Here is a 55698-nt window from a genome sequence, read left to right as displayed (position 1 = left end):
GTCGATTGGCACGGATGACAACGCGCCCTACCAAGTGTTCCACGACGTATCTTCCCTGGAGTCCGGCACGTCTGTGGAGTACCGCGCAGTGGTGCTGGACAACAGGGGACAGACTTCGGCGAGCGAGCCGCGAAGTGGTGTGGTGGGTGAGCCCGTGCAGCCCGAAACCGTGACCGTTGCCGGCAGCCTCAACACCGAGCTTGGCTGCACGGATGATTGGCAGCCGTCGTGTGAGCAGGCGTCGATGACGTACGAACCCACGCATCGTCTGTGGCAGCTGAACGTCCCGAACCTCCCGGCGGGAACGTATGAGTTCAAGGCTGCGCTCAACGGTTCGTGGGATGAGAACTATGGAGCTGGTGGCGTTCTGAACGGTCCGAATGTGGTGTTCACGCACCCTGGCGGCGCCGTCACGTTCTTGTACGACCATGCAACGAACGTGATCAGCGCCGCGGTTGCCGGTCAGCAGCCTGCTGCCGTCTCCGTTCCCGGTAGCCTGAACTCCGAGCTCGGCTGTGCCGGCGACTGGATGCCCGATTGCCCACAGGCCCAGCTTGCCTTGGATCCTGCAGATGGGATCTGGAAACTTTCAGTGCCGAACTTGCCTGCAGGGAACTACGAGTTCAAGGCCGCGATCAACGGCTCCTGGGCTGAGAACTACGGTCTGGGTGGCGCCGCGAACGGCAGCAACATCGCCCTGAAACACGACGGCGGCCCGGTCACCTTCCGGTACGACCCCGCCAGCCATCTGCTCACCCCCCGCTAGCCCAACTAACTGGCATTTGTGGTTGTTATGACGCCTCGTACCAACCACAAATGCCAGTCAGATGGGGTTATTTGTAGCTGACGCTCAGCAGAAGGGCTTTCAGCTGGGCGTACTGGGTGCTGCCCATCCAGGCCTTCGCTGCCTCGGGTGTGGCGAAGGTTGGTTGCTTGGCAGGATCGAACACAACGTATGCGTTCATGAACCCGTTGGGCATCCGGATCAGGTTGGTGCCAGAGGTAGTAATTCCTGCCTCCAGCTCGGACGACAACCGAATATCCATGGCGTAAATGGGAGGATCATCGCTGGGGCCGGAACGAGCTGAGGGCATGCCCTCGTAGGCCGGTCCCTCGTAGGGGATGAATTGGATTTTGTTTGAAAAGAACCCAAACTCCACTTGCTCACCTGACATGTCCCTGATTCCAGGAACCACTGCCCGGTCCAGGACTGTCCGATCCACGCGCCCCGCCGTGCCGTCTCCGTAGAACCCGCTGGACACAAAGGCGACCTTGTCCCCGGCGCTGTCCAGGATGGTGGCCCCTTGGGATGCGGCCTTCGTTTCCTCCGAAAGATATGGACCCTGCTCCGTCCGAACAGTCCAGCCGCTCGGGTAGTTGAAGGAGATGTGTCCATCCGGGAACGTGAACTTTTGCAAGGCTGCAGCTGGCGGCGCTGTAGGTGTGGGTGTTGGTGCCACCGTCGGAACGATCGCAGGAGCCGGCTGAGTGGGCGTGACCGGCGTCGGAGCGCTGGACGGGGTCACTGCTGCGCTGGCCGAAGGTGTGGCGGACATGCTTGGCGTTGGCGTTGGTTCAGGGGTTGTGACGGTGACTGCCGGCGCCGGCGTCGAGCTCACTGGCCCAAAGTTGGCAGCCACGAGGACGCCAGCAGTGACAGCTGCCGCTCCCAGCAACAACGCTCCGGCAATCCGGACCTTTCGTTTCCTGCGATCTTGGAGGGAGATCACGCCAGCCGGCACAGTGTCGCTGAAGACCCTGGGCCCGGTCAGCATACGAGCCAAAGCTTCTTCGCCGTTGATTTCGGCCTCTGGTTCCTGGGCAAGAGGGTCGATCGCGGAAATCTGGCTCTTGATCTGGTCCATCTCAGACTCCCATCTTGTGTGTAGTCGTTTCGACACCTGCAGGCATCTGTTTCCGGAAAGCACCACGTGCGCGGTGCAAGCGGACCTTGGCTGCTGATTCACTGCAGTTGAGTACCCGCGCGATTTCGGCACAGCCCAAACCTTCCCAATAGGCCAACTGGAGGATGTCCCGGTCCTGGTCGCGGAGGCGGGCCATGGCATCCTGTACAACGACGTTCTCGGAGTCGTCCCCGAAACGCTCCACCGCCGTCGTGCGTAGTTTTTCCTGCAGTGCCTGTTGCCGGTCACGGCTCCGATAAGCATTCCCGACGAGATTGCGCGCAACAGCGAGCAGGTATGGAATATCGGGTTGGGAGTCGTCGTCCCATTTCTGCCAAAGGACCCGGAAAACGTCCGCCGCGATTTCTTCGGCAATTTCCGCCGATTCCACCCTGCGGCGGACAAATCTGAAAACGGACGGATAGCTGTTTTTGTGAATGGCGATAAACGCCAGTTCGCGCTCGGAAAGCACGATTTTCCCCCTGAAAGTAGTGTCCTGAACTGCAGGATACTTCTATAGTTTCCGGCCCACGTCCCGGGGTTACACGCGGCTCGGAGAATTTTCGATAGATTCGTCTCACCGAACCCGAGCGAAAGCGTGGAAGTCACATGGTGGAATCAGGTCGCGCGGCAGACTGGGCCCGCAAACAGGTGGACCAAGGGCGCGTGCCGGTGGCCGTGCTGGGAATCGCATCCAGCCACGGCATCTCCGACGTCGTTGCCTTTGGGCACGACGCCGGCCGGAAGGCAACCACCGATGACCACTTTGCGCTGTTCTCAGTCACCAAACCCATCAGCGCAATGACGGTGATGCGCCAGGTTGAACTGGGGAAATTGTCGCTCGGCAATGCATTGACGGACGCGCTCCCCGGCTTCGGCGCCGACCGCACGGACACCGTGACCCTCGAGCACTTGTTGAGTCACCGGTCGGGAATCATGGATACACAGCTCGACGGCGGCACTCCCCTCCGCGAGGACCTCACCACGGCGGAGCAAGCCTTCTATGCTGGCTCGTTGGTCCAGTACTGCAATGTGGCTTTCGAGGGCGCTGCCGCCATGGCCGAATGGGCCGACGGCCGCCCGTTCGAAGAGCAGGTTCGTTCATTGGCTGAGGACACCGGCGCGAAAGGCCTCACGTTCCACACGGACTGCAACCCGCACACAGTCCGTGGCGCAGAAGAGCAAGGCCTGGACGTTGAGGGGATGTACAGGAAGAAGCACCCTGGCGCTGGGTTGTTCGGCACCGCCACGGATCTGCTCAATCTCGGCACTGAGTTGCTGCGCGATTCCGGCAAGGCAGTGCGGCCCGCCACGCTTGCGGCCATGCGCCGGCCAAGGACCACCGGGGTTTCGCACATCAGTGTCCGGCCCAAGCCTTTGCGGCACACGGGCCTCGGTTTCCAGATGCCAGCCAACGAATCCGAGCTGATCGCCCAAGGGATCTACGGTCACCCCGGGTGGGCGGGCACGGAATGGTGGATGTTCCCGGAGCAGGACCGGTGCGTCGTGTTCCTGACGAACGTGCTGGATACCCCGGACCTTGGCGTGGACACCAATGAACTCTTCAACGCGGTGGCGGCCTCCTAACCCAAGTAAGTAGCAGCTGAGCGCGTTTTGAGGGCTCTAAACGCGCTGTGCTGCGACTTACTTGGGCTGGGGCGAGCGCATTAACCGGCCACGCCACGCGGAAACAGTCCACGCGATCACGAACAGGCCCACCAGGAGCAGGCCTGCGTCGCCAAGGTCGATCTCTCTCAACCAGGTGGTCAGCGGATCCTCGAGTTCAAACGCCGCGTTGACGAATCCCCCGAGCGTGATCACGGAGATGAACAGCGCCGAGACAGCCGAGATGCCGGTAATCACCACGTTGAAGCCGAGCTTTCGCTGAGGGTCGTTGATGGCGGTCTTGTACATTTTCATCATGGCCACGCCGTTGATGGAATCGCACAGTGTCATGGCAGCGGTGAACGCGAAGGGAAGCGCCATCAAGGCGAGCGGCGAGACTCCGGCGAGTGACGCCGTCGTGGTGATAACCAGCAGCCCGATGGTGGTGGCCGTATCGAAGCCGAGGCCGAAGAGGAAGCCAATCACGTAGATATTTCGCGGCCGCTCCACTTTTGACAGGGGCTTGGCCAGCAACCGGGCCACAAATCCCTTCGCTTCGAGGTCTGCTTCACGGATCGTTCCGCCGGCCTGGACGCCCCTATATACGTGCACGGCACGCAGGAAGGTCGAGCCGTTGAAGAGCCCCATCCCCAGCAGGAACAAACCCGACACCCCGCCACCGATCAGGCCCAACACCTTGTTGCCCGCGGTGCCGTCCTCCATGAATTGCCCTATCAGCGTTGCGCCCGCTGTCACCAGGAGCCCTGCCAGGATCACGACGGAACTATGGCCAAGGCTGAAGGCGAACCCGACACTCACCGGGTCCTTGTGCTGCGCCACGAACTTGCGCGTGGAGTTGTCGATCGCGGCGATGTGGTCCCAGTCGTAGCTGTGCTTGATTCCAGCCACATACGCGGTCACCACCAAGCCGAGCGCAAGCGGCTGCGCCGCCCCTGCCGAACCCAGCAGCAAAAGCACGACGGCGGCAACATGCAACGCCGCCACCGCACCGAACGTGAAAAGTAGCCGCGTCCGCAGTGGCAACTTCTCCCGGTCCCGGTATATGGCGGCGAACCCAGTCAACGCAGTCATCAATACTTCCTCAGATTCACGGGTCCCTGACCATACCAACGTTCACGGAGAACTGAGGTACAGGCGCCCACCAGATTATTGAGTTCGTCGGTGCTGTTGGACAACGATCTCAGCACAAGTCCAGTGGTACCGCCAACACTATTGGTCAATGAAACGCCCGTGTAAGCATCATGGTCCCGCGTCAAGTGGTGCAGCTCGTCGGCAAGCTCCTGATTCACCCGCGGATCCACAACCACCAACGACCCCACATGACTAAAGCCCTCCATGAACCCTATCCCAGTCACATCACCCAGCGGCGGCCTTATCAGGAGGTTATCGAGGACCAATAGCCGGGATCCCCCACCGGTCTCGACCTGGATCTCATTGCGCAGCCGCAACTCCTCGTACCGGAACACCCCACCGTCCGGCGACCAGCCCGGCGTAATGACTTCAGCCATGACAAGGCTCGACGTCGGGTGGAGACTGATGCTCGAATTCTGCCGGTAACTCGCCTCGCGATAGGCGATCAATTGGTCAGGCAGCAACTCCAACCGCGCCCCCTCCCCCAGCCGCACACGCATCCGCTGCTCAGCAAACGACCCCGGAGTCCGATACACCTTCGTGGCCGACTGAGTCGTCAACAGCAGCTCCGCCTCCGCCTGGACCTCCAAGTCAATAACAAACAGATCCGCCCCCAAATAGGCCCCGCCCGGATTAACCATGACAAAGCAAACCTGCCCGGACTGATCCAAATAATGCGGCCGCAACACTCTCAAAGCGCCCTCATGAAATTGCCGAGAAGCAACAGACCTCCCTCCGCGCACACTAACAAAAAGCTCCAACCGCCCCCGCACCCCTCGCTCCCCAACCGCTGAAACCAACCCGGCTTGCGACTCCACGCTCCCCCAAGGACCGACATCGCCGGTCGGGACCACGATGTGCGTGCTCATAATCCACCAACGCCAGGTGACTGGAACCCCGAAGCGCTGGAGCTGGACATGAAGGTTCGCCGAATGAGCGGTGACCCGCCAGCAGAGGCTGCGGAGCCGGATATTAGGGGCCGCGGCGTGGCGGGCATCGCGAAGCGGGCACGGTCCCTAATATCCGGCGAAGCCGCCGGATTTTCGTCAACCGCCGTAGCGCTAACAGGGCCACTCATGAGGCCAAGTCGAGCATCAGGACGTCGCGGCGAATCCACGCCAGAACGGCGTCCAACCCTTCGTCGGTTTTGAGATTCGTGAAGCAGAACGGCTTGTTGCCGCGGAATTCCTTGGAGTCCCGCTCCATTACTGAGAGGTCTGCTCCAACATGGGGCGCGAGGTCCGTTTTGTTGATGATGAAGAGGTCGGATTTGATCATGCCTTGTCCGGCTTTTCTGGGGATTTTTTCGCCTTGCGCTACGTCGATGATGTAGATGGAGAAGTCGACGAGTTCGGGGCTGAAGGTGGCTGAGAGGTTGTCGCCGCCGGATTCGACGAAGATGACTTGAAGGTCGGGGTGCCGGGCTTTGAGTTCTTCGATGGCTGCCGTGTTCATGGAAGTGTCTTCCCGGATTGCGGTGTGGGGGCAGCCTCCGGTTTCGACGCCGATGATGCGGTCTTCGGGCAGGATGCCGTTGGCCGCGAGGATTTTGGCGTCTTCGATGGTGTAGATGTCGTTGGTGATGGCGGCCATGGAGATGTCGCCGCTCATGTGCCGGGTGATGCGCTCGACGAGTTGTGTCTTGCCGGCCCCGACGGGTCCACCGACACCGATTTTGATGGGTTCAGACATGTGTCCTCCTGGGTTAACTCATGAACATGCGGGCGCGTTGCCGCTCGTGCCGCATTTGTGAAATTTCAAGTCCGGGGCTCACGGCCCCAAAGTCGTCCCAGCACAGTTGTGCTACAACCTCGACGGCGGTAGCAACGGCGTCGTGCGCGTGCCGAAGTACCCGTTGCCCGGCATTCTGCCCGAGCGGTATGGCGCGGACGGCGTTCTGCGTCAGGGAAGTAACGGTGGCAAACAAATAGGCAGCAAGCGCCTCCTCAAAAGGAACCTTCAGCGACCGCGCAATCACCCCAAACGCCAAAGGTTGATGCCCCCCACACTCCCCCCGCCCAACCAACTCCCGATAGTCCTCCAAGTCCCCCGACGGAAATACCTCCCCGCCAATCTCCAACAGCCGCCCACCCATTTTCAAAGAAGCCTCCCGAACCTCCCGAGCCAACAACTGCCCGGAAAGAACAGAATCCAACAAACCAACATCCACCCCCTCATACAAAAACCGCAAAGCCAACCCCTCCGAATAAGTCAACTGCTGCCCCACAAACAAGGAAAGCCAAACCCCAAACGACCCCTCATCACGAACCAGCTCACGATGTATGTAGCTCTCAAACCCCAAAGAATGAGCGAACGCCCCCGTAGGCAACGCAGAGTCAGTCAATTGCTGAAGAGCCAGCTGATATCCCGCACTCAAAGCGCACCGCCGAAGGTGAGGACCGCGCGCTGGAGCGGAGCTGGGAAGGGGGCCGCGGCGTGGCGGGCATCGCGGAGCGGGCACGGCCCCCTTCCCAGCGGAGCGCAAGCGCGCACACCCAACCTGACACGAAGCACAGCTTTAGTGCGAATGCTCAGCATGGCGAAAAGGCACCGGCATGACCCGCTCTTGCCTGTCGTAGGGGACGCCCACATGCTTCAGATAGTCCTCGACAGTGTGGTCATACTGACAAACCATGACTTCAGCGCCGTACTCGGATGAAGAGTCAAAGAACTGAGCCTGCAGATGCCGGTTGCCGAGGGAGTGTGCGACGACCCCCATTTCGTGGATGCTTCGCGGCGCAATCACGAGGACGTCTGTGGGCAGCACGGAGATGACGATGAGGTTGGTGTCGTCGGCGGCGAGGATGTCGCCGTCGCGCAGGTCGCCTGATCCGGTGGGGAGTCGGATGCCGAGTTCTTTGCCATGGTCGGTGGTGACGCGTTGGATGCGTTTGACGAGCAGGGCGCTGGGGAGGACGACTTTTTCTTTGTGGCGGCCAGCATAGGCGTCGGGCTGTTCGTGGAGGTTGCCGAGGATCTTTTCGATAATCATTTGGTCTCCGGGATGATGTTTAGAAGAGGTGGTAGCGCTGCGCCATGGGCAGCACGTCGGAGGGTTCGCAGGTGGCTTCGACGCCGTCCACTGTCACCTTGTAGGTTTCGGGGTCGACGACGATGTCCGGGGTTTCGCCGTTGAACTTCAGGTCGGCTTTGCGCAGGTTTCTGATGCCGGTGACGGGCTTGATGATGCGTTCGAGTCCCAGTTCGGCCGGCACTCCGGCGTCGATCGCTGCTTTGGAGAGGAACGTGATGGACGTCTGTTGGAGTGCTCGCCCATAGGTGGCGAACATGGGCCGCATGGTGCGGGGTTGGGGCGTGGGAATGGAGGCGTTTGAGTCGCCCATGAGTGCGTAGGCGATCTGCCCGCCTTTGATGACGAGCTCGGGTTTTACTCCGAAGAACGCGGGGTCCCACAACACCAGGTCCGCGAACTTTCCCTCTTCCACGGAGCCAATGACGTCCGCCATGCCCTGGGCGATGGCGGGGTTGATCGTGTATTTGGCTACGTAGCGCTTGAGCCGGAAGTTGTCTAATCCAGCAGAACCATGCACAGCCCCGGACGGATCGTGTAGAACCCCTCGTTGCCGTTTCATGGCATCGGCCACCTGCCAGGTCCGGATGATCACCTCGCCTACGCGGCCCATTGCCTGCGAGTCCGAGGACGTAATGGCGAAGACGCCGAGATCGTGAAGGACGTCCTCGGCTGCGATGGTTTCGGCACGGATGCGGGAGTCCGCGAAAGCCACGTCTTCGGGGATGTCCGGGTTGAGGTGGTGGCAGACCATGAGCATGTCCAGGTGCTCTTCGATGGTGTTCTTGGTGTACGGCAACGTGGGGTTCGTGGAGGCCGGAAGCACGTTGGGTAGCCCGGCAATCTTGATGATGTCCGGCGCGTGGCCACCGCCGGCGCCCTCGGTGTGGAATGTGTGAATGACCCGGCCGTCGATCGCCTTGATGGTGTCTTCCACGAAACCGCACTCGTTGAGGGTGTCGGTGTGGATGGCTACCTGGACGTCGTATTCGTCGGCCACGCGCAGGGACATGTCGATGGACGACGTGGTGGAGCCCCAATCCTCGTGGACTTTGAGCCCGACGGCACCTGCGCGGATCTGCTCTGCGAGGGGTTCGACGGCGGACGCGTGGCCCTTGCCGAACAGGCCTATGTTGATGGGGAGGCCTTCGGCGGCCTGGAGCATCCGCGAGATATGCCAGGATCCGGGCGTGATGGTGGTGGCTTTGGTTCCTTCCGCCGGTCCAGTGCCGCCGCCGACCATCGTGGTGACGCCGCTGCAGAGTGCAGTGGGAACCTGTTCAGGGGAAATGAAGTGGATGTGGGTGTCGATGCCGCCAGCCGTGAGGATTTTCCGTTCGCCCGCGATGATCTCCGTGCTGGCACCGATCACGATGTCCACGCCGTCCATGATCTGAGGGTTGCCGGCTTTGCCGATCTTGAAAATGTGGCCGTCTTTCAGGGCGACATCGGCTTTGTAGATGCCTGAGTAGTCCAGGACGACGACGTTGGTGATGACCGTGTCAGGGATGTCCTCGGAGCGCGTCGCCTGGCCGTTTTGGCCCATGCCGTCGCGGATTACTTTGCCGCCCCCGAACACCACTTCCTCACCGTAGACGGTGTAATCGTTCTCGATTTCGAGGAAGAGTTCGGTGTCTGCCAGCCGGATGGCGTCACCTGTCGTTGGGCCGTACAGCTCGGCGTATTGCCGGCGGGGAAGCTCGAAGCTCATTTGGCGTCTCCTTCCATAGCCACGTCTGTCATAGCCACCGCTGCGCGGGAGGTCCCGCCAACGCGAGCACCGCCGTCGAGCCTTCCATTGACAGCGTTGCTCAAGCCGAAAACTTCGCGGGAACCTGTCAACTCCACCAGCTGGACGGTCTTCTTGTCGCCCGGTTCGAAACGGGCTGCGGTGCCGGCGGGGATGTCCAGACGCCGGCCATAAGCGGCTTCACGGTCAAATTCCAGGGCGCGGTTGGCCTCCGCGAAGTGGTAGTGCGAGCCAATCTGGACTGGCCGGTCACCTCGATTGACAACCTCGACGGCGATCGCCTCACGGCCGCTGTTGCACGCGATGGGCTCGGGGCGCAGCCTGTATTCACCGGGGATCATGGGGGCTCCTATCGAATGGGGGCGTGGACAGTGACGAGCTTGGTGCCGTCGGGGAATGTGGCCTCGATTTGGACGTCGTGGATCATCTCGGGCACACCTTCCATCACGTCTTCGCGGCGCAACAATGTGGTTCCGTAGCTCATGAGCTCTGCAACGGATTTGCCGTCCCGGGCGCCCTCAATGAGCTCGTAGCTGATGATCGCGATAGCTTCCGGATAGTTCAGCTTTAATCCGCGCGCCTGCCTTCGCCTGGCCAGATCGGCGGCCACCACGATCATGAGTTTTTCCTGCTCACGGGGCAAAAGATGCATCGATTCTCCTCAAAGCCGCTACTTGGGTGCACACGTACGGACAGTTTGTGATCAGCGTAAGGACTGGAAGTTTCAGCCACGTTTCCAGAGGGTCTCAGTCGGCTGTGGGTTTGGCCGCCGCTCGATGCTTTCGGATCTGCCATACGACCAGGATGACAACCACGACGGCGGCCACCACCAAAGCGACACCGCGCCCCACTGTGCGGGCTAGTTCTTCGTACGAGTTCCCGGCAATGAATCCCAAGGTCACGAACAGGCCGCCCCAAAAGATGCCGCCTGTGAAGTTCCAGATGGCGAAGCGGCGGTATGGCATTCGGCTGAGCCCTGCGAGCGCGGGCATGACTGCACGAAAAAAGGCTGTGAAGCGGCCCAGGAACACGGCGAGGCCGCCACGGCGGGCAAGAAAATCCTCGGCTTTTTGCAGCTGGGCCCGTCTCTTGTCCAGGATTTTCAACCCCATGACCCACGGACCCAAGTGCTTGCCGATCTCGTAACCCACAGTGTCACCCAGGATGGCTGCGGAGATGACAACCAGGATCATGCCCCACAGGGGAAGAGAACCCCGGCTGGCGAAGACACCCCCGACTACCGCGGCGGTTTCGCCTGGGATCACGAAGCCGATAAACAAGGCATCCTCGGCGAAGACCAACGCGAACACGATGCACATCACCACCAGTGGACTGGCGTTAAGGAGTCCGTCGAACAACGACTGCATGGGGTTGAGTGTGGCAGATCAACGGGTCTGTGGGGAGACGCTGCGGGCGCTGTTTTAATGACCGCCTATCCATAGACAGCCTAATACATCACTAATATACTAGTTGAGTACTTCACGTGAAAACCCGTGATCAGCTCGATGAGGAGTTAAACAGCACATGCAGAAACTCGCACACCGGCTCGAACGCCTGGGCACCGAAACTGCGTTCAGCGTGGCGCAGGCCGCTGCCGCTTGGAAAGCCAAAGGGAACCTGGTGTACCCCTTCCACCTTGGCGACATCAATATCCCAACTGCCCCTCACATCGTTGAGGCGATGAACAAGGCAATCGCCGATGGCTACACGGGCTACTGCCCCGGCGCCGGTATCCCCCAGCTTCGGGAAGCCCTCGCCGAAGACCTCGGCGCACGGCGCGGCATGGAATTCTCCCCCGACAATGTGGTGGTCATGACCGGCGGTAAGCCCGTTATCACCAAGTTCCTGCAGGCCGTCATGAACCCAGGCCAGGAGGTGCTCTACCCCAACCCCGGGTTCCCGATCTACGAATCCCAGATCGAATACCTGGGCGGCACCGCTGTGCCCTACCGCTATATGCCCACACGTGACGGATTCGCGATCGACCTCGACCAGGTCCGCGCATCAATCACCCCGAACACAGCCGCGATCATCTACAACGACCTGCAGAACCCCATCTCTGCCGAGTCGACCGCGTCCGAACGCGAGGCCATCGCACAGATCGCACAGGAGCACGACCTCTGGGTCCTCTCCGATGAGGCCTATTTCGAGACGCGCTACGAAGGAGTCTCGAGCTCCATCGCGTCGCTTCCCGGCATGGCAGAGCGCACTGTCATCCTCTACACGTTCAGCAAGAAGTTCGCCATGACCGGCTCGCGGCTCGGGTGTGCCGTTGCCCCGCTTGAAATCGCAAAAGTGCTCAGCACTCTGAATACCAACGATGAATCGTGCACCACACACTATGTGCAGTGGGCCGGCATCGAAGCCCTCCGTGGCCCCCAGGAACCGGTACAGCAGATGCTGGACATCCTGAAGGAACGCCGGGATACCGCCTGCGGGATCGTCAATGCCATCCCGGGAATGAGCGTGGCAGTTCCGCAGTCCACGTTCTACCTGTTCCCCGACGTCACAGAGGCCATGCAGCGCCTGGGTTACACGGCAGTCGGCGACTTCGCTTCCGACGCCCTCTACAAGACCGGGGTTTCCTTCTGCACGCGTGAGCACTTCGGCCGGCGCCTGCCCGGCGAGGAGCGGCAGTACATCCGGCTCGCGTACTCGGGCATCGAAGTGCCAGACATCCGCGATGGCCTGGGCCGCCTGCGTGAATGGATCGAGACGGCATGAGCCGCGTAGTCGTCACCGGACGCGTGCCCGAACCGGCACTCGAGAAGCTCCGCGCCGAACACGAGGTGGATGCTTGGGAGGGCTCGGACTCCATCAGCCGCCAGGAACTTCTGCGCCGCGTAGCAGGAGCCGACGCCATAGTGAGCCTGCTGACCGAACGCATTGACGCCGAACTGCTCGACGCCGCGGGCCCGCAGCTCAAAGTGGTCGCGAACGTCGCCGTTGGCTATGACAACATCGACGTCCCCGCCTGCACCGAACGCGGGATCATCGCCACCAACACCCCGGGGGTGCTCACTGAGGCCACAGCCGACATCGCGTTCGGTCTGATCCTTATGGCCACCCGTCGGCTCGGCGAAGGCGAACGGCTCATCCGTTCCGGCCAGGCCTGGAAATGGGGAATGTTCTTCCTGCTCGGCAGCAGCCTGCAGGGCAAGACCCTGGGTGTCGTCGGAATGGGTGGCATCGGCCAAGCCACAGCACGCCGGGCCAAGGCCTTCGGAATGGAGATCGTCTACCAGTCACGCAGCGAAATCGACCCCGCCATCGCCGCGGAACTCGGCGCACGGCGAGTGGAGCTCGACGAACTGCTGACCATCTCCGACGTCGTCTCGCTGCACTGCCCGTACGGGCCGGCAACGCATCACCTGATCGGCGCTGAGCAGCTCGCCACGATGAAGAAGTCCGCCTATCTCGTCAACACCGCACGCGGACCCATCATCGACGAAGCCGCACTCGCTTTGGCCCTTCGCGAAGAACAGATCGCGGGCGCAGGCCTGGATGTCTTCGAACAAGAGCCCAAGGTGCATCCATGGTTGCTGGAACTGGAGAACGTGACGCTTGTGCCGCACCTCGGCTCCGCCACGGTGGAAACACGCACGGCCATGGCAGTACTCGCGGCGGACAACACGCTCGCCGTGCTCAAGGGTGAACAGCCGCCTACTTCCATCGCCTAAGCGAAGCGGCAGTTGCTGTGGCGGCGGGTAAATTTCCACCCGCCGCCACAGTCTTTAACCCCGATGAAGCATCAGGCAGGACTGCTAGTTGTTCCGGCCGCGGGCGGCGACTTTCCACGTGTCCACCACTGCGCCCGCACGAACCACAGTTACCTGGTCCACGAGGTTCATGGCCAGGCAAACGTGGTTCGGGATCAGCCTGAGCCGCGTGCCTAGTGCCGGCAGCTCCTCAGAGTCCGGCCAAACCACGGTGGCGTGGTGTTCAGAGAGGGCTGTAATCCGGGCCTCCCGGTATTCGGGCAGGCGCCCGTATCCGGTGGCCCAATCGGGGCGGTCACTGCCCAGGATCTTGCTGCCGGCGTCCACAACCACCCGCCGGACATTCCCGCCGTCGGACTCGTGGCGGCTGACCACCGTGGCAGCGACCGTCAGCGCGATCTCGTCCCACGTGCACCGTTCGAGTTCGAGCTGTTGTGCATCACCGAAAACATAGACGCCTGGGCGCAACTCGGTGGCCAGCGTTTCGGCGTCGAGCAGTGCGGTCGGGGTGGAGCCGCCGCTGATGGTGCGGACCTCAAAGCCGGCATGCTCCAGTGCGGCGGAAGCACGGCCAAGGGCCTCATTCTCGTTACCCGCTGCATCCCTTGGCATTCCCGGCTTGTAACTATGTCCGGGGAATGTGAAGACGCCCGCAATGTTCAGGCCGCTTGCCGCGGCCGCGCGCGCAACGTCCACCACTTCTTCGGGCAGAACTCCGCTGCGGTGATGCCCGCTGTCCACTTCGATCAGGACATCAATACTTCTGGCATCGGCGCCCAGCTGGCGGCCCATCGCCGTCGCGCTTTCCACTGAATCGGTGCCCACCGCGATGCTGCACGTTCTGGCAAGCTTCCTGAGCCGCTCCGCATGGTGCGCCTCAACCCACAGCGGGTAGGCGATGAAAATGTCCGTGGCACCCCCGGCCGCGAAGACCTCTGCTTCCCCGATCGTCGCCACCGTGAGCCCAACCGCTCCAGCCGCGAGCTGCTTGGCCGCGATCTCCAGGGTCTTGTGTGTCTTCACATGCGGGCGGAGCCTCAGTCCCCTGCTCAGCATGCTCGATGCCATGCGTTGGATATTCCGGTCGAGGACATCGACGTCGATCATGATTGCGGGCGTGACGATTCCGTCCGGGACTGCGTGGTTCATTCTTAGAACAGTAACGTCCTACGGCGCGGACTGCCTGACGCGCAGCGAGAACGCCACTTCCGTTTGCTCCACTTTGTCCGGGGAACCCTTGCCTTCGATCCTGTTGATGAGGAGTTCGACGGCGCGCTCCGCAATTTCCGCACGGCCAGGCTCCACCGTGGTCAACGACGGCGACGCGAATCTGGCTTCGTCAATGTCGTCGAAGCCCGCCAGCGCTATGTCGTCCGGGACCCGCTTGCCTCGAACCAGAAGTTCGTGCAGCGCCCCCAAGGCAACGACGTCGTTCAAACCGAACACGGCGTCGAACCCAACGCCGCTGTCCAGCAGCCGCGCGATCGCGTCCGCACCGCCGTCGCGCCGCCACTCGCAGTCGATCACCAGCGCCGGGTCATACTCCACACCGGCGGCAGCGAGCGCAGCTTTGTAGCCGTTAAGGCGCAGGCCGTTACTGCCGGTTGCGTCGCCGTCGTGCGCGCCCAAAACCGCTATACGACGGCGACCTCCCGCCAGCAGGTGCGCGGTGACGGCTGCCGCTGCCTCGTGGTTTTGGATGAGGACCATGTCCAGTCGCGGGTCCTGCACGAATTCGCCCAGCAGGACCAGCGGTTTCTTGCCGGCGGCCTGGATGATTTGCTCCGCATCCAGTGACAGCGGGATGAAGAGGAGCCCGTCCGTGAGGCTGCGGAACTGGCCTTGAAGTGCAGACTTTTCGTGGTCGGCCGCGTTGCCGGACTGCTCAACAAGGACCCGGTAGCCGCGCGCCCACGCCGCCTTCATGATGTCCGAGGCGAGCTCGGCATAGTACGGAACGGAGAGGTCGCTCAGCACCAGCCCGAGCATGCTGGTCTTGCCGGAACGGAGGCTGCGGGCCGTCAGGTTGGTTTCGTATCCGAGTTCTTCGATTGCAGCCAGGACGCGTTGCTTGGTAGCTGGCCGGATGAACTCATAGTTGTTGATGACGTTGGAAACCGTCTTCAAGGAGACCCCGGCGGCCCGCGCGACGTCGTTCATGGTGACGGCCATCAATGTGCTCCTTCAATCCCTCTGCCCCGGATCCGTTCGCCGGGGTTGCTGGAATACATCGTTGCAGATCAGGCCCAAGTTGGGTCATCCGATGACGGCCGCAACCGCTTGGATCTCCACAAGTTCGTGGTCGTAGCCAGGAACGGTCGCGCCCGGATCACCTTCATTCTGGTGATGTTTTGCGAGCCCATTCCACCATGCGTAGGCGTCCGCTATATCTTCTGGTGGGGCGCGCGCGTAGTGTCACCAGTAGGAGATTTCGGGTGGTGTAGGTCCGGGGTTGAATAACCGGGCTTTGCGCGGACACGAGCGCAGTGCCACCCAGCCGGAGAAGTGTGGACTCTGGCGTTGCAGAATTGAGGCCGTCATGGCCCAGAACAACGCAGTGCCAGTCCCATCAGCCGAACAGTTGCAGACCGCACTTGAATCCCGGGCCGTTGTGAACGCCGCCGTCTCCGTAATCATGATGCATGACCGTTCCAGCCGGGAATCAGCAATTCGGCTCCTGCAACTTGCCTCCCGGAACAGCGACAAGTGCTTTCACGAGGTCGCCAGAGACATCCTGGAACACGCCAGGGGCGGGAACAACCTGGGCGGCAGATTGCCATGAACGATAGGCCCAAGTGGGCAGAGCCCAGCTGGAATAGCGAACAGCGCAAGCATGCCGGAGAACGCTACCGGGGCAGGAACCTCAACCTGAGCCGCTTGTGGACCTACTATCTCGGCATCGGCGGTGACGCCGACGAATTTGCGTTGGACGGGTACCTCAACGGACTTTTGGGGCTTGCCCCAGGCCAAATGCGGCTTGTGGACACAGCAATAGACGAACTAAGCGCCGACGGCCAGCCTGGGCCTGTGGGACAGTAGCAAGGAACAAGACAATGACAGAAACCCAGCCGTCTCCAACCCAGTATTTGGGTAGCCCGTCCACGTTTCGTGTTCCGGATGAGACCCACGTTGATCTGACCGAATTCCTGACCCGTCTGCAGGATCTACTCGTCGAAAACGCCGACATCCGGGATTTCCTCGAAGACCTCGCCACCATGACGGCCACAAAACTGACCAAGGCTGGCAATACCATAGCTTGCGGTGTGACCGTTATTCGACAGAAAAAGCCGATTGCAATCGCGGACAGCGACGCCCTTGCACGGAACTTGGATGAGATCCAGAACAGCTTTGATGATGGCCCCTGCCTTACGGCCCTTAGAACGCGCACAATTACGCACGTCCCCGACGTTCACACCGAGCAACGCTGGCCCGAATACATGCGTGTTGCCGCCGCAACCAATGTGGGTTCCATACTGGCCCTGCCTATGGAACTGAACAGCACTGCAGAGGCAGTAGTGAACCTTTACTCCACGCGCACTCATGGCTTTTCCCATGACGACCTGCTGGCAGCGGAGCGTGTTACGGCAACCGGGGCAAAGGCGCTGCACTTGGCCCTGAAGATCTCGCAGTTGCGGGACGCGAGGGACAATCTCACCGCAGCTTTGCAATCCCGCACCACCATTGATACCGCCGTCGGAATCATCATGGCGCAGAACCGCTGCAGCCGTGACGCGGCGTTCCAGATCCTCGCCAGCGCATCCAGCCACCGCAACATCAAGCTCAGGGAAGTGGCCATGCGAATCATCGCCCGCATTTCCGGTGAGCACGAGATCTCAGCAGCCTTTGAGGAATAACAACGCACTTTGCTGAACACGGGCATCGGGCCGCGAAAACCATTAGACTGGTGCCCTGACACAGGAGTCCAGCGATTACAGCATCTTGGTCGGCCCGCCGACCTGATGGCCGGAGAGAGCATGACGAAGACGCAAATTCCCCTGGAACAGCTTCCCCTCGCAGGGCTGGGTCGCCCGATCGTTTCGGCAAAGAGCCCATGGCCTGAACACGGGCAGTCCTGATCCAGGCCGGTGGACATGGGCTTTGACAGCAAAGAACCCGAACAACGCCGCAGGCTTTTGGCGGCGCTTACCGTCGCGCGGATCAGCACCAGCACCTTGTGGCTCCGTTACTTCAGCATCGGCGGGTCCGTGGGCGAATACGAGGTGGAGGCTTACCTGCAAGGCATGGTCTCTATCCCAGAGTTGGAGCGTGACCTTTTGGCCATGGCCGCGAACGAGCTCCTGAATAGCCAAGCCGGTCCCCGTGCGCCCTATGCTGATGAGCTTCCCCGCTCGGATTCGGCTGGTTCCGAGGCTGGTTCTGCAGGTTCCGGGCCCGATCTTCCAGGCGACGAAGCCGATCCCTCCTAGCCGTCACACAGCGCTCATCCGCCTGCAACGCCCCTGCAACATGAATGCGGAAGGCTGGAGCCATAAGGCCAACCGGCCAAAGATGGCAGCAGCCGGCTGAGGGGAGCAAACATGAGCACTGCAAACAGGGATCTTTTCCAGGCGCTGAAGACGCAGGCCAGCTTGGCGCAGGCCTTTGGCACCTTGCCGGGCAGTAAGGAGGAGCCACACGCACTCAGCGCCGGCGAATACATAGAGGCGTGGCACAACGGCCGCCTTTACCACCGGGGAACGGTACTCAAGACAGTCGCAGGTACCGATCTGTTCTGGCTTCAGGATGCAGAAACCGGGAGCCGAAGACTGCTGGATATGGAATCACTGGAAATCGTCGCGGCCGGGCAACCGGCTCCGACGCCCGCAACACAGGCGCCGGAGCCTTTCCAAGATGCTCCGTCAGAAGCGACCGTCACACCGATTTCGCTGTATCCGATCTTCCAGGACGGGTCGCAGGCGATCGCCTAGGAATCCAGCAACAACCGGATCATGCTCCAGCTCACGGCCGGAAGCCCGGCGGTGAGCCGGCCGCCGTCGAGCGTTACACTGACGTTTTCGGACGGCAGGACGGACGTCGAATCATCCGCGGTCGCCTGCCAGTACGGGTCCTTGTTCGTGTAGGTGACGGCCTCGATGACGCTGGCGGTCCCCAAACCCCCGACGGCGGCGTCGAGCGTGAGTGCGTCCGTGGCCGAACGGTTCACGGCAAAAACCACAACCTCCTTGGCGTCGGCGTCGTACGTTGCCACCGCCGACAGCGAGCTGAAGCCGGCTGTCTTTTCGCTGTCCAGTTTCGGCGACTCGACAGCAAGGTTCAGCACCGTACCCGAGGCATGCTGGGAGGTCAGCGCGAACGGGTGGAACGTGGTCTGCTTCCAGGAGCGCCCGCCCGGCTCAGTCATGATCGGTGCAATGACGTTGACCAGCTGCGCGAGGCTGGCGGAGTGGACGCGATCCGTGTTGCGAAGCAGCGAGATGAGCAGGTCGCCCACCACCACGGCGTCCGCCACCGTGTAGCGATCCTCGAGCAGAACCGGCGCAACAGGCCAATCGTCGCCTGTGGGAGCCTTGGACTCATCTCGGGAACCGTGCCAGACATTCCATTCATCGAAGGAAATGTTGACCTGCTTTTCCGATTTGGTTGCAGACTTCACGTGATCGATGTGCGAGACGAGATCCTTGATGAATTCCTCCATCCGGTGCCCTGCGGACAAGTGCTCCTGCAGGTCCCCGAAGTCCTCAAAGTACTGGTGCGCGGAAATCAGGTCTACAAGCTCGTATGTCTCGGTGAGGACAACGCGCTCCCATTCCCCGAAAGTGGGCATTGTGGGACTCGAACTTCCACAGACCACCAGCTCCAGGTCCGGGTTGATCATGCGCATGGCGCGGGCGGTTTCGGCGGCGAGGCGAGCATACTCACCGGCCTTCTTGTGGCCGATCTGCCAGAAGCCATCCATCTCGTTCCCGAGGCACCACATCGTGATGTTGTGGGGCTCGACGGCGCCATTCGCCTGGCGCTGTTCTGACAGGGCCGTGCCGCCTTTGATATTGCAGTATTCCAGGATGTCCAGCGCTTCCTGCGTCCCCCGGGTGCCCAGGTTGACCGCCATCATCGGCTCAACACCGGCCTTCTCTGACCACTTGGCAAACTCGTCCACGCCCACCAGGTTGGGGTCGCTCGAGTGCCACGCAAGGTCAAGCCTCGTTGGGCGCTGGTCCACTGGGCCAACTCCGTCCTCCCAGCGGTAGCCGGAGACGAAGTTGCCGCCGGGATAGCGGACCGTGGAGACACCCAGCTCCTTCGTGAGTTCCAGGACATCGGTACGGAAACCGTCCTCGTCCGCCTTCGGGTGTTCGGGTTCGAAGATGCCCGTGTAGACGCATCGGCCCAAGTGTTCGACGAAGGCACCGAAGGTCCTCCGCCTGACGGGACCCACGATGAATGCGGGATCGATGGTGATTTTGGCGGTGGGGGTTTCCGGGTTCTGAGTTCCCAAGGGGCGTCCTTGTCTGGTTGCTGTGGATTGAGTCAATTTACAACGTTATAGAAACTATCGTGGTGGGGACGGGGTGTGCGAGTCAAGAAGTTTTTTCCGGGGAACCCCGCCCAACGGACAATTCACCCCTGCGCGCTGCGGTGATTTGTCCGTTGACTGGGGTCCGGGCGCCTGGGAGTCCGGGAACAAAAACAGGCCGGAGACTCAACGTCTCCGGCCTGCAGAAAGGGTGGGCCCTGTGGGGATCGAACCCACGACCCACGGATTAAAAGTCCGATGCTCTACCAACTGAGCTAAAGGCCCCTCCAGCTGTTCAAACAGCCATGAATACTGTACCTCAACGTCAAGCCAGTCGAGGAACGCACTCGGCCACGCGGCGTCGTGACCTCTTTTGAGCAAACAGCCGACGACGGCGCGCGGCGGCAGCGGCGTGTCGGCCCACCTGCGGCGGCAAAGTAGGTCGGGAAGGCACCCGGGCAGCAAGGAAGCAGCCCAAGAAACCGTTACTCGACCCCATCAGAGCACAGGAGTACGGTGAACTCATGAGCGAACAGCCAGGACCACGTGCGTACGGCGGAGCGAACAGGCACCACAAGCCCAAGCCCTTCGCGCCCATCGATTTCGAACCGTTCGCCGGTGGAGCAGACCCCGCCCGCGTCTCCGAGGCTGCCCACCTGGCGGCGCAGGCGCTCGTAAAACGTGGCCGCGACAGCGACGACCCCAAGGTCACCCGTCGCTTGGTGAAGCTGGCCGACGAGCAGGGTCTCGAAGCCATCGCTGAGATGTGGGCCGAAAGCCCCGCCCGTTCCCTGCCCGGCGCGTTGTGGAGGCTGTACGCCCTCCGCGCCGCAACTATCCAGAACCCCGAGCGCATCTCGGTGTACTTCAGGGCAGGCCGCGACACTGCGCAGGTATCCAACGTGGTTGCTGGAGCTGCAGAGCCGCCCGGAGCAGATGAAATGAAGACCATGGCGGACGCTATTTTGTCCGGCGCGTTCGACGGCGATTTCGACGTCGCACTGGAACGTTCTGCTGCATTCTGCCGCGTTGTGGCGCTCGGCCAGGCGACCCTGGCGGACGGGGCGGAGCACAGCAATGAAAGCCATGCAAGCAAGCTCACACGCAACTCGCACCAGCTGGTAAAGACTGCCGAGGACCTCGAGCATGCCGCCAATGCATGGAGGTTGGGAGAGCTGGATTAAGGTCCAAAAACCCCCGAATTTACCCACGTCGGACCCAACCTGTCAATGTTGACTTAGCCCCACCGACGTAGAACACTGAAACTGGTGCCGAACCGCGAAACCCCCGGGCTTCAACTTATAGCCGCTTCGAGCGGCCTACCGCCGAGAGGCGTATCCGGTTCGGCACCATTTTTATGCCCAGGCACAGATCCGGGCTAGCCACCCCTGAATGTGAGCCGTGGCCATACGCGCAGACTTAGCGGTGGCCGTCGTCGTACCGGTAAAGTTGGGGCCGAAGCGGGAAGCGTCAAGTCAAGCGGCCCGCAGCCCATCCGTCCCCGGCCCGGAAGCGATATGAAGCTGCGCCTTTTCCCCCAGGAACCTGCCGGGCTCGTACTGCTCGCGCAGATGGCCGGCGTCATTGTGGCCGCCACCGGAACGCTCTCAGAGATCCTCGGCGCCCAGGCCAGTGAGCACGAACGCCTGACCGAGGAACTTCACGAGCACGAGTCCAAGTCCCTGGACCTGCACTTTGCGCTCCTGACGCATATGCGCACCAGCTTCGTGAACCCGCTCCCCCGTGAGGACATGTACGCCCTGTCCCGCCACCTCAACGAGGCCATGGAGAAGCTCGACGCCGCGGGCGAGTTGGTTGCCCTTTACAAACTGGAGCGGCTGCCCAAGCGCGCGGCCGACCAACTGGAGATCATCAGCCGCCAAGCCGAGCTGACGGTGGATGCCATGCGAAAGCTCGAAGACCTCGACGAACTTGAGGACTACTGGATCGAGATCCTCAGGCTGGCGAAACGTGCCGAGCGAACCCACCGCACGTGGGTGGCCGAGATGCTGAAGGATATGAAGTCCACGCAGTATGCGCGGCACCGGGACATCGCCAACCAGTTGGTGGAAGTGACCAAGGATATGCGGAAGATCGCCACGCAGGTAGGCAGCATTATCGTCAAGGAATCATGACGTGATCGTTGCATTCCTGGTCCTCGTGGTGGGTTTGGCTTCAGGGTTCGCGTTTCTCAACGGCTTCCGTGACGTCTCCAATGCCGTAGCACTATCTACGAGGACACGAGCCCTCACGCCATCGGTGGCGGTACTCCTGGCAGCTGTTTTCAACTTCATCGGCGCTATGCTCAGCGGCAGCTTCGTGCTCGCGTTTACGCAGTCGTGGATCAAACTCCCCAACGGCATTAGCGGGCTCACAATGCTGACATCTGCCCTCGCCGCCTCCATCATCTGGGGCGTGTACGCGTGGTGGCGGGGCATCCCTTTGTCTTCCACCAACTCACTTGTGGGCGGACTGATCGGCGCGGGCGCTGCGAGCGTGCTGGTGGGCGGGAACACGATCAACGGCGTGGACAACGTCCTCCTGACCCAAGTCGCTTTGCCTTTGGTCCTGTCCCCTTTGATCGCTTTCGTGGCGGCGTACTTGCTCGTATGGCCGGTGACATGGGCGGCACGCTATACCCAGCCGAATGTCATCAACAGGCGTTTTCGCCGCGCGCAAGCTGTCTCTGCTGCGGCGGTGGCTTTCGGCCATGGACTCCAGGATGGGCAGCGCACCGCGGCCGTTCTCCTGCTGGCGCTGGTGGCGGCGGGATTGTCCAGTGGGAGCGAATTGCCCCTGTGGGTCCTCCTTCTGACCGCGATCATGCTGACAGCGGGCACCATGTTTGGTGGCTGGAGGATCTCGCACACCCTGGGTCACAAGTTGATCCGTGTGGACCCTCTTCGAGGATTTGTGGCGCAGACCCTGACGTCCGTGATGCTCTTCATCGGCGCCATCGGCCTGCAGCTACCGCTGTCCACAACCCACACGCTGACCGCGTCCGTGCTGGGTGCGGGCACCCACCAACGATTCGCCACCACCAACAGGCGTCTTGTGCGCAGGATTCTCCTGTTCTGGGTGGCCACACCACTCGTTACGGCGGCCATGGCATTCGTCCTTGAGTTGGCTTTCTCGCCCCTGGCCAAAACCTAACGCCCGACGGCGGGACCCACCTTTCCGGGGCGGGCTCGATCCCAGCGTCCTCCCCAACTAAGTCGCAGCAGAGCGCGTTATGAAGGCTCAAAACGCGCTCTGCTGCGACGTAGTTGGGTATAAGAAAGTGACGGCGGCCGTACCCCCAAGGCGACGGCCGCCGTCGTTCATTGCCGGCTCCCCCAAATAAGCCGGAACCTGCAGGGCCCTTATCCGAAGCGGCCGGAGACGTAGTCTTCCGTGGCCTTCTGGGCGGGGTTGTTGAAGATGCTGGTGGTGTCTGCGAACTCGATGAGCTTGCCGGGCTTGCCTGTGCCTGCAATGTTGAAGAACGCGGTCTTGTCCGACACACGGGCGGCCTGCTGCATGTTGTGGGTCACGATCACCACGGTGTACTGGTCCTTGAGCTCATTGATGAGGTCCTCGACGGCCAGCGTGGAGATGGGGTCCAGGGCTGAGCAGGGCTCGTCCATGAGGATCACCTGGGGCTCAACAGCAATTGCGCGTGCGATGCAGAGGCGCTGCTGCTGGCCGCCCGATAGGCCGGAACCTGGCTTGTCCAGGCGGTCCTTGACCTCGTTCCAGAGGTTGGCACCAACCAAGGACTTCTCCACCAGGGCATCGGCTTCACCCTTGGAGATCTTCTTGTTGTTCAGCTTCACACCGGCCAGAACATTGTCGCGGATGGACATGGTGGGGAACGGGTTAGGGCGCTGGAAGACCATGCCAACCTGGGTGCGAACGGTAACGGGGTCAACGCCGGGGTCGTAAAGGTTGTCGCCGTCCAGCAGGACCTCGCCCTCGACGCGTGCACCGGGAAGGACCTCGTGCATGCGGTTCAAAGTGCGGAGGAAGGTGGACTTGCCACAGCCGGAGGGGCCGATGAAGGCCGTGACGGACTTGGCTTCAATGTTGATGTTGACGTCCTCAACAGCCAGGAAGCTGCCGTAGTAGACATTCAAGTCTTTGACGTCGATGCGCTTGGACATGGTGTTCCTTATTCCTTGGGGGTTTCTGGAAGTTTGATTGGCAGGCCCGGAAAACCGGCGACCGGCCCGGCTAGCGTCCCGTTTTGGGTGCGAACAGACGGGCAATGAGGCGGGCCCCGAGGTTCAGGAGCATCACCAGGATGATCAGCACCAAAGCGGCGCCCCATGCCCGCTGGTCCGAGGGGCCAGGGTTGGACGGCGACGTCGGGTTCAGGATCTGGGTGTAGATGAACGTGGGCAGCGAGGCCATCCAACCGCCGAATACGTTGTTGTTGATGGTGGTCGCGAAGCCTGCGGTTACCAGAATGGGGGCCGTCTCGCCGATGACCCGGGCGATCGCCAAGGTGACGCCGGACGCGATGCCGGAGATCGCAGTCGGGATGACCACTTTGGTGATGGTGCGCCATTTACGCACCCCGAGCGCGTAGGAGGCCTCGCGAAGCTCGTTCGGGACGATCTTGAGCATTTCCTCGCTGGAGCGGACCACTACGGGAATCATCAGGACGGAAAGCGCGACGGCGGCTACCGCACCGGTCTTGGTGCCGGGGCCAACAACCGCGAAGAAGAACGCTGCCGCGAAGAGGCCCGCCACGATGGAGGGAATGCCGGTCATGACATCCACGAAGAACGTAATGGCGCGGGCCAGGGGACGGTCGTTGCCGTACTCCACCAAGTAGATCGCGGTGAGCAGACCCACCGGGACCGAGATGACCGTGGCCAGGAGCGTGATCTGGAGGGTGCCCAGCAGCGCGTGGTAGATGCCGCCGATGACCTTACCGCCTTCCTCCACTGCCTTGTTGTCGAATGCGCCGGTGACGCCATTCATGGACGTACCAAGGAATCCGGGGGTTACCAGGCCGGGAATGCCGTTGACCAGCACGGTCCAGATGACGGAGATCAACGGCAGGAGGGCAATCAGGAAGGACCCGACAATCAAGCACGTGGCGAGCTTGTCCTTGGCCTTGCGGGCACCCTCAACGGCGCCGCTCCATGAGACCAGGCCGATGGTGAACAGCACCGCGGAGACAAGGCCCCAGCCGAAGGCGTTGAACCCGATAAGGGCCAGGATGGCTGCGCCCACGATCAGGGCGACGGCCAGGACGATGTAAGGAGCGAACTTGGGCAGTTGGCCCTTGGTGAGCGCCGAGCGCTTTCGGACTACGGTGGCGGTCATTTAGTTGGCTCCCGAGAATTCTTTGTGCTTGGTGATGATCCAGCGGGCAATCATGTTCACGCCAAGGGTGATAACGAACAGGACCAGGCCTGCGGCGATCAACGTGTTGACCTTGAGCCCGCTGGCTTCCGGGAAGTTCAGGGCGATTTCGGCGGCGATGGTCTGGTTGCCGGACTGGATGAGGCTGGCAGTCAAGACCCCAGAGGACAGCACCAGTGCAACCGCCATTGTTTCGCCAAGGGCACGGCCCAGGCCCAGCATGACGGCGCTCACGATGCCCGGACGGCCAAACGGAAGTACGGCCATGCGGATCATTTCCCAGCGGGTTGCTCCCAATGCGAGCGCTGCTTCCTCGTGCAGCTTGGGGGTCTGCAGGAAGATTTCGCGGGACAGGGAGGTGATGATGGGCAGGACCATGACGGACAGGACGATGCCGGCGGTCAGGATGGTCTTGCCCGTGGCGGATGCCGGGCCCTGGAAGATCGGGATCCAGCCGAGGTTGTTGGCGAGCCAGTCGTAGGCCGGGGAGATTTCCTTGGCCAGGAACGCCGCACCCCAGGCACCGTAGACAACGGAGGGGATGGCGGCCAGCAGGTCCACAACGTAACCAAGCCCCGAAGCCAGTCGGCGCGGGGCGTAGTGCGAGATGAACAGGGCTACACCGATTGCCACGGGGGTTGCAATGACGAGCGCGATCACAGCGGCGATGAGCGTGCCCACCACGATCGGGGCGATGTAGGCGAAGAAGCCGTTGCCGCCCTGGATGTCCGCAGGCGGTGCGACGAGCGCAGGGATTGCCTGCACCACAAGGAACAGGGCGACTCCGAAGAGAACCGCCAGAATCAGGCACCCTGCGGCCATGGCGGCCCCGGAGAAAACCTTGTCCCCGGCGCGTCCTGCGCCTTGGGAGGTTGTCAGGGAGTTGGTGGTCACTTCACGATCCTTCAGTCTCAGTGAACTGGTCTTACATGGCTAAGTTCCCTATCCCGCGCGAACGGCGTTACAGCCACTCCGCGCGGGACAGGGAACTTCAGTGTTTAGCCGGGTTCAGGCAAACCCGCCGGAAACCTTAGGCCTTGGCCTTGATGGTTTCGATGGCGGCCTTGGCCTTGTCCTGCAGCGTCTTGGAGAGCGGTGCGGACTTGGCAGCGTCAGCGGCGGTCTTCTGACCTTCGTCTGAAACTACGTAGCTTTCGAAGGCTTTGACCAGGTCAGCAACTGCCTTGGTCTCGTACGTGGTGCATACGACGTGGTAAGAAACGAGCACTACAGGGTAGGCGCCCGAGGCAGTGGTCTTGCGGTCCAGCTTGATGGCGACGTCATTGGCAGCGCGACCGTCAACCGGCTTGCCGGCTTCTACGGCCTTGGAAGCAGCATCAGCGGAGATTTTGACGAATTCCTCGCCGACCTTGATGGAAGCAGTGCCCAGCTTGCCGGAGACAGCGGAGTCATCGGCGTAGGTCACGGCGCCCGGGGTGTCGGTGACGGTCTTGACGACGCCGGAGGTGCCCTTGGCGTTCTCGCCCTTCAGGGTTGCCGGCCAGATGCCTGCAGCTTTGTCCGTCCAGACCTCGGGAGCAGCAGCGGCGAGGTAGTCGGTGAAGTTGGTGGTAGTTCCGGAGTCGTCAGAGCGGTTCACGGGGGTGACCTTGAGGTCCGGCAGGGTAACGCCGGCGTTCAGGGCCGCGATTGCGGGGTCATTCCAGTTGGCGATTTCGCCGCGGAAGATTTTGGCGACCGTAGCGGCGTCGAGCTTCAGGTCCGTGACACCGGGGACGTTGAAGGCGACGGCGATCGGGGAGATGTATACCGGGATGTTGATGGCACCTTCGGGGCCGCACTTGGCCTTGGAGCTCTCGAGCTCTTCGTCCTTCAGGTAGGCGTCCGAGCCGGCGAACTGTGCCGAGCCATCGATGATGGCCTTGCGGCCTGCGCCGGAACCGTCCGGGGAGTACTGCACGGTTGCGCCCTGGTTGGCAGTGGCGAAGCCGGCCTTCCAGGCGTCCATGGCTGCGCCGGTGGAGGATGCGCCAATGCCGGTGAGGGTGCCGGTAACCTTGGTGCCCGCTGCTGCGGACTGCGTGCCAGCGGTGGTGCCCGTTGCGTTGTCTGAACCGCAAGCGGTGAGCGCGAGAGCGCCAGCTGCGATGACCGCGATTGCCGCGTTGCGGCCGAAGCGAGTTGCCTTCACTTGGATGTACCCCTTCCAGGGATTCTCTGATGCGGGCCGAACGGAGATTTCGGCGTGCGTGAGCTATGGACCTTTTGTGCCTTTACTGAAGGTAAGCAGTGCAGGTAACGGGACCTGACGTGGAAGGTGAACGCAAAGTGAACGACGGCGGACCATTGGGTTATGTGGCGCGCGCCACCTTGAGCGCGGCCCACGTGGCGCCCCGAGTAGCGTCCGGCGCGTCATCGTTGCCCGGGTTCGGCAAATAGACTGGAGGACATGGCTGCCGCGAAGGGATTTTCTGCAAGCAAGAGGTTCCTGCGTGCCAGAGTCCGGACGGGCTTGGTCCGTAGCCGGAACTCCCTGACGCCGGCCATTCAGATGACCGTGTGTGCCGTGGGCGCCTATGCTTTCGCGGAATACATCCTGGGCCACCAAGGGCCATTGTTCGCGGCCACTTCTTCGCTCATTGCGCTCGGCTTCTCCCGTGATCCGCGCTTGCGTCGCGTTATTGAGGTTGGACTGGGCTGCACGCTCGGCATCGTGGTGGGTGACCTCCTGCTCCACTGGCTGGGCGCTGGGATCCTGCAGGCCGCCGTCGTGCTTCTTTTCTCTATCCTGTTGGCCAGATTCCTGGACAGCGGGACGATTTTCACCACCCAATTGGGTCTCCAGTCGCTGCTGGTGGTGCTGCTGCCGGCGCCGGCCGGCGGGCCTTTCACGCGAAGCCTGGATGCCGTGGTGGGCGGCGTGTTCGCCCTGCTGGTGACTATTTTGGTGCCGAAGGATCCGCGCCGGGAGCCGCGCAAGGACGTCCAGAAGATCCTGCACGAACTCGCCGAAGTGCTGCGCGAGTGTGCCAAGGCCATGGTGGAAAGCGACTCCACCATCGCCTGGCACGCGCTGATCCGCGGCCGCAACTGCCAACCACTGGTGGACCGGATGCGGCAGACCCTCCGCGCCTCAGGCGAGGTAGCCACTCTGGCTCCGGCCCACCGCCGGCACCGCGACGAGCTTGCCAGTTTGGAGCAGTCGCTGGAATACATCGATCTTGCACTGCGTAACAGCCGTGTTTTTGCCCGCAGGCTCACCAGCGCGATCAACCATGCCGCGTTATCCGACGAAGCAATCGAAAGCATCTCCGAGGTACTGCAGGAGACTGCGGCAGCGATCGATGAGCTGACCATTGGCCTGGCGGAGCAGAGCGAGGGAACCCGCCGCGTCCACATGCGTCACGCCCGCAACGAGCTGACCGACATCGCCTCGCGCCTGCACCCCAAAATGCTGGACGTTCAGAAGCTTGAGGGCGAAACCGTCGTGATGCTGTTCCGGCCGCTCATGGTGGACCTTTTGGAGGCAAGCGGACTGGAATCCGACGAGGCCCGGGACGTGCTGCCGGCCCTTTAGGCTTCGCGCGGCTAATACTGTCAGTCCCCACGGCTAACCTTGAACCCATGGCTTCCAAGACCTCCCGCGCATCCAAGACACCCGCTTACAAATGCGCCGAATGCGGCTGGACGGCCATCAAGTGGGTGGGCCGCTGCGGTGAGTGCCAGGCGTGGGGAACGGTTGAAGAGTACGGCGCCACCGTTGCGCGTACGACGGCGGCCGCTACCGTTTTGGAGCCCGCCCGCCGTATCGCTGAGGTGGATGGGACAACAGCGGCATTCCTGCCCACGGGTGTGGACGAGTTGGACCGCGTCCTTGGAGGAGGGCTCGTCCCCGGTGCCGTCATCCTGCTGGCTGGGGAACCCGGCGTCGGGAAATCCACGCTGCTGTTGGACGTCGCCGCGAAGTTTGCCCGCACCGGGCAGGACGTTCTGTACATCACGGGCGAGGAATCCGCAGCTCAGGTCAAGCTACGCGCGGAGCGGATTGACGCGGTCGCGCATACTTTGTATCTGTCCGCCGAGACCGATCTTGGACAGGCGCTGGGCCAAGTGGAGAAGCTTGAGCCAAAGTTGCTGATCGTGGACTCTGTGCAGACCCTTAGCAGTGCGGATGTCGAGGGTAGTGCCGGCGGCGTTTCCCAGGTACGGGAAGTTGCGGCGTCCATCATCTCCGCGGCTAAGCGACGCAACATGACAACGCTGCTGGTGGGTCACGTAACCAAGGAAGGTACCATCGCAGGGCCGCGCTTGCTGGAACACCTGGTGGACGTCGTATGCCAGTTCGAAGGCGAGCGCCACTCCCGTCTGCGGCTGCTCCGGGCTGTGAAAAACCGCTACGGGGCTACCGACGACGTCGGATGCTTTGATCTCAACGAGGCCGGCATCGAGGGGTTGGCCGATCCCAGCGGGCTGTTCGTTTCGCGGACCCGTGAGCCAGTCTCCGGAACCTGCATCACGGTGACCATGGAGGGTCGCAGGCCGCTGCTGGCAGAGGTTCAGTCCCTTCTCGCTGAGAGCGCCAATTCGCAGCCCCGCCGTGCCACCAGTGGGCTGGAGAGCTCCCGGGTGGCAATGTTGCTCGCAGTGCTTCAGCAGCGTGCTGGCTGCATGCTTCATAAGGACGATTCCTATGTGGCAACTGTCGGCGGCGTGAAGCTGACGGAACCGGCCACCGACCTCGCAGTGGCGTTGGCCGTTGCGTCAGCCAAATCCCGCAAAGCCCTCCCCCAACGGCTCATTGCGTTCGGCGAGGTGGGCTTGGCTGGCGAAGTACGTCCCGTTCCCGGAATCAACCAGCGCATCCAAGAGGCACACCGCCTGGGCTTCACGCACGCCATTGTCCCTGCCAGCCCTGCCGGTGCGGGCGTTATCCCGGAAGGTTTCTCCGTGCGCGAAGTGGGGCATCTGGCCGAGGCGTTGGAGCTGTTGATCACATAGGCCAAAGGCGATCCTCGCGGGGTGTCGGGCGGCTACTGGGATGCGGCTCGGCAAGGATTGGGCCATGACCAAAAGAACTGTGCTTATTGGGGGACGCTTTTTCTTCGGCCTTTTGACGTTGGTGGCGGTGGGAACACAGCTGACGGTTCATTTGGGCATGGGCTATGACGTCTGGAACTTCTTCAGCTACTTCACCAACCTCTCCAACATCTTCGCGGCCCTGGTGCTGCTCATCAGCGGCTACAGGGTCCTCATCCGCAAACGCCCCAGCGAGATCGATGACGCCACCCGCGGTACGGCGACCATCGCCATGGCCGTGGTTGGACTGGTCTTCGGAGCTTTGCTTGCCGGCGAGGACCTGGGCTCACTCCTTCCGTGGGTCAACTTCGTGGTCCATTACCTGATCCCTGTGGTCATGGTGGTGGATTGGCTCTTCCAACCGCCGCGGGCAACCCTGACGACCCGCCACATCTGGTACTGGCTGCTTTATCCCATCGGTTACCTCGTCTACAGCCTGGTCCGGGGCGCTTTGGTGAACTGGTATCCCTACTGGTTCATCGACCCCACCCGGGCAGGGGGCTGGGGCGGCGTTGTTGTCTTTGCCCTTGCGATTTCCGTTGGCTTCCTCGTGGTAAGTCTGGCGATGCTGTGGCTCGGTAATAAGTTGAAGCGGCAGGTGGATTACTAGAATATCTACACCAATTTGTTATATCGGCCCATGTCAACCATCAATCGGCCCAAACAGCCCTTGCCAAGAACGCCCGGAAAGGCACCTTCAGGCGGTTCCCGTACATAACGAAATGACCCACTTTGGGGCTTGCTGGTGCGGTTAACGGCGCCCGGAAGCCATATCATGGTGCTAGTCGTCATTAGGGCATTTTTCGAAGCGCCCGCGGATGCCGGATTCAGCTTGTCTGTGAGCCATGGCTTGCACCTTCGAAGGGAAACCCTATGGCCCGGAGCCCGGAAGAGTCGCTCAAGGCGACTCTGGCCAGAGTCGCACCCGGAACTCCCTTACGGGACGGCTTGGAGCGCATCCTCCGTGGACGCACCGGCGCCTTGATTGTGCTTGGCTATGACCGCACCATCGACTCCATCTGTTCGGGCGGATTCGATATCGGCATCGAGTTCTCGCCCACGCGCCTCCGCGAACTCGCGAAAATGGACGGCGCCATCATCTGCGATAAGGACGCCAGCAACATCGTTCGTGCCGCTGTGCAGCTCGTTCCGGACTCCAGCATCGAGACGCAGGAATCCGGAACCAGGCACCGAACAGCAGAGCGCGTCGCCATCCAGACTGGCGTTCCCGTTATCTCTGTCAGCCAGTCGATGCAGATCATCGCGCTATATGTGAATGGCTTACGCCACGTCTTGGAGGGCTCGGAGAAGGTCCTCGCCCGCGCCAACCAGGCCCTGGCAACGTTGGAGCGTTACAGCGCAAGGCTGGACCAAGTGACCAGTTCCCTTTCAGCCCTTGAGATCGAAGCGCTGGTCACCGTCAGGGACGTCGCCGTCACCCTGCAACGCCAGGAAATGGTCAGGCGGATTTCCGAGGAAATTGCCCAATACGTCCTGGAACTTGGCGAGGATGGCCGCCTGCTGTCGCTGCAGGTGGAGGAACTCACCATGGGGCGCGGCCCGGGCAGCGATGTCATCATCCGCGACTACGCAGACCCCGATGCCACTCCCGAGGATATTGAAGAAGCCGTCCAAGCACTCCTCAACCTCGGACCCACCGAACTGATCGATCTGAGCAGGATTGCCGGAATCATTGGCTTCGCCGGTGGCGTGGAGCAGTTGGACGCCGTGGTCCAGCCTCGAGGCTACCGCCTCCTGTCCGGCCTCAAGTCCGTGCCGAAGGCCGTCGCCGATCGCCTGGTGGACTACTTCGGCGGCTTGCAGAACCTCATGGCAGCCACCATCGATGACCTCATGACTGTTGACGGTATCGGCGACCAGCGCGCACGCACGGTCCGCGAGGGTTTGAGCCGCATGGCCGAGGCCAGTTTGCTGGACCGCTTCCTCTAAGCCGGCAGTCGCCGTCGGACGCTTTCCGCTTCCACAACTAGTTCAACTGAAAGACGGCCTTGGTGCTGGACTTGTTCCCCAAGCGGGCCTCGAACGTGTAGTAGGCGCCGCCTGTGCCGGGCTTGGCCTCGATCGGGGCGCAGCCTTCAAGCGTCCGGTTGCGTTGCCAGGGGAAATTGGCGGTCTCGCTCTTGCCAGGCTGGATGGTCTTGACCAGGTCTTCACTGCCGGCCTGGCAATCCTTGGAGGAAAAGATCCGGTCCGAACCGCTCATCACCACGTACTCCATTTGGGACGTGCCAACGTTCACCTCACAGGGAGCCGTTCCGCCATTGGTAATGGTCATGGTCAGCAGCGGCTTCTCCTCCGCCGCGTAGGCTGGCTTGTCCGTAGCTGCGGCCACGGTCACCAGGCTCAGGTCACACACAGGCGTCGGCTTTGCGGACGGGGAGGCAGTGCCTGCTGTGGGCGCATTCCCTTGCGTGGGCACTTGGGACGCTTCAGGTGTGCTGACCGCTTGGGGCTCGGACTTACTTGCAAGCGCACCACTAATTGCCATGATGCCAGCCACCACGAGGGCGATCACGAGCAGCAGCGCGCCGAAGACAAACTGCCGACGCCGGCGGTAAACGGCGGGGCTTGGACGTCGCCTGGGCTTTGGGGTGCCAGGGCGGCCTGCACCGCCTGAATTACGGGCAGACCCCTTCGGCGGCGCTGATGTGCGCGCGGACGACTGGTTCTTACCCTGATTGGCCATGTTTCTAGGCTAGGCGGGCCCACTCCGCAGCACGCCACCACCACGCCGCCGGACGCCAAACCCGCCGTGTGTGACGTGCACCGCAGGAGCGTCGCCGTCCTGGTTTCCACTACAGTAGAGGGCAGAATTCCGGTGCTCCGGCGCCAACCTAAACATCAACAGTCCGGGAGATCTGACGCATGGCACTTCCCGGTACCGACCAACTCGCCGGACTCCACCAGTCCCTGGACCAGTGGTTCGCCGAGACTGCCAGGGACCTTCCGTGGCGCGAGCCTGATTGCAGTCCTTGGGGCATCCTGGTCAGCGAAGTCATGCTCCAACAAACTCCTGTGGTCCGCGTCCTTCCGGTCTGGCGGGACTGGATGGAACGCTGGCCAACCCCCGCGCACCTGGCCGATGAGCCCTCCGGGGAGGCCGTTCGTCACTGGGGCCGCCTCGGCTATCCCCGCAGGGCACTGCGACTTCACGCGGCCGCCGTCGCTATCCGCGACGAGCACTATGGCGACGTTCCGGACAGTTATCCCGAGCTCCTGACCCTGCCGGGCGTCGGCAATTACACGGCTGCCGCCGTCGCCTCCTTTGCTTTTGGCCGCCGCGAAACAGTGGTGGACACCAACATCCGTCGCGTCCATGCGCGGCTCATCTCCGGGCACGCCCTGCCCGCTCCGGCGCTCACAGCGGCCGAGATGCGCCTGGCCGATGCCCTGCTGCCCGAAGACCGGCCGCTGTCCGTGCGCTGGAACGCCTCCGTCATGGAACTGGGTGCCGTGGTGTGCACGGCCCGGAGCCCCAAGTGCACCGACTGTCCCGTGCGCTCAAGCTGCGCCTGGCTCGCGGCAGGTGAGCCACCGCCGTCGTACACGCCCAAGGGCCAGTCCTGGCACGGCACGGACCGGCAAGTCCGGGGAGCCGTGATGGCCGTCCTCCGCGAAGCTGCCATCCCGGTTCCGCGCGAGATGTTCGAGCAGGCGCCGGCGGACCATGGGTTCGCTCCGTCCGGCGTCGGGATTCCGCTGGCAGCACTGCACCGACTCAACTCAGCGCCCGAGCAACTGGAACGGGCACTCGACGGCCTGGTCAGCGACGGGTTGGCGGAAATCCACGACGGCGGTTTGCGGCTTCCGGCCTAAGCGGCAATCCCGCGCGGTGTCGGTTCGGCAACGGGCCAGCGTGAGCCGTAACGATGGGGTGCCGATTCCCTCCGTTGCGGCGCCTCCTGCTGGTTCCAGTCCTACCCTGAAGCATGGGCAAGATTGGTTTGGCTTTCACCCTGATGGGTACCTCGGCACTTCTTCCCAGCTGCTTCGCTGAACCGGTACCTTGCCCGGCGATCGCCCAGGCGTCTGGAGTCTCGATCACGGTGGCTGCCGGCTACGTGGACACAGTTGCGTCATTGCGGATGAAAGCGTGTCAGGACGGGACCTGCACCGAGGCGGACGTGGTTTTGCACCCTGGCTCAATCGCCGTGGATCAGGGCTGCTCCCCTGAAGGCGTGTGCTCCGCAACATCCTCCCCCGATGGAACGATGACCGGCTTCCTGGGACTGCCCGCGCTCTCAGAAAGTCCGCTTGAAGCAACCGTATCCGGCACCTCTCCATCCGGCACTGCATTGCCGGTGCGGACGCTGACGTTCACACCCAAGGCCGACTACCCGTTTGGTGAGCAGTGCGGTCGGTTCATCACCGCCAATCTGGTGCTCGATGCGACGGGGCTGAGGCAGGGTTAATCGGACGGTTCCTCTAGCGATTTGATTTTTGGACGGGTATCCTCATCTCACCTGCCTGATGGTCAAGTCCTGGGGGTGTTGTGCACCGGTCCGAGCAGCCCATCCGTGACACGTTTTCTGTTACGGCACCCACCCCTGCTGCCGTCGACGCCCCGGCGCCCAGCGCAGCAGAGGGAACCTCGGTCATGGATCTCAGCGCGAGGATCCGCAATAAGCATGGCACCGAATTGAACGAACTTCGCGAGGCACTCAGCGGGTCTTCACAACCCGGCCCACGCCACAGCGGCCGACGCCATTATCGAATGAGCCCCACCTCATCATTTGAAGACGAGAACATCAACGTGACGATCGTCGTCGAGACCGTGGAATGGGGATGGTTCGCTCCTGGGCCGGCCCGAGCGGGAACATGTGTAACCGTGTCCATTGCTGCCCATCGCAAGGACAGTGGAATCCAAGCCCCGCTCTCGTTGACCGAGTGCGACTCCTGGCTTCGAGCTCTCCTCCCCGGCCCTTGGATGACCCACGTTTACAGATGCTGCTGCTCCACCGGGTCCGCAAGTGCGGGGGTCATCTCCTACAGGTTGTTTCTCGATGCGCTCCATAAGCCGACTCCAAAGCCGACAGAGGTACTCGCGGAAGGCTGCCAACCACTTCAACTGCAGTAAAGTTCCGTATCGTGAAAACTTGATTCCGGTATTAAACACAATGTGGCGTTGGAATTAGCAATTCCGAAACACGCCCCTCATAGCGTCATGTGTGACCCCAGGCCGTGACCCCTCATGGCCCCGCACAGTTAGGCGCCACCATGAAGACTCCCGCACTCGATGTTGCCGTGAGCACACCAGCCAAGAAGCCACTCCATAAATCCCTGTTTTTCCAGATCCTGGTGGCCGTGGTGCTGGGGGTCGCCATTGGCTACTTCTGGCCGGATATCGGGTCTGCACTTCGCCCCCTGGGCGACGGCTTTATCCAACTCATCAAAATGATCATTGCGCCACTGATATTCCTGGTCATCGTCACGGGCATCTCGGCCGTTGGTGACGTGAAGTCCGTTGGCCGCGTGGGAGTCAAAGCCCTCATCTACTTCACCGCGGCCACACTTTTCGCGCTGGCGTTCGGGCTGCTCGTGGCCAACATCGTCCAGCCGGGAGCCGGCTTGAACATTGATCCGGCCTCCCTGTCAGCGGAAGCAGTCAACGCCAAGACCACCACGGCCCCGCCCAAGGACGCCGGACAATTCCTGCTGGGCATCATTCCCACCAGCGTGGTTGGGGCCTTCGCATCCAACACGCTCCTGCAGGTCCTCTGTTTCGCGGTCTTCTTCGGGGCTGCCATCGTGGTGGTGGGAAGGGAGAAGTGCAAGCCCGTCATCGACCTCATGGAGACCACCCTCGAACTCTTCTTCAAGATCATGTCGTGGGTGATGCGGGTTGCCCCGGTAGGCGCCTTCGGGGCAATGGCATTCATCATCGGCCAGTACGGGCTGGGTTCATTGAGCACGTACGCTCTGCTGGTGGCTGCATGCTACGGTTCGGCACTGGTCTTCATCGGATTACTGTTCATCGTGGCCTGGGTTTATCCACGCGTTCCGCTGTGGCAGTTCATCAAGTACTCACGCGAAGAGTTCATGCTGGCGCTGGGCACCGCATCCACGGAATCAGTGCTGCCGCGAATCATGACCAAGCTGACAAACGCAGGATGCTCCCGCGCAACCACGGGGCTGGTGGTTCCCACGGGCTACTCTTTCAACCTCGACGGCGCCGCGCTCTACCTTTCGATCTCGTTGCTGTTCCTTGCCCAGGCATTCGGCCATAACCTCGATTTAGGCCAACAGCTGGCTGCCCTCGGAATCCTGATGTTGACCTCCAAAGGCATGGCAGGCGTCCCTGGCTCGGCCTTCCTGGCCCTTTCCGCTACTGCCGGGGCTTTGGGAATCTTCCCCGTTGCGGGTGTGGCATTGCTCCTCGGAGCCGACAGGCTGATGGATTCCATGCGCGTCGTGGTCAACCTGCTGGGCAACTGCGTTGCCACGTTTGTAGTGTCCAAGTGGGAGGGACAATTCGATCGCGAGGCGATGCTCGCCGCCTTCCGCGGGGAAACCACGACGCCGGAACCCAGCAAAGAGGCTACGGAACCACCTGTGCCCGTTTCTGTGTAGTCAGCAGCAACGTCATGGCGGATGCTGCGAGAACGCTTAACTGCCAACAGCACGCCGGTATGTGCTCGGCGTGAACCCCAGGTACTTCTGGAAGTCGTTCGTCAAATGCGCGTGATCTGTATAGCCAAGTTCGGCTGCGATGCCCGCAAGATCGGCGGAAGGGTCCAGACGTGCCCTCTCGGCAGCATCCTGCAGACGACGTCGACGGATCAGCGCAGACGGGCTGAGCCCGATGTATTTCCTGGCAATTCGCTGGAGCGACCGGCCCGAAACAGCCAGCCGGGCCGCCACGTCATCAATCCGGGCCAAATCCGGGTCGGAGGCAATAATGTCCATCATCCGGTTGGCCAGCAAGGCTTCTTCGGAAGGTAAGTAGTCCAAGGCACCCAGCCACGACGCAAAGGCGTCCACTGCCCGCTCGCGGTGGGTGCCGCCGTCGGGGGCGTTCATGGCCCGTGCGACAGAACGGTGGAGGTCCTTTAAGGGCAAAGCCACCTCGGCATCACGCAAACTGCCGGGATCGTCGGTGAACACCGGAACAGCGGCCGGGCGCAACAGCGCTCCCACTGCCCAGCCGCGGCCATTCAAGTCGCGATAGGCGGCGCGGGTTGCAGGACCCGAGAAGACCACGTCATCCAACTGCACAACGAGGTTGGACGCGGGGTAGGCGATCAGATGCTGACGGGACGTGCGGCCTGGCTCAATGTCCCATTCGGGAATCCAGAACCACTGGACCAGCTCCGCAATTGACTCCGGTGCCGCCAAACGGTTGAAAGTGGGAAGCCGTGCCGGGTACAGAATGCCCTTGAACGAACCATCCATGAGACCCTCCCCAACAAAGTCTGTCGCGAATTTCCAAGCGCCGCAGCCAGCCCTGCCCGTAGCGTCGTGGACATGACAGATACTACAAGCACTGAGCCAACCACGGCCGCCCACGGCAAGTACACTACCCACGGAGTCCCCAATGGCCTGACCAGCCTGACGCCCTTCCTCGCCGTACCCGACGCCAAAAATGCGATCGCGTTCTACCGGGACGTTTTCGGGGCGCGGATTGTTGGCACTACTGAGATGGGCGGAGTTGTGGTCCATGCCGAACTGGACCTCGGGAACGGTCACCTTCAACTGGGCGAACCCAACGCGGAATACCACCTGGTCCCGGCGCCCGACGGCGATGATGACTGCTACTCCCTGGGGTTCTACTGCCCGGACGCAGACGCACTTGTGCAACGAGCGGAACAAGCAGGCGCCATCATCCGCGAACCTCTCACCACGTTCGTTTCAGGGGACCGATATGCCAGCATCCGCGATCCTTTCGGCGTCCGCTGGTCCATCATGACCCGCGTGGAAGATCTCTCCGAAGAGGAAAGCAACCGCCGCGTCGAGGAGTGGGCGGCCCAGCAGGGTTAGGAGCCGGCAGGGTCAGACACGCACCGCGTCAGGAAAGGCACAGGCAGAACGGGTGGCCGGCCGGATCAAGGAACACCCTGAAGGTGGTCCCCGGCTGGTGCTCCGCTTTGCTTGCCCCCAGCGAAAGAGCTACTTCCTCGCCCTTGTCCAGGTCCTCCACCATCAGATCAAGGTGCATCTGCTGGGGAACCGTTTGCCCCGGCCATTCAGGCGCGTGATACGACTCGACCTGTTGGAAGGCAATGCAGTTGTTCCCGTCGCTGGAGCGGATCTCGAACCAATCGGTTTCGCCCTTCACCTCCCAGCCCAACAATTCGCCATAAAAGGCGGCAAGGGCGGGCGCATCCGGACAATCAATAACAACACTCGGGTATCGGGCTATTGCCATTTTTGCTAAACCTCGTCTGCCGTTTTCTTCATTCGGGCCAGCGCACTTTTGGTGCCCCTTTGGGTAAGAACGTGAACCACTGCACCAACGCCCGCCGAGACCACAGCGAACACGAGCACTCCCGGCAAGGAATCGTTCAGATCAGTTCCGTCCTTGGGGGCAGGTTTTCCTGTCTTTTTCTCCCAGAGTCCTTCAAGCGTCTTGTTTGCCAGCACGCCAGCTCCAAGGCTGACTGCCAGGCCGAACAATTTCACCAGCAAATTCACGAAAGAATCCTCCATCTGATCGTTCGGTTCAAGCCTTGTTAAACGCAAAGGAAGGCGGGGCCGCTGCATCTGCTGCGACCCCGCCCGAATTCCTAGTCGTGCTTGAAAGCGTCCTTTACCTTTTCGCCGGCACCCTTGAGGTCACTCTTGACCTGTTCGCCCTTGCCTTCGGCTTCCAGGCGTTCGTTGTCGGTAAGCTTTCCAGCTGCTTCCTTAGCCTTGCCTGCGATCTTCTCGCCAGCGTTCTCCATCTTGTCGTCAGCACCCATGTCGCACCTCTTCCTTGTAGTGAACCTGTACCTCTACAACATCACTAATCAGTGTACTTAGCAATATTTGCTCCTGATGAAGGCGTGTTAGATCTCTCCGAACCCCTCGCCCACCAACCGCCCGACATACTGAACTGCCTTTGTGGCGTCCTTGCCACGGGCCTCCACGCGCAGGTTTGCACCCTGCCCGGCGGCGAGCGTCATGAGCGCCATCATGGACGTCCCGTCGACGTCGTTGATTGTCACCTCAGCGTCAAGGCCGGACAGTCCACCGGCTATTTTGGCCGCAGGCCGCGCGTGGATGCCCATGGGATTAATGAGCTCGAAATCGCCGGCAGCATCCGGCTCCCGGGACTCGTAAGGACCGCCAGGCGCGTCAGTACCAGCAGGAGTCCCGAATCCAACCGCTTCGGCAGCCTTACGCACCTCCTCGGCGCCAGCCCCGCCCTGCGCCGCGACGGCCGCGGCCACAAGCCCTTCAACCAAAGGCGCATCGGCAAGCAATATGGCGTCGGGGTCGCTGGCGAACTCGATCGCAGACTCAGCTGTCATTACTGCCGAGCCCAGATCCGTCAGCACAACCACGCCCTCGCCTCCGGCATCAATCAGTGACTGCTCGACGGCGGCAAGCACCTTCTCCAGGCTGGTGCCAATCCGTTCGTCGTCAGTGCCCCCGGCGGCGACGAGTTCGACGTCGGGCGCCATCTGGGCGGCGAGTTCCACAGCACCTTCAGCGATCTTGCTGCTGTGGGAGACAACCACAATCCCAACTGTCATACGGCGTCGGTTCCCGTGTTTCCTGCGGAGCCGGCCGCCGCTGCTGCCGCTGCGCGCAAGAGCAACGCCGTGGAGGCCGCTCCTGGATCGCGATGCCCTGCGCTCCGCTCGCCGAGGTAACTTGCGCGGCCCTTGCGGGCCACCAGCGGATCGGTAGCCACAGCCCCCACTTCGGCCGCCTCGGCAGCAGCCTGCAGGACGGCGACTACATCGCCGCCATCGGACGCCGCATTCTGCGCTGCCTCCACTGCCGGCGTCCACGCGTCGATCATGGTCTTGTCGCCTGTCTCGGCTTTGCCGCGGGCCACCACTCCGTCGCGGGCAGCGGCGAGCGCGGAAGCCAGCGCCTCTGCATCAATATCGGCGGTGTCCCCTAGGGACGTGGCCGCCCGAAGATATGCCGTCCCGTACAGCGGCCCGGCAGCTCCGCCCACCTTGGACATCAGTGCCATAGCGGCGGCCTTGAGGGCGGCTCCCGCAGTTTCCGGCGGCGTCTCGTCCAGCTTCTGCAACACGGCTTGGAATCCACGGTCCATATTCTCGCCGTGGTCCGAGTCGCCGATTGCCCGGTCCAGCTCAATCAGTTCGGTTCGATGTTCTGCCATGGCCTTCGCCGAAAGCTTCAGCCAGTCCACTGCCCAATCAACACCCAGGCCCATGCTCACGCTCCCCAACGCAGGGCGGCGGTGTGAACGGGAGCATCCCACAAACGCGTCAATTCGTCGTCGAGGCGCAGCACGGACACCGAGCACCCCTGCATTTCAAGTGACGTCACGTAGTTTCCCACCAGCGAGCGCTCCACTGTTGCGCCGCGCTCTGCGAGTACCTGGGCGGCCCGGCGATAGACGATGTAAAGCTCACACTGCGGCGTGCCGCCCATGCCGTTCACGAACAGCAGCACCCTGTCGCCGGAGGAGATGGCGAGATCCTCAAGCACGGGCTCCAATAGACGATCGGTGATCGCGTCGGCGCTTTCCATGGCGATCCTGTGCCGTCCGGGTTCACCATGGATGCCGATGCCGATCTCGATCTCGTCGTCCGCAAGCTCGAAGCTCGGCGTACCTGCGTGGGGAACCGTGCAGCCAGAGAGTGCGACTCCCAAGGTCCGAACGTTGGCGGCGACCCGCTCCGCGATGGCGGCAACAGCTTCAAGACCGTCCCCACGCTCAGCGGCAGCACCCGCAATCTTCTCCACGAGGACAGTCCCGCCCACTCCGCGGCGGCCCGCCGTATACAGGGAGTCCTCCACTGCGACATCATCGTTGACCAACACCGAACGCACGTGTACGCCTTCGGCTTGTGCCATCTCCGCCCCAGTCTCAAAGTTCAGGACGTCCCCTGTGTAGTTCTTGACGATATGCACGACGCCGGCACCTGAGTCGACAGCGACGGTCGCCGGTATGATCTGGTCCGGCGTGGGCGAGGTGAAAACGGCGCCGGGCACCGCGGCGTCGAGCATTCCGAGGCCCACGAAACCAGCGTGCAGCGGCTCGTGACCGCTGCCGCCGCCGGATACCAGGGCAACCTTGCCCGCAACAGGTGCGCCTTTCCGGATGACGTACTTGGGCTCGGGATGGACGTCCACGATGTCGGCATGGGCCATGCCGAAGCCTTCGACGGACTCGTCCACCACGGCGCGTGGATCATTGATGAGCTTTTTCATGGGATGCTCCTGGACGTGCTGTGGCTGGTGCTCTGACCCTACTACCGGCGCCCGGGCACAGGGTAGGCCTCGCTGGCGCAGAGGGCGCCGACGCCCATTAAAAGGCCGGCAGGGACGGCCCAAAAGCCCGCCCCTGCCGGAATGACACAGTTAATCTTCGTGGTGCCCGGGTTCCGCGGCGGCGGGAGGACTGAATTCCGGGTCACTGCGGGCATGGAAATCGAGCCAAAATGCGGAGTACAAGTCCGGGTTCGAGTGGGCGGTCCCTGGCCAGAAGGATTCGTTCGGCCAGGATCCGTGGGGGATGTCTATCTGGAAGGCTGAAAAGTCCGGAAACGTGACGCGCTCTTGCATGGTCCGCCCCTTAATTGTTCAGCGCGGCGTCGCCGCCGGCAGTGACCACGTCTTCGAGCAGCACGGTCTGATCCATAACAACCGGCTGTTCCGTGGCAGGAAGGCCCACTACGTGCCCAAAGCTGAACATGTTCTTCGGATCCAGCGCCGCTTTCGCCTTCCTAAGCCGCTCCCGCGCACTGGGGCCCCAAGGGCGCTCCCTGTCCTCGGCATCCACAAAGTGCCCATGGAGGTTCACAAAGGTGCCCGGATTGGCAGCGGGACGAAGGTCTGTGTGCACGGCTTCGAAAACTGCGGGCAGTACCTCAACAACAGGAGGCGCGGCAATGGCAACCATGTAGAAGCTGAACGCCGCGTCACGTCCGCCCACAATATCCTCGCCCTCCGCGCTCTTGGCGAGGGCACCGCCCAGCAGCCGGAGTTCGGCCAGCAACACCGGGCTCTCAACGCCCGGACCGAAGTGCCGCAGGATTGCCTCGGACGCCTCTTCGTCCAACCGGTCAAGCAGGAAGCCACGCTCGCGAACGGGGACTGGCTGGTCCGGATCCTGGTGGATCGTGTCGAATTGGCTTGCTTCCAAAGGGCCGGTGGCGTCCATCATGAACGGGGCGCTTCGGCGCATGGGCTCCAGCAGCTCCGCCGCTGCAGCCAGGTCGCCTTGGTAGGCGTAGCGGAGGTGGATCACAAACTTTCCCCGCAACGGCTCCGGAATCATCTCCATCTCCGGAAGGCGCAAAAACGCCAACGACGCCGATGCCTCCGCGGGTAGCGATGGCACCCATTCCCTAAACGCCCCAAGGACTTCCGGGGCGTGCCCGCCGTCGAAGTACACGCCACCGGCGTAGATGTCTGCGGCTGGGAAGAGGTGGAATTCCATGGCCGTCACAATGCCCAGATTGCCCTTGCCGCCTCGCAGGAGGAAGAACAGCTCAGGGTTCTCGTCCTTAGTAACCCTTTGCTGGGTGCCGTCCGCTGTGACCAGCTCGAAAGCGATGACATGATCCGAGGCGAAGCCGTACTTTCGGCCGAGGATTGGCAGGCCCCCGCCCAGCGTGTATCCCACCACGCCGACGTCACTGGTTGAACCACAGAGCCCCATCAAACCGAAGGTTGCAGCAAGCTCAACCACAGCCTTCCACCGAACACCGGCCCCCACTCTGGCGGTCTTCTCAAGGGGGTCGACGCTGAGTTCCAGCATCCGGCGGGTACTGATAAGCATCCCGCCTTCTATCGCGTTGGTTGCACCATGCCCTGTGGACTGGACGGCTACGGGTATTCCCCGTTCCGCCGCCCATCTGATAGCCGCCGAAACGTCCTCTGCGTCGAGGGCGCCGAAGGCAAGATCCGGCTGGTGTTGAGTAGAGAGGTTGAAGGCCGCTACCTCGGCTTGGAAGCCGGGATCGGCAGGCGTGAACACGGGACCGCGCACGCTGAGTTGGAGTTCTGAAATTCCCGAAAAGGACGCGTGGGACTGCATGATCTTCTCTCGATTGACCGAATGGCGGAAGCTCCCCAGCAAGCCTCGATCAGTTTATCCATCAACTTTAGATAAGAGAAGGGGTTTTAAATCACGCATAATCCGGGCAGGGTTGAACCCCGTATCTGTCAGCGCTTGTTGTGGGTTCTTACAGGTGCTTGATCATGCGTGTATTGCCCAACGTATTGGGCTTTACCCGGGCCAGATCCAGGAATTCCGCCACGCCTTCGTCATGCGAGCGCAGCAACTCCGAGTACACCTGCGGGTCCACGGCCGACTGGTCCTCCATGACCTCGAAGCCATGGCGCTTGAAGAAGTCAACCTCAAACGTCAGGCAGAAAACCCGGCTGACACCGAGCTCCTTGGCCTTTTCGAGGAGATCCTTCACCAGCACGTGCCCCACACCCCGCCCCCGCCACGTGTCCGCGGCGGCAAGAGTGCGGATCTCGGCCAGGTCCTCCCACATAACGTGCAGGGCACCGCAACCAATCACGTCGCCGTCCTGGGATTCGGCAATCCGGAATTCCTGGAGGCTCTCGTAATAGGCCACAGTTTCCTTGGCCATCAAAATCCGCTGCTCCGCCAAAGGCGCGACCAACCTCTTAATCGCCGCCACATCACTAGTACGGGCAGGACGAAGGCTAAAGGTCGAATTCACTCCCCCATCCTAGCTACGTGGGACGGGGCCGCGGATTCGTGACTGAGAAGGAGGAGCGGTTACCAACATTTATGGGTTCATCTGTTGGCAAGGGCTGTCGCGCCCACGCTTAAAGAGGCCTAGTTGATGGACTGGAAGCCCTTACCAACACTTAGCTTGATAAGTGTTGGTAAGCTGGGTGCATGGCAACACCTCCGCGCGTTGGTATTCCGGTCGATCCGGTCTCCTTCGAGACCTTCGACTGGAAGCCGCGAGCGCCGGAGATGTACTCCCGCGCGGAGGTGGAGCGCCAAACCGGCCCTTACCAGGCGGCCGTCACGGCGCCGATAGCCGACTGGACCCCCTTCATTTCCAGCGAAGATTCCGCCGATATCGAGGACGCCACTCGACAGCTGGTCGGGTTCGACAAGCACGCGCAGCGGACCCTTGGTAGAGACAATCCCGCGCTCGGGCCAATGACGGCGATCCTGCTGCGCACAGAGTCTGCCTCCAGCTCACAGATCGAACAGTTGACGACGTCCGCCAAGCAGCTCGCTCTTGCCGAGATCGACGAGGGCGGCAAAGCCAACGAGCTCACCGTCATCGGCAACGTTCGAGCCATGGAGGCGGCCCTCCAACTGGCCGACGACATCAGCGAGGATTCCATCCTCGCAATGCACAAGGCACTGATGCTCCACCAGCGCGGCTTCGATCCTGCCGGTGCCGGCCGTTTCCGGGACGAGCAGGTATGGATCGGCCCTGGTCAGGCAGGGCCACGGGTGGCCGAGTTCGTCGCCCCGCACCACGACCGCATTCCCGCTGCGATCACGGACCTGGTTAAGTTCATCGATCGCCAGGATGTCTCCGTACTCGTCCAAGTGGCGATCAGCCATGCCCAGTTCGAAACGATCCACCCCTTCCCGGACGGGAACGGCCGGACAGGGCGCGCACTGGCGCAGTCGATTCTCCGTAACAAGGGCCTGGTGGACTCAACCGTGGTGCCGATCTCCGCGGGCCTCCTCGTGGATACCGCACGCTACTTCGCAGCACTGGGCGCATTTCGGGAGGGCGATGCCGGCCCAATCGTCCGAGAGTTCGCAATGGCGAGTCGGATCGCCGCAACTACCGGATCGCGGCTGGTCGACGACCTTGTCGCACAACTCGAGGAGTCCCGCGCGAAGATGACGGGGCTGCGCGCGGACGCGGCGGCCTGGCGGGTGTTGCCCGCACTGATCGGCCAGCCTGCAGTGAATACGAAGTACCTTGTGACCGAGCTCGGACTTGGCGAGATGGCGGCGTTGCGCGCACTCGATGCCCTGACGGACCGCGGCGTACTGACGGAAGCGTCAGGCCGCGGCCGCAACCGCGTGTGGCAGCACCGCGGGATATTCGAAGTCCTCGACGCCTACGCCACCGGAATTCGCCGTATGTCCGCAGGCTGATCCGCCGCCCCCGTTCCGGTCTCTAGATCCCCAACTCCTCCGGCAGGCCCACCTCCTCGCCCAGCACCTGCTTTGCCAGAAAGTGCTCCACTACTCCGTACCAAACCTTCGCGTGCTGCGGCTGGAGGATCCAGTGGTTTTCGTCGGGGAAGTAGAGGAACCGGTGCGGGCTCTGGCCGTTGTCGTCGGCGGGCAACTGCGATGAGGACAAGAGTTCGTACCAAAGCCGCAGGCCCTCGCCGATCGGGACGCGATAATCCTTGTCTCCGTGGATCACCAGCATTGGCGTCTTGATGTTGCGTACGTTGAGGTGTGGCGAGTTCTCCATCGCCATCTCAACGGTCATTTCCTTCAGCCAGTACTGCGCGGCGTCGGTGGTGGGGCCGAACTGGTCCAGGGCCCACAAACTGGCGTGGGTCACAATCGCCTTGAAGCGGTCCGTCTGGCCTGCCACCCAGTTGGCCATGTAGCCGCCGAAGGACCCGCCCATCGCCGCTGTCCGTGACTCGTCGATGTCCGCCCGCTCAACTACGGCATCGGTGATAGCCATGAGGTCCGAGAAGGGCTTCTTGCCCCATTCACCCCAGCCGCGCTGGATGAACTCCTGGCCGTAGCCTGTGGAGAGCGCAGGGTCAGGCAGCAGCACGGCATAGCCCTTGGCGACCAGCAGCCAGGGGTTCCAACGCCAAGTCCAGGCGTTCCATGAGCCCAGGGGCCCACCGTGGATCCATAGCAGGAGCGGGGCCAGGTTGTCACCGGACGCACCTTCAGGGAGCGCCAGGTACGCCGGCACACGAGCGCCGTCCTCCGCCGTCGTTTCCACACGTTCAAGGTGCCCCTTGAACGTTGGCCGTTCCGCGGGTGCCTGCAACCTCACCACCTCTCCGGAAGCGAGGTCGATCCGTACAGCTTCAGGGGGGAACTCGTAGGAGCTCCGCAGTGCGTACGCTGTGGTTCCGTCCGGCGAAACCACGACGTCGGAATACGCGGCAGCGTCTTCCGTCACCCGTGTTACTCCACCGTCAGCGACGTCGATCCGGAAAACCGGCGACGCGCCGTCGTCGTCCGCTTTCACCAGGATGGCATTGCCTTCCGGGAGCCACGCCAAGGCAGTAGCCCAGCGGTCCCATTGGTGCGCGAGCGGCTCCAGGTCAGTCGTTTCGCTGCCCGATACGTCCAGCAGGTGCAGCTTGACCTGCGGCGCTTGCGTGGGCGTGGTGTCACTCTCGCTCTCCACCACCAGCGTGCGGTTGTCCGGGCTGACGGGACCAGGGAAGTAGCTCATTCCCTCGCGGTCCAGAAGTACCTTGACGGTTCCCGTGGCGACGTCGACGGCGGCCAGCACCTCACGGCTGTCGGCCTTGGCGAGGGCTTTGGTGAGGCTCGTGTAGATGGTCTTGCCGTCCGGACTCACCACAGTTTTGGCTTCCCGCAGCGAGCCGCCGACGCCGGGAGTCAGGTTCCTCAGCTTAAGCGGCGTTGGTGCGTCAATGGTGGTTGGTTTGCCGGCTTCCTCCTCCTCGCCCGGCTCCACTGCAAACAGGCGCGGTTGGGCAGGACCCAGGTCCGCGTCCCAATAGCGGATCGGGTAGCCACTGTGCAGGATGGCGGACACTTTGTTGTCTTTGCGGGCCTTGCGGCGTTCTTCGTCGTTCTCCTCATTGCTGGAGCCCGCCAAAACCTCGGCGTTGACGATGATGGCATCCGCGTTCTTTGCCGCCATGACGGAACTGATCCCGCCGGCTCGAGCGTGCACAACCCGAGCCTCTCCCCCACTGGCAGGGAGCAGCCACAGTGCGTTCACCGGATCGGCGTCGGGATCTGCGCTCTCGGGGTCGGGGCGGGAAGACGTGAAGTAAAGATCGCCGTTCGCGGCAAAGGCGGCACCGGCCTCACCTTTGGAACTCCGGGTGATCCGTCGGGCGTGGCTCTGGCCGGTGGGGTCGATCTCCCACAGTGCAGTGACGAACTCGGCGCCCTTGCCGTTCAGGGTTGAAACGGTAGTGACCAGGCGCTTGCCGTCCGGGCTGAGCGTGAGACCACTGACCCTGGGGATGGAGAGGTAGTGGTCGATGTCGTGGAAAGGAGTTTCAGGTGGCGTGCCCGGGGTTGGGGCGTCAGTCGAATCCATGCTCCGATTCAACACGCATTGTGCCGTCGATCACAGAGTGGTTCACTCATAGTGAAACACTACTTTCAGATATTCCGGGGTTGGTGTGTGGATACTGGCGGTGCTGGCGCCATTTGCCGATTGCTGCTCCTTCGTCGCTTTGACGCAAGCTACGCAAATGCCTCCGGAACCGCCAGCGAGACGCCATCTGACGCGAAAGCCCCACCCGTTCCTTTCGGAGCGGATGGGGCTTTGCATTCGTACGTGTGCCTTATGCGGTAGGAGCAATCTCCGGGATCCGCGGCTTGGCGTTGCCTGCAAACGTGAACTTGGCGTCGTCGCCTTCGCCGTCCACATCCACCACAACGATGTCACCGGAGTGCAATTCGCCGAAGAGGATCTTCTCGGAGAGCTGGTCCTCGATCTCGCGCTGGATGGTGCGGCGCAGCGGCCGGGCACCCATTGCGGGATCGTAGCCACGAGTGGCCAGAAGAACCTTTGCTGCCGTGGTGAGCTCGATGCCCATGTCCTTGTCCTTGAGGCGACGCTCCAGGCGGGTAACGAACATGTCCACGATCTCGATGATCTCGTCCTGGGTGAGCTGCGGGAACACCACAACATCGTCAACGCGGTTGAGGAACTCGGGGCGGAAGTGCTGCTTGAGCTCCTCCGTGACCCGGGCGCGCATCCGGTTGTAGCCAGTCTGGGTATCCGTGCCGGACTGGAAGCCCGTAGCGACGCTCTTTGAGATGTCGCGGGTACCCAGGTTGGTGGTCATGATGATCACGGTGTTCTTGAAGTCCACCACGCGGCCCTGGGAGTCGGTCAGTCGGCCGTCTTCCAGGATCTGCAGGAGCGAGTTGAAGAGGTCCGCGTGGGCCTTCTCAACTTCGTCGAACAGGACCACGGAGAACGGACGGCGACGAACTTTCTCCGTCAGCTGGCCGCCTTCTTCGTAGCCGACATAGCCCGGAGGTGCACCGAAGAGTCGCGAAACCGTGTGCTTCTCGGAGTACTCGGACATGTCCAGCGTGATGAGGGCGTCCTCTTCACCGAACAGGAACTCGGCAAGGGCCTTGGCGAGCTCGGTCTTGCCGACACCCGTAGGCCCGGCGAAGATGAACGAGCCACCAGGACGCTTGGGGTCCTTCAGGCCTGCACGTGTGCGGCGGATAGCCTGGGAAAGAGCCTTGATGGCTTCGTCCTGGCCGACGACGCGCTTGTGCAGTTCGTCTTCCATCTTGAGGAGCCGCGAAGACTCTTCCTCGGTGAGCTTGAAGACGGGGATACCGGTGGAGTTCGCGAGAACCTCGGCGATCAGGTCTTCATCAACCTCGGAGATGTCATCCATGCCGCCGGACTTCCAGTTGCGCTCCTTCTCAGCGCGTTCGGCAATGAGCTTCTGCTCCTTGTCGCGCAGCGAAGCGGCACCCTCAAAGTCCTGGGCGTCGATGGCGGATTCCTTCTCCATCTTGACGTCGGCAATGCGCTCGTCCATGGCCTTGAGCTCCGGCGGAGCGGTCATGCGGCGAATACGCAGGCGTGCGCCGGCTTCATCGATGAGGTCGATCGCCTTGTCCGGCAGGAAGCGGTCCGAAATGTAGCGTTCGGCCAGTTGCGCGGCTGAGGCGAGGGCGCCGTCGGTAATCGTTACGCGGTGGTGTGCCTCGTAGCGGTCCCGCAGGCCCTTCAGGATCTCGATCGCGTGGGCGACGGAAGGCTCCTTGACCTGGATCGGCTGGAAGCGGCGCTCAAGAGCAGCGTCCTTCTCAATGTGCTTGCGGTACTCATCCAGCGTGGTGGCACCAATGGTCTGGAGTTCACCACGGGCAAGCATCGGCTTCAGGATGGATGCAGCATCGATGGCGCCTTCAGCAGCACCTGCACCAACGAGGGTGTGGATCTCGTCAATGAAGAGGATGATGTCGCCGCGGGTGCGGATCTCCTTGAGGACCTTCTTCAGGCGCTCTTCGAAGTCGCCACGGTAGCGCGAGCCGGCAACCAGCGAACCAAGGTCCAGCGTGTACAGCTGCTTGTCCTTGATGGTCTCCGGGACGTCGCCGCGGACAATCGCCTGGGCAAGGCCCTCGACGACGGCCGTCTTACCGACGCCGGGCTCACCGATGAGCACTGGGTTGTTCTTGGTACGGCGGGAGAGGACCTGCATGACGCGTTCCATCTCCTGCTCGCGGCCGATCACGGGATCGAGCTTGTTCTCGCGGGCAGCCTGGGTGAGGTTGCGTCCGAACTGGTCCAGAACCACCGAGCCTGCCGGGGTTCCCTCCGGCTGGCCCTGACTGGAACCCGAACCTGCGGCTTCCTTGCCCTGGTAGCCGGAAAGCAGCTGGATGACCTGCTGACGGACCCTGTTAAGGTCCGCGCCAAGCTTGACCAGTACCTGGGCAGCAACGCCTTCACCCTCGCGGATGAGACCGAGCAGGATGTGCTCGGTTCCGATGTAATTGTGGCCGAGCTGCAGTGCTTCGCGGAGCGAAAGCTCAAGCACCTTCTTGGCGCGCGGGGTAAAGGGGATGTGCCCGGACGGAGCCTGCTGGCCCTGGCCGATGATCTCCTGCACCTGTTCGCGGACGCCATCGAGCGAAATGCTCAGGGATTCAAGCGCCTTTGCGGCAACGCCTTCACCCTCGTGGATCAGACCCAAGAGGATGTGCTCGGTACCAATGTAATTGTGATTGAGCATCCGTGCCTCTTCTTGGGCAAGGACAACCACGCGACGGGCACGGTCCGTAAATCTCTCAAACATTTCGCCACACTCCTAGCTACGACGTACTTTGATGCTACGTGCAGGAGCCCGACTTTTGGAGCGTGTTCGCCACAGGGGAAACATGACGCCCAGCGGAATAAACCTGGCACCCCCTTCGCGGTAGGGAGGCCCGGCCGCGGAACGCCTGTCCCACGCCCGTGCCGGCCTCCGGAAGGACGTGGTCAGGGCTCCTGAAGGACGTGGGTCAGCCACCCAGGGCAGTGATAGGCCGAGGAACGCGCCCCGCCTGCTTTGAGCAAGCGCTTTGAGCAGGCGCTTTGAGCAGGCGCTTTGACCAGTTCCAAAAGGTCGGATAATCCCCCACCGCAGGTGCCGGAACGATTCACGGAATATTCCAAGGCTTGGTCCAGGCACCCCCTTGGAAGGCCTGACAACAAACTATGGGCTTAAAAACCTAATGCCCCGGCAGAAGTTGCCGGGGCATTGAAGGCGGGTGAATCAGGAATTGGCCTTCTGGTACGCTTCCTGAATTTCAGCCTGAATACGTCCGCGGCTGTTTACGGTGTAACCGTTGTCACGAGCCCATTGACGGATCTGTGCCGAATCCTGGTTTCGAGTGGCAGTCGCACGGCCACGTGTTGCACGGCCCGAAGAGGTCTTCCTGGCCTTGGCTACGTAGGGCTCCAGTGCTTTGCGCAAAGATTCTGCGTTAGCGGTGGACAAGTCCATCTCGTAGCTAACGCCGTCCAGCCCGAAACGGACAGTTTCGTCCGCTGACCCTTCATCCAGGTCATCGACGAGGATGATTTTAACTTTCTGTGCCATGAGTAGCCTCTCTTTTGGAGGGTTGGATAATCAGAAATTTGAGGGTTCCTATTCCTGATTATCGTTCACGCCAAGCACACACGTCAAAGGCACATTTGGGTTTCCTGCTAAGGACACCCAATTTGCAGGCTATTTAGCTGCCGGGCCTTCACCCTCAGGGCCGGAATTCCGCAAATTGGCCTCTGCTTGGGCGCGGGCTTCTGCCTGCCGCTCGGATTTGTCCGCATTGAAGATGGACTTCATGGCAAACCAGAAGATCAAGCCAACAACGATCGATGGCGCCAGGACTGCGATGTATTCCATGATCAGTGTCCTTCGGGCTTCAGCAAGGGGAACAGAATGGTTTCGCGGATACCCGCACCGGTGAACAACATCACAAGGCGATCGATGCCGAGCCCGATACCTCCCATGGGCGGGGCGCCGTATTCAAGGGCGCGAAGGAAGTCTTCGTCGAGTTGCATGGCCTCTACGTCGCCAGCCGCAGAACGGCGTGACTGCTCCGTAAGCCGTTCACGCTGGATGACAGGATCAATGAGTTCGGAGAAGGCTGTGCCGCGCTCCATGCCCCCGATAATCAGGTCCCATGCCTCGATCAGGCGGCCGTCTTCGCGGTGCGGACGGGCAAGCGGCTGAGCGGACGGCGGATAGTTGTAAACGAATGTCGGATTCAGCAGGGTGGGTTCCACGATCTCGCCGAAGAGCTCAACCACGATCTTCTCGGCGTCCCACTTCGGATCCACCTTGACCTCGTGCTTAGCAGCAATGGCCAACAGTTCCTCCACCGTGGTGTCGGGAGTGACTTCAACGCCAATCGCTTCAGAAAGCCCCGGGTACACCGCAACCCAAGCCCATTCGCCGTCGAGGTTGATCTCGCCGGCGTCGGTCTGGATGGTGCGGGTACCAACCACGTCCGCCACGTTCAGGATGATTTCCTTCATGCGCTCAGCCATGACGAACTGGTCAGCCCAGGCTTCGTAGCACTCAAGGGTGGTGAATTCGGGGCTGTGCGTGGAGTCCACGCCTTCGTTCCGGAACACGCGGCCCATGTCATAGACGCGGTCGATGCCACCCACTACCGCGCGCTTCAGGAAGAGTTCCGTGGCGATGCGCAGGGTCATCTTCTGATCGAACGCGTTCATGTGCGTCTCGAACGGACGAGCCGTGGCGCCACCGTGGACCAGTTGCAGGATGGGGGTCTCCACCTCGACGTAGCCGTGGCGGTCAAGGGTGTCGCGGACAGAGCGTGTGATGGCAGCGCGCTTGTAGACCATCTCGCGGGCTTCATCGCGGACCATGAGATCCACGTAGCGCTGGCGGACACGGGTTTCTTCGTTAAGCTCCGCGTGCAGGACCGGGAGCGGGCGCAGGGCCTTGGAGGCCATGGACCAGGAATCGGCCATGACGGAGAGCTCACCGCGGCGGGAGGAAATGACCTCGCCCTTGATGAAAACGTGGTCCCCAAGGTCAACCAGGGCTTTCCAATCGGCCAGCGCTTCCTCGCCCACATTGGCCAGGCTCAGCATTGCCTGGAGACGAACGCCCTTGCCGTCAACGCCACCTTCCTGGAGGGTAGCGAAGCAGAGCTTGCCGGTGTTTCGTACGAACACGACGCGGCCCGTGACGCCGACGATGTCACCTGTGGTTTCGTCGGCTTCCAGATGCGCATACTTTTCGCGGATCTCACTCAAGGAATGCGTCCGCTCAACGCCCACAGGATAGGCCTCTGTGCCACGTTCGATCAGCTTGGCGCGCTTGTCCATGCGGATACGCATCTGCTCGCTGGCGTCGATGGGCTCTGCGGAGGTGTTCAGGGCTGGGGTGTTTGCGGAAGTCACAGTCCTTAAGTTTACCGGTGATTACGGGCCTCTACGTCCGGACATAGACTCGGGCTGTGGAGACGTGGACAGTTGAAACGGACGACGGCGGCGGGCAGCTTGAGGTGCACACGTTCCGGCCGGCGTCGAAAGCCTCGATTCCCGGTTCGCAGGCGCCTGCGGAACCGTCCGGCGTCGTCGTGGTCCATGGCACCTTGGTGACCGATTCCTTGTACTGGCCCTTCGCGCGGACCCTGGGCCTGATGCTGGGGCGACCGGTCCATTGCTACAACCGGCGCGGCCGCGGCCATTCGGCGCCACAACCGCCCGGCTACTCCGCCGGCACCGAGATCGCGGACCTTCAGGCAGTGATGCGGAGGACAGATTCAACGGATGTCGTGGCGCACAGTTACGGCGGCTTCGTGGCGCTCCAGGCGGCTCGCAGCACGAAGATCAACCGCTTGGTCACCTACGATGCCGCTGTCTCGCTATCAGGAAATCTCCATGGCCGGTGGCGTCCGGAATTGGAAGCCGCAGTTACCGCAGGCCAACTGGACCACGCGTGGGCCCATCTGGTGCAGGGTTTGGGAACTGCCGGTCCCATCTCCTACCTGCCGATGGGCGCCTTGCGGATGCTGAGCATCCTCTCTGCACAGACGCGGCTGGGTTCGGAGATGCGCTCCCTGTTGCCCACCGCCGTCGCCGAAATGCGCGCGGTCCTCGACGCCGACGCTCATCTTCACGATTTCACCTCGCTCGTGACTCCAACACTCATGCTGAGCGGCGGCTGGAGTCCGTCCTACTTCGCCGAAACCGGCCGCACCCTTGCTGGAGCGGTTCCAGTCATCGACTTCGCTATTGTGCCCTTGCAGTTCCATGAAGGTCCCCTGCGGCCAGGCAGGCGGCTTGCAGCCCGGATCGCCCGCTTCCTCTCAGGAGGCACGGCCCCAATGCCAGCGCGCCCTAGGATAAACCGGTGAGGGAACGCACCATCAAAACGCACGACGGCGGTAAACTCGCCTTGTACAGCTACGGCGCGGAAGACGCACCCGGGGAGCGCCGCGTGGTCCTGATCGGCGGCGCATTCCTCACAGCCCTGATCTATCGGCCCTTTTCCATTGCCCTCGCGAAGGGCCTCGGTGATGGGTGGGCCGTGGACGTCTACGATCGCAGGGGCCGTGGCAACTCCAGCGATCAACCACACAACTACTCCATGGTCACGGAAATTGCGGATGTGCGCACCATCATGGACGCCACCGATGCAAGGAACATCCTCGGCCACAGCCTGGGCGGGTCGGTGGCCCTCAACGCTGCACAGGCGTTTGCCGGCACACACCACCAACCGGACAGGCTCGCCGTTTACGACGCCGCCGTGAACATCGACGGAAGCATGGACACGGACTGGATGGCCGGCTTCGAGGACTCCGTGAACAAGGGAAACCTCAATCTCGCGCTGGCCCGAATGAAGCAGGGAATGCATCCGGGAAGTGCCCTGGCCCGTATCCCTGAACCTGTTCTGGTGGGCCTCATGGCAGTGGTTTCGCGAACCAAGGTCAACACGATGTTCCGTGAACTCCTCCCATCCGGCGTCGGAGAACTCAAAGCTGCCTTCGACGCCACGGAAAGTCCGCGCGATTTCTCCGTTCTACCTCCCAGCACCCATTTCATGGTGGGTAAGAGGAGCCCGCAGTACTACAAGGTAACCGCAGCGCGTTTGCACGCCGCTGTTCCCGGAAGCACCCTTGCGGTATCGCCAAAAGGGTTTCACGGGTCCGTTCCAGCCGCTGTGAAGGAACTCGTGATGGACATTTCGGACTACTTCAAAAGCTGATTGTTGTCCACATAACGTCCGGCATGCTGCCTGCGTTCAGGTGGCTCGGTTAGGCTCAAGACATGACGCGCGAGATCATCACCACAACGGACGGCGGACACCTCGAGGTACTGACTACAGGCGGTGACCTGGCAGCTGCAGGCTCCGGCATCGTGGTCGTGCCTGCCTCAATGGTGACGGCCTCCGATTACACACGTTTCGCGCAGAAACTGAGTGAGTCCCTCGGCCGGCCTGTCCATACTTTTAACCGCCGTGGACGCGGTGAATCATCTCCCCAGCCCGAGGACTACACACTCGAAGCCGACATCCGGGATCTGGACGCGGTCATGAAACACACATCCAGCACAGACGTTTTCGGGCACAGTTTCGGCGGCGCCGTTGCACTGCATGCGGCGCGGACCTTACCGGTTGAGCGACTCGCCGTTTACGATCCCGCTGTCTCCGTCAACCACAGCGTCAAAGCCGACTGGACGCCGGAATATGAACGCGCGACGGCGGCAGGAGACTACGATCGCGGACTCGCCGTACTCATCAAGGGAGTGGAGACAGGTGGCGCCTTCGCGCGCATGCCCCTGTCCATGTTGACGCTCGCCACCAAGCTGACCGCCGGAACACCCATGGGCAAGCAGATGCGGGAACTGATGACGTGCGGAGTCCGCGAAATCAAGGCAGTGATAGCTGCGGATATGCCCGCTGAGCCGTTCCTGGAGTTGCCCCTTGAAACGCTGATCGTGGTGGGCGAGAAGAGCCCCGCCTACTTCGGTGTGGCGTGCGGCCAGATCCACGACGTCCTGTCCGGCTCGAGCTACACCATCCTCCCCGGGTTCGGGCACGATGGCCCCAACAAGGCGCCCGACAAGCTCATCGCGGAGTTGTCTGAGTTCTTCTCCGGCTAGGAGAGTTCGCCTCTGCGTGGGCTTCCCGCGCTGGGCGTGGCTGGTTGTTAAATGGGAGACCCCCCGTCCCTGGTGTGGGTTGGGGGGTCTCGACCTAATGTGTGTCCGGCGGTGTCCTACTCTCCCACACCCTCCCGGGTGCAGTACCATCGGCGCTGTGGGTCTTAGCTTCCGGGTTCGGAATGGGACCGGGCGTTT

General features: G+C 62.1%; 57 protein-coding genes, 1 tRNA gene and 1 rRNA gene (1 of these 59 only partly in view). 24 read left to right on the top strand and 35 right to left on the bottom strand.

Going from position 1 to position 55698, the window contains the following annotated elements; translation table 11 throughout:
- Window positions 1-766: the 3' end of an alpha-amylase family glycosyl hydrolase gene (locus AC1DD7_RS22260; RefSeq protein ID WP_477516587.1), read on the top strand. 2003 nt of this gene lie to the left of the window's left edge; the window shows 766 of its 2769 coding nt (coding positions 2004-2769); its start codon lies off the left edge, out of view; its stop codon occupies window positions 764-766.
- A 67-nt stretch (window positions 767-833) separates the two neighbouring features.
- Here the strand turns inward: AC1DD7_RS22260 and AC1DD7_RS22255 are convergent, their stop codons facing one another.
- Both AC1DD7_RS22255 and AC1DD7_RS22250 read right to left on the bottom strand, forming a co-directional pair.
- Complete coding sequence (locus AC1DD7_RS22255; RefSeq protein WP_477516586.1) at window positions 834-1865, bottom strand: hypothetical protein; 1032 nt, start codon at window positions 1863-1865, stop codon at window positions 834-836.
- 1 nt (window position 1866) lies between these two features.
- On the bottom strand, window positions 1867-2376 hold the full coding sequence (locus tag AC1DD7_RS22250; protein ID WP_477516585.1) for an RNA polymerase sigma factor: 510 nt from the start codon (window positions 2374-2376) through the stop codon (window positions 1867-1869).
- 137 nt (window positions 2377-2513) lie between these two features.
- On the opposite strand from AC1DD7_RS22250, the gene AC1DD7_RS22245 reads away from it, so the two are divergent.
- A complete protein-coding gene (locus tag AC1DD7_RS22245; protein ID WP_477516584.1) occupies window positions 2514-3491 on the top strand; it encodes a serine hydrolase domain-containing protein in 978 nt (325 codons plus the stop codon).
- Window positions 3492-3548: 57 nt separating this feature from the next.
- Here the strand turns inward: AC1DD7_RS22245 and AC1DD7_RS22240 are convergent, their stop codons facing one another.
- The 9 genes from AC1DD7_RS22240 to AC1DD7_RS22200 all read right to left on the bottom strand — a co-directional run bounded on the left by AC1DD7_RS22240 (window position 3549) and on the right by AC1DD7_RS22200 (window position 10809).
- The gene (locus tag AC1DD7_RS22240; RefSeq protein WP_477516583.1) at window positions 3549-4601 is read right to left on the bottom strand and encodes a HoxN/HupN/NixA family nickel/cobalt transporter; all 1053 of its coding nucleotides are present in this window, start codon (window positions 4599-4601) and stop codon (window positions 3549-3551) included.
- Window positions 4601-5530: an urease accessory protein UreD gene (locus tag AC1DD7_RS22235; RefSeq protein ID WP_477516582.1), complete on the bottom strand. Its 930-nt coding sequence runs from the start codon at window positions 5528-5530 to the stop codon at window positions 4601-4603. Before AC1DD7_RS22235 ends, AC1DD7_RS22240 begins: the two co-directional genes overlap by 1 nt.
- A 205-nt stretch (window positions 5531-5735) precedes the next feature.
- On the bottom strand, window positions 5736-6353 hold the full coding sequence (gene ureG, locus AC1DD7_RS22230; protein ID WP_477516581.1) for an urease accessory protein UreG: 618 nt from the start codon (window positions 6351-6353) through the stop codon (window positions 5736-5738).
- Window positions 6354-6366: 13 nt separating this feature from the next.
- Complete coding sequence (locus AC1DD7_RS22225) at window positions 6367-7038, bottom strand: urease accessory protein UreF (protein WP_477516580.1); 672 nt, start codon at window positions 7036-7038, stop codon at window positions 6367-6369.
- A 141-nt stretch (window positions 7039-7179) separates the two neighbouring features.
- The gene (gene ureE, locus AC1DD7_RS22220) at window positions 7180-7653 is read right to left on the bottom strand and encodes an urease accessory protein UreE (protein ID WP_477516579.1); all 474 of its coding nucleotides are present in this window, start codon (window positions 7651-7653) and stop codon (window positions 7180-7182) included.
- A 19-nt stretch (window positions 7654-7672) separates the two neighbouring features.
- Complete coding sequence (gene ureC / locus AC1DD7_RS22215) at window positions 7673-9403, bottom strand: urease subunit alpha (RefSeq protein WP_477516578.1); 1731 nt, start codon at window positions 9401-9403, stop codon at window positions 7673-7675.
- Window positions 9400-9783 carry an urease subunit beta gene (locus AC1DD7_RS22210; protein WP_442006587.1) on the bottom strand — a complete coding sequence of 128 codons (384 nt, stop codon included), beginning with the start codon at window positions 9781-9783 and terminating at the stop codon, window positions 9400-9402. The genes ureC and AC1DD7_RS22210 overlap by 4 nt, the downstream gene beginning before the upstream one ends.
- A gap of 8 nt (window positions 9784-9791) precedes the next feature.
- Window positions 9792-10094, bottom strand: coding sequence for an urease subunit gamma (locus AC1DD7_RS22205; protein ID WP_442006588.1), 303 nt, complete (start codon window positions 10092-10094; stop codon window positions 9792-9794).
- 94 nt (window positions 10095-10188) lie between these two features.
- Entirely contained in the window at window positions 10189-10809 is a 621-nt protein-coding gene (locus AC1DD7_RS22200) for a DedA family protein (RefSeq protein ID WP_477516577.1), read from the bottom strand.
- Between the two features lie 157 nt (window positions 10810-10966).
- On the opposite strand from AC1DD7_RS22200, the gene AC1DD7_RS22195 reads away from it, so the two are divergent.
- Window positions 10967-12166, top strand: coding sequence for a pyridoxal phosphate-dependent aminotransferase (locus AC1DD7_RS22195; protein ID WP_477516576.1), 1200 nt, complete (start codon window positions 10967-10969; stop codon window positions 12164-12166).
- Window positions 12163-13122, top strand: a complete 960-nt coding sequence (locus tag AC1DD7_RS22190; RefSeq protein ID WP_477516575.1) for a 2-hydroxyacid dehydrogenase — start codon at window positions 12163-12165, stop codon at window positions 13120-13122. The genes AC1DD7_RS22195 and AC1DD7_RS22190 overlap by 4 nt, the downstream gene beginning before the upstream one ends.
- Window positions 13123-13206: 84 nt before the next feature.
- Here AC1DD7_RS22190 and AC1DD7_RS22185 read toward each other — a convergent pair whose 3' ends face one another.
- Together AC1DD7_RS22185 and AC1DD7_RS22180 are read right to left on the bottom strand one after the other, a co-directional pair.
- Window positions 13207-14310 carry a D-TA family PLP-dependent enzyme gene (locus tag AC1DD7_RS22185; protein ID WP_477516574.1) on the bottom strand — a complete coding sequence of 368 codons (1104 nt, stop codon included), beginning with the start codon at window positions 14308-14310 and terminating at the stop codon, window positions 13207-13209.
- A gap of 18 nt (window positions 14311-14328) precedes the next feature.
- Window positions 14329-15333 carry a LacI family DNA-binding transcriptional regulator gene (locus tag AC1DD7_RS22180; RefSeq protein ID WP_477516573.1) on the bottom strand — a complete coding sequence of 335 codons (1005 nt, stop codon included), beginning with the start codon at window positions 15331-15333 and terminating at the stop codon, window positions 14329-14331.
- A gap of 367 nt (window positions 15334-15700) precedes the next feature.
- Between AC1DD7_RS22180 and AC1DD7_RS22175 the strand changes: the two genes are divergently transcribed.
- The 5 genes from AC1DD7_RS22175 (at window position 15701) to AC1DD7_RS22155 (ending at window position 18089) form a co-directional block, all read left to right on the top strand.
- Window positions 15701-15943, top strand: coding sequence for an ANTAR domain-containing protein (locus tag AC1DD7_RS22175; protein WP_477516572.1), 243 nt, complete (start codon window positions 15701-15703; stop codon window positions 15941-15943).
- Window positions 15940-16200, top strand: a complete 261-nt coding sequence (locus tag AC1DD7_RS22170; RefSeq protein WP_477516571.1) for a hypothetical protein — start codon at window positions 15940-15942, stop codon at window positions 16198-16200. Before AC1DD7_RS22175 ends, AC1DD7_RS22170 begins: the two co-directional genes overlap by 4 nt.
- A 14-nt stretch (window positions 16201-16214) precedes the next feature.
- A complete protein-coding gene (locus AC1DD7_RS22165) occupies window positions 16215-17015 on the top strand; it encodes an ANTAR domain-containing protein (RefSeq protein WP_477516570.1) in 801 nt (266 codons plus the stop codon).
- 237 nt (window positions 17016-17252) lie between these two features.
- Window positions 17253-17588, top strand: a complete 336-nt coding sequence (locus tag AC1DD7_RS22160) for a hypothetical protein (RefSeq protein ID WP_477516569.1) — start codon at window positions 17253-17255, stop codon at window positions 17586-17588.
- Between the two features lie 111 nt (window positions 17589-17699).
- Window positions 17700-18089, top strand: a complete 390-nt coding sequence (locus tag AC1DD7_RS22155; protein ID WP_431117488.1) for a hypothetical protein — start codon at window positions 17700-17702, stop codon at window positions 18087-18089.
- Here AC1DD7_RS22155 and arfA read toward each other — a convergent pair.
- Both arfA and AC1DD7_RS22145 read right to left on the bottom strand, forming a co-directional pair.
- A complete protein-coding gene (gene arfA, locus AC1DD7_RS22150) occupies window positions 18086-19618 on the bottom strand; it encodes an arabinosylfuranosidase ArfA (RefSeq protein ID WP_477516568.1) in 1533 nt (510 codons plus the stop codon). The genes AC1DD7_RS22155 and arfA overlap by 4 nt on opposite strands.
- Window positions 19619-19848: 230 nt before the next feature.
- Window positions 19849-19921: transfer RNA gene (locus AC1DD7_RS22145), tRNA-Lys, on the bottom strand.
- A gap of 239 nt (window positions 19922-20160) precedes the next feature.
- Here AC1DD7_RS22145 and AC1DD7_RS22140 point away from each other — a divergent pair.
- The 3 genes from AC1DD7_RS22140 to AC1DD7_RS22130 all read left to right on the top strand — a co-directional run bounded on the left by AC1DD7_RS22140 (window position 20161) and on the right by AC1DD7_RS22130 (window position 22789).
- Window positions 20161-20820 carry a hypothetical protein gene (locus AC1DD7_RS22140; protein ID WP_431117486.1) on the top strand — a complete coding sequence of 220 codons (660 nt, stop codon included), beginning with the start codon at window positions 20161-20163 and terminating at the stop codon, window positions 20818-20820.
- Between the two features lie 333 nt (window positions 20821-21153).
- A complete protein-coding gene (locus AC1DD7_RS22135) occupies window positions 21154-21771 on the top strand; it encodes a DUF47 domain-containing protein (RefSeq protein ID WP_431117485.1) in 618 nt (205 codons plus the stop codon).
- A gap of 1 nt (window position 21772) precedes the next feature.
- Window positions 21773-22789: an inorganic phosphate transporter gene (locus AC1DD7_RS22130; RefSeq protein ID WP_477516567.1), complete on the top strand. Its 1017-nt coding sequence runs from the start codon at window positions 21773-21775 to the stop codon at window positions 22787-22789.
- Between the two features lie 209 nt (window positions 22790-22998).
- On the opposite strand, the gene pstB is transcribed toward AC1DD7_RS22130, so the two are convergent.
- From pstB to pstS, 4 genes are all read right to left on the bottom strand, one after another.
- Window positions 22999-23778, bottom strand: coding sequence for a phosphate ABC transporter ATP-binding protein PstB (gene pstB, locus AC1DD7_RS22125; RefSeq protein WP_431117483.1), 780 nt, complete (start codon window positions 23776-23778; stop codon window positions 22999-23001).
- Between the two features lie 70 nt (window positions 23779-23848).
- Window positions 23849-24952, bottom strand: coding sequence for a phosphate ABC transporter permease PstA (pstA, locus tag AC1DD7_RS22120; protein ID WP_477516566.1), 1104 nt, complete (start codon window positions 24950-24952; stop codon window positions 23849-23851).
- Window positions 24953-25885 carry a phosphate ABC transporter permease subunit PstC gene (pstC, locus tag AC1DD7_RS22115; protein ID WP_477516565.1) on the bottom strand — a complete coding sequence of 311 codons (933 nt, stop codon included), beginning with the start codon at window positions 25883-25885 and terminating at the stop codon, window positions 24953-24955.
- Between the two features lie 136 nt (window positions 25886-26021).
- Entirely contained in the window at window positions 26022-27143 is a 1122-nt protein-coding gene (gene pstS, locus AC1DD7_RS22110) for a phosphate ABC transporter substrate-binding protein PstS (RefSeq protein ID WP_477516564.1), read from the bottom strand.
- Between the two features lie 258 nt (window positions 27144-27401).
- Between pstS and AC1DD7_RS22105 the strand changes: the two genes are divergently transcribed.
- From AC1DD7_RS22105 to disA, 4 genes are all read left to right on the top strand, one after another.
- Window positions 27402-28529: an FUSC family protein gene (locus AC1DD7_RS22105; protein WP_477516563.1), complete on the top strand. Its 1128-nt coding sequence runs from the start codon at window positions 27402-27404 to the stop codon at window positions 28527-28529.
- Window positions 28530-28576: 47 nt separating this feature from the next.
- Window positions 28577-29950, top strand: coding sequence for a DNA repair protein RadA (gene radA, locus AC1DD7_RS22100; protein WP_354231738.1), 1374 nt, complete (start codon window positions 28577-28579; stop codon window positions 29948-29950).
- Window positions 29951-30014: 64 nt separating this feature from the next.
- Window positions 30015-30638, top strand: a complete 624-nt coding sequence (locus AC1DD7_RS22095) for a Pr6Pr family membrane protein (protein WP_477516562.1) — start codon at window positions 30015-30017, stop codon at window positions 30636-30638.
- A gap of 263 nt (window positions 30639-30901) precedes the next feature.
- Window positions 30902-31978: a DNA integrity scanning diadenylate cyclase DisA gene (disA, locus tag AC1DD7_RS22090; protein ID WP_431117477.1), complete on the top strand. Its 1077-nt coding sequence runs from the start codon at window positions 30902-30904 to the stop codon at window positions 31976-31978.
- A gap of 37 nt (window positions 31979-32015) precedes the next feature.
- Here disA and AC1DD7_RS22085 read toward each other — a convergent pair whose 3' ends face one another.
- Window positions 32016-32735, bottom strand: a complete 720-nt coding sequence (locus tag AC1DD7_RS22085) for a hypothetical protein (RefSeq protein ID WP_477516561.1) — start codon at window positions 32733-32735, stop codon at window positions 32016-32018.
- A gap of 179 nt (window positions 32736-32914) precedes the next feature.
- On the opposite strand from AC1DD7_RS22085, the gene AC1DD7_RS22080 reads away from it, so the two are divergent.
- The 3 genes from AC1DD7_RS22080 to AC1DD7_RS22070 all read left to right on the top strand — a co-directional run bounded on the left by AC1DD7_RS22080 (window position 32915) and on the right by AC1DD7_RS22070 (window position 36619).
- Window positions 32915-33865: an HhH-GPD family protein gene (locus AC1DD7_RS22080; RefSeq protein WP_477516560.1), complete on the top strand. Its 951-nt coding sequence runs from the start codon at window positions 32915-32917 to the stop codon at window positions 33863-33865.
- Between the two features lie 113 nt (window positions 33866-33978).
- Entirely contained in the window at window positions 33979-34461 is a 483-nt protein-coding gene (locus tag AC1DD7_RS22075; RefSeq protein WP_431117474.1) for a hypothetical protein, read from the top strand.
- A gap of 805 nt (window positions 34462-35266) precedes the next feature.
- Window positions 35267-36619 carry a cation:dicarboxylate symporter family transporter gene (locus AC1DD7_RS22070; RefSeq protein ID WP_477516559.1) on the top strand — a complete coding sequence of 451 codons (1353 nt, stop codon included), beginning with the start codon at window positions 35267-35269 and terminating at the stop codon, window positions 36617-36619.
- Between the two features lie 36 nt (window positions 36620-36655).
- On the opposite strand, the gene AC1DD7_RS22065 is transcribed toward AC1DD7_RS22070, so the two are convergent.
- Entirely contained in the window at window positions 36656-37441 is a 786-nt protein-coding gene (locus AC1DD7_RS22065) for a helix-turn-helix transcriptional regulator (RefSeq protein ID WP_477516558.1), read from the bottom strand.
- 72 nt (window positions 37442-37513) lie between these two features.
- Here AC1DD7_RS22065 and AC1DD7_RS22060 point away from each other — a divergent pair, with 72 nt between their 5' ends.
- Window positions 37514-38026 carry a VOC family protein gene (locus AC1DD7_RS22060; RefSeq protein WP_477516557.1) on the top strand — a complete coding sequence of 171 codons (513 nt, stop codon included), beginning with the start codon at window positions 37514-37516 and terminating at the stop codon, window positions 38024-38026.
- 28 nt (window positions 38027-38054) lie between these two features.
- Here AC1DD7_RS22060 and AC1DD7_RS22055 read toward each other — a convergent pair whose 3' ends face one another.
- The 8 genes from AC1DD7_RS22055 to AC1DD7_RS22020 form a co-directional block, all read right to left on the bottom strand.
- Window positions 38055-38414 (bottom strand): VOC family protein, encoded by a 360-nt coding sequence (locus AC1DD7_RS22055; RefSeq protein WP_477516556.1) that lies wholly within the window; start codon window positions 38412-38414, stop codon window positions 38055-38057.
- A 5-nt stretch (window positions 38415-38419) separates the two neighbouring features.
- Entirely contained in the window at window positions 38420-38680 is a 261-nt protein-coding gene (locus tag AC1DD7_RS22050; protein WP_223947533.1) for a DUF4235 domain-containing protein, read from the bottom strand.
- 92 nt (window positions 38681-38772) lie between these two features.
- Entirely contained in the window at window positions 38773-38949 is a 177-nt protein-coding gene (locus AC1DD7_RS22045; protein WP_224094634.1) for a CsbD family protein, read from the bottom strand.
- An 87-nt stretch (window positions 38950-39036) separates the two neighbouring features.
- Window positions 39037-39726, bottom strand: a complete 690-nt coding sequence (dhaM, locus tag AC1DD7_RS22040) for a dihydroxyacetone kinase phosphoryl donor subunit DhaM (RefSeq protein WP_477516555.1) — start codon at window positions 39724-39726, stop codon at window positions 39037-39039.
- Entirely contained in the window at window positions 39723-40385 is a 663-nt protein-coding gene (gene dhaL, locus AC1DD7_RS22035) for a dihydroxyacetone kinase subunit DhaL (protein ID WP_431117468.1), read from the bottom strand. Before dhaL ends, dhaM begins: the two co-directional genes overlap by 4 nt.
- A 2-nt stretch (window positions 40386-40387) precedes the next feature.
- Window positions 40388-41389, bottom strand: a complete 1002-nt coding sequence (dhaK, locus tag AC1DD7_RS22030) for a dihydroxyacetone kinase subunit DhaK (protein ID WP_477516554.1) — start codon at window positions 41387-41389, stop codon at window positions 40388-40390.
- 364 nt (window positions 41390-41753) lie between these two features.
- The gene (locus tag AC1DD7_RS22025) at window positions 41754-43220 is read right to left on the bottom strand and encodes an FAD-binding oxidoreductase (protein WP_477516553.1); all 1467 of its coding nucleotides are present in this window, start codon (window positions 43218-43220) and stop codon (window positions 41754-41756) included.
- 148 nt (window positions 43221-43368) lie between these two features.
- Window positions 43369-43878: an amino-acid N-acetyltransferase gene (locus tag AC1DD7_RS22020; RefSeq protein ID WP_431117465.1), complete on the bottom strand. Its 510-nt coding sequence runs from the start codon at window positions 43876-43878 to the stop codon at window positions 43369-43371.
- Window positions 43879-44060: 182 nt separating this feature from the next.
- Here AC1DD7_RS22020 and AC1DD7_RS22015 point away from each other — a divergent pair, with 182 nt between their 5' ends.
- The gene (locus tag AC1DD7_RS22015; RefSeq protein ID WP_477516552.1) at window positions 44061-45299 is read left to right on the top strand and encodes a Fic family protein; all 1239 of its coding nucleotides are present in this window, start codon (window positions 44061-44063) and stop codon (window positions 45297-45299) included.
- A gap of 22 nt (window positions 45300-45321) precedes the next feature.
- On the opposite strand, the gene AC1DD7_RS22010 is transcribed toward AC1DD7_RS22015, so the two are convergent.
- The 5 genes from AC1DD7_RS22010 to lysS form a co-directional block, all read right to left on the bottom strand.
- Window positions 45322-47430 (bottom strand): S9 family peptidase, encoded by a 2109-nt coding sequence (locus AC1DD7_RS22010; protein WP_477516551.1) that lies wholly within the window; start codon window positions 47428-47430, stop codon window positions 45322-45324.
- Window positions 47431-47680: 250 nt separating this feature from the next.
- Window positions 47681-50173: an ATP-dependent Clp protease ATP-binding subunit gene (locus AC1DD7_RS22005; RefSeq protein WP_216922749.1), complete on the bottom strand. Its 2493-nt coding sequence runs from the start codon at window positions 50171-50173 to the stop codon at window positions 47681-47683.
- A 459-nt stretch (window positions 50174-50632) separates the two neighbouring features.
- The gene (locus AC1DD7_RS22000) at window positions 50633-50959 is read right to left on the bottom strand and encodes a histone-like nucleoid-structuring protein Lsr2 (RefSeq protein WP_223947524.1); all 327 of its coding nucleotides are present in this window, start codon (window positions 50957-50959) and stop codon (window positions 50633-50635) included.
- 129 nt (window positions 50960-51088) lie between these two features.
- Window positions 51089-51262 (bottom strand): hypothetical protein, encoded by a 174-nt coding sequence (locus AC1DD7_RS21995; RefSeq protein WP_216922753.1) that lies wholly within the window; start codon window positions 51260-51262, stop codon window positions 51089-51091.
- Window positions 51263-51264: 2 nt separating this feature from the next.
- The gene (lysS, locus tag AC1DD7_RS21990) at window positions 51265-52794 is read right to left on the bottom strand and encodes a lysine--tRNA ligase (RefSeq protein ID WP_431117462.1); all 1530 of its coding nucleotides are present in this window, start codon (window positions 52792-52794) and stop codon (window positions 51265-51267) included.
- Between the two features lie 56 nt (window positions 52795-52850).
- Between lysS and AC1DD7_RS21985 the strand changes: the two genes are divergently transcribed.
- The 3 genes from AC1DD7_RS21985 (at window position 52851) to AC1DD7_RS21975 (ending at window position 55500) form a co-directional block, all read left to right on the top strand.
- Window positions 52851-53753 carry an alpha/beta fold hydrolase gene (locus AC1DD7_RS21985; RefSeq protein ID WP_477516550.1) on the top strand — a complete coding sequence of 301 codons (903 nt, stop codon included), beginning with the start codon at window positions 52851-52853 and terminating at the stop codon, window positions 53751-53753.
- Window positions 53750-54604 carry an alpha/beta fold hydrolase gene (locus tag AC1DD7_RS21980; protein WP_477516549.1) on the top strand — a complete coding sequence of 285 codons (855 nt, stop codon included), beginning with the start codon at window positions 53750-53752 and terminating at the stop codon, window positions 54602-54604. Before AC1DD7_RS21985 ends, AC1DD7_RS21980 begins: the two co-directional genes overlap by 4 nt.
- A gap of 62 nt (window positions 54605-54666) precedes the next feature.
- Window positions 54667-55500 (top strand): alpha/beta fold hydrolase, encoded by an 834-nt coding sequence (locus AC1DD7_RS21975; RefSeq protein ID WP_431117459.1) that lies wholly within the window; start codon window positions 54667-54669, stop codon window positions 55498-55500.
- 103 nt (window positions 55501-55603) lie between these two features.
- On the opposite strand, the gene rrf is transcribed toward AC1DD7_RS21975, so the two are convergent.
- Window positions 55604-55698: ribosomal RNA gene (gene rrf / locus AC1DD7_RS21970) — 5S ribosomal RNA — on the bottom strand; the annotation flags it as partial.

It is taken from the genome of Paenarthrobacter sp. 10L412 (assembly GCF_056395565.1).
Note: the sequence above shows the minus strand (reverse complement) of the source record. Positions and strands in the feature narration are given on the sequence as shown.

Coding starts and splice junctions, on each gene's coding strand:
- AC1DD7_RS22185 (WP_477516574.1), bottom strand. CDS start 14,310: ATGAACCACGCAGTCCCGGACGGAATCGTCACGCCCGCAATCATGATC.
- AC1DD7_RS22170 (WP_477516571.1), top strand. CDS start 15,940: ATGAACGATAGGCCCAAGTGGGCAGAGCCCAGCTGGAATAGCGAACAG.
- AC1DD7_RS22060 (WP_477516557.1), top strand. CDS start 37,514: ATGACAGATACTACAAGCACTGAGCCAACCACGGCCGCCCACGGCAAG.
- AC1DD7_RS22105 (WP_477516563.1), top strand. CDS start 27,402: ATGGCTGCCGCGAAGGGATTTTCTGCAAGCAAGAGGTTCCTGCGTGCC.
- AC1DD7_RS22045 (WP_224094634.1), bottom strand. CDS start 38,949: ATGGGTGCTGACGACAAGATGGAGAACGCTGGCGAGAAGATCGCAGGC.
- AC1DD7_RS22190 (WP_477516575.1), top strand. CDS start 12,163: ATGAGCCGCGTAGTCGTCACCGGACGCGTGCCCGAACCGGCACTCGAG.
- AC1DD7_RS22025 (WP_477516553.1), bottom strand. CDS start 43,220: ATGCAGTCCCACGCGTCCTTTTCGGGAATTTCAGAACTCCAACTCAGC.
- AC1DD7_RS22070 (WP_477516559.1), top strand. CDS start 35,267: ATGAAGACTCCCGCACTCGATGTTGCCGTGAGCACACCAGCCAAGAAG.
- ureC (WP_477516578.1), bottom strand. CDS start 9,403: ATGAGCTTCGAGCTTCCCCGCCGGCAATACGCCGAGCTGTACGGCCCA.
- AC1DD7_RS22005 (WP_216922749.1), bottom strand. CDS start 50,173: ATGTTTGAGAGATTTACGGACCGTGCCCGTCGCGTGGTTGTCCTTGCC.
- radA (WP_354231738.1), top strand. CDS start 28,577: ATGGCTTCCAAGACCTCCCGCGCATCCAAGACACCCGCTTACAAATGC.
- AC1DD7_RS22180 (WP_477516573.1), bottom strand. CDS start 15,333: ATGGCCGTCACCATGAACGACGTCGCGCGGGCCGCCGGGGTCTCCTTG.
- AC1DD7_RS22055 (WP_477516556.1), bottom strand. CDS start 38,414: ATGGCAATAGCCCGATACCCGAGTGTTGTTATTGATTGTCCGGATGCG.
- AC1DD7_RS22175 (WP_477516572.1), top strand. CDS start 15,701: ATGGCCCAGAACAACGCAGTGCCAGTCCCATCAGCCGAACAGTTGCAG.
- AC1DD7_RS22160 (WP_477516569.1), top strand. CDS start 17,253: ATGGGCTTTGACAGCAAAGAACCCGAACAACGCCGCAGGCTTTTGGCG.
- ureE (WP_477516579.1), bottom strand. CDS start 7,653: ATGATTATCGAAAAGATCCTCGGCAACCTCCACGAACAGCCCGACGCC.
- AC1DD7_RS22135 (WP_431117485.1), top strand. CDS start 21,154: ATGAAGCTGCGCCTTTTCCCCCAGGAACCTGCCGGGCTCGTACTGCTC.
- pstA (WP_477516566.1), bottom strand. CDS start 24,952: ATGACCGCCACCGTAGTCCGAAAGCGCTCGGCGCTCACCAAGGGCCAA.
- dhaK (WP_477516554.1), bottom strand. CDS start 41,389: ATGAAAAAGCTCATCAATGATCCACGCGCCGTGGTGGACGAGTCCGTC.
- AC1DD7_RS22195 (WP_477516576.1), top strand. CDS start 10,967: ATGCAGAAACTCGCACACCGGCTCGAACGCCTGGGCACCGAAACTGCG.
- AC1DD7_RS22235 (WP_477516582.1), bottom strand. CDS start 5,530: ATGAGCACGCACATCGTGGTCCCGACCGGCGATGTCGGTCCTTGGGGG.
- AC1DD7_RS22200 (WP_477516577.1), bottom strand. CDS start 10,809: ATGCAGTCGTTGTTCGACGGACTCCTTAACGCCAGTCCACTGGTGGTG.
- AC1DD7_RS22245 (WP_477516584.1), top strand. CDS start 2,514: ATGGTGGAATCAGGTCGCGCGGCAGACTGGGCCCGCAAACAGGTGGAC.
- AC1DD7_RS22240 (WP_477516583.1), bottom strand. CDS start 4,601: ATGACTGCGTTGACTGGGTTCGCCGCCATATACCGGGACCGGGAGAAG.
- AC1DD7_RS22140 (WP_431117486.1), top strand. CDS start 20,161: ATGAGCGAACAGCCAGGACCACGTGCGTACGGCGGAGCGAACAGGCAC.
- AC1DD7_RS21995 (WP_216922753.1), bottom strand. CDS start 51,262: ATGGAATACATCGCAGTCCTGGCGCCATCGATCGTTGTTGGCTTGATC.
- AC1DD7_RS22155 (WP_431117488.1), top strand. CDS start 17,700: ATGAGCACTGCAAACAGGGATCTTTTCCAGGCGCTGAAGACGCAGGCC.
- ureG (WP_477516581.1), bottom strand. CDS start 6,353: ATGTCTGAACCCATCAAAATCGGTGTCGGTGGACCCGTCGGGGCCGGC.
- AC1DD7_RS22065 (WP_477516558.1), bottom strand. CDS start 37,441: ATGGATGGTTCGTTCAAGGGCATTCTGTACCCGGCACGGCTTCCCACT.
- dhaL (WP_431117468.1), bottom strand. CDS start 40,385: ATGGGCCTGGGTGTTGATTGGGCAGTGGACTGGCTGAAGCTTTCGGCG.
- AC1DD7_RS22010 (WP_477516551.1), bottom strand. CDS start 47,430: ATGGATTCGACTGACGCCCCAACCCCGGGCACGCCACCTGAAACTCCT.
- AC1DD7_RS22210 (WP_442006587.1), bottom strand. CDS start 9,783: ATGATCCCCGGTGAATACAGGCTGCGCCCCGAGCCCATCGCGTGCAAC.
- AC1DD7_RS22205 (WP_442006588.1), bottom strand. CDS start 10,094: ATGCATCTTTTGCCCCGTGAGCAGGAAAAACTCATGATCGTGGTGGCC.
- AC1DD7_RS22075 (WP_431117474.1), top strand. CDS start 33,979: ATGGGCAAGATTGGTTTGGCTTTCACCCTGATGGGTACCTCGGCACTT.
- AC1DD7_RS22015 (WP_477516552.1), top strand. CDS start 44,061: ATGGCAACACCTCCGCGCGTTGGTATTCCGGTCGATCCGGTCTCCTTC.
- dhaM (WP_477516555.1), bottom strand. CDS start 39,726: ATGACAGTTGGGATTGTGGTTGTCTCCCACAGCAGCAAGATCGCTGAA.
- AC1DD7_RS22085 (WP_477516561.1), bottom strand. CDS start 32,735: ATGGCCAATCAGGGTAAGAACCAGTCGTCCGCGCGCACATCAGCGCCG.
- AC1DD7_RS21975 (WP_431117459.1), top strand. CDS start 54,667: ATGACGCGCGAGATCATCACCACAACGGACGGCGGACACCTCGAGGTA.
- AC1DD7_RS22095 (WP_477516562.1), top strand. CDS start 30,015: ATGACCAAAAGAACTGTGCTTATTGGGGGACGCTTTTTCTTCGGCCTT.
- AC1DD7_RS22255 (WP_477516586.1), bottom strand. CDS start 1,865: ATGGACCAGATCAAGAGCCAGATTTCCGCGATCGACCCTCTTGCCCAG.
- AC1DD7_RS22165 (WP_477516570.1), top strand. CDS start 16,215: ATGACAGAAACCCAGCCGTCTCCAACCCAGTATTTGGGTAGCCCGTCC.
- AC1DD7_RS22080 (WP_477516560.1), top strand. CDS start 32,915: ATGGCACTTCCCGGTACCGACCAACTCGCCGGACTCCACCAGTCCCTG.
- AC1DD7_RS22000 (WP_223947524.1), bottom strand. CDS start 50,959: ATGGCACAGAAAGTTAAAATCATCCTCGTCGATGACCTGGATGAAGGG.
- disA (WP_431117477.1), top strand. CDS start 30,902: ATGGCCCGGAGCCCGGAAGAGTCGCTCAAGGCGACTCTGGCCAGAGTC.
- pstB (WP_431117483.1), bottom strand. CDS start 23,778: ATGTCCAAGCGCATCGACGTCAAAGACTTGAATGTCTACTACGGCAGC.